Origin of the sequence: Kribbella sp. NPDC048928 (genome assembly GCF_043197975.1) — a bacterium.
Taxonomy (GTDB): Bacteria; Actinomycetota; Actinomycetes; order Propionibacteriales; family Kribbellaceae; genus Kribbella.
On record NZ_JBICUC010000001.1, the window covers coordinates 488213 to 543142 of the forward strand.

The 54930-nt window shown below is 68.6% G+C and carries 59 protein-coding genes and 1 tRNA gene (1 of these 60 running past the window's edge); 22 read left to right on the top strand and 38 right to left on the bottom strand.

Going from position 1 to position 54930, the window contains the following annotated elements; genetic code table 11:
- The 6 genes from ACGFI6_RS02250 to ACGFI6_RS02275 form a co-directional block, all read right to left on the bottom strand.
- The coding region (locus ACGFI6_RS02250) for a hypothetical protein (RefSeq protein WP_393114652.1) at window positions 1–648 on the bottom strand (648 nt) is incomplete at its 3' end.
- Window positions 649–765: 117 nt separating this feature from the next.
- Window positions 766–1869: a PP2C family protein-serine/threonine phosphatase gene (locus ACGFI6_RS02255; RefSeq protein WP_393114654.1), complete on the bottom strand. Its 1104-nt coding sequence runs from the start codon at window positions 1867–1869 to the stop codon at window positions 766–768.
- Between the two features lie 63 nt (window positions 1870–1932).
- Window positions 1933–2760 carry an Fpg/Nei family DNA glycosylase gene (locus ACGFI6_RS02260; RefSeq protein WP_393114656.1) on the bottom strand — a complete coding sequence of 276 codons (828 nt, stop codon included), beginning with the start codon at window positions 2758–2760 and terminating at the stop codon, window positions 1933–1935.
- A gap of 162 nt (window positions 2761–2922) precedes the next feature.
- Entirely contained in the window at window positions 2923–3390 is a 468-nt protein-coding gene (locus tag ACGFI6_RS02265) for a ribose-5-phosphate isomerase (RefSeq protein WP_393114658.1), read from the bottom strand.
- Between the two features lie 17 nt (window positions 3391–3407).
- A complete protein-coding gene (locus ACGFI6_RS02270) occupies window positions 3408–4166 on the bottom strand; it encodes a hypothetical protein (RefSeq protein ID WP_393114659.1) in 759 nt (252 codons plus the stop codon).
- Window positions 4167–4247: 81 nt separating this feature from the next.
- Complete coding sequence (locus tag ACGFI6_RS02275; RefSeq protein WP_393114661.1) at window positions 4248–4862, bottom strand: DsbA family protein; 615 nt, start codon at window positions 4860–4862, stop codon at window positions 4248–4250.
- A gap of 110 nt (window positions 4863–4972) precedes the next feature.
- Between ACGFI6_RS02275 and pepN the strand changes: the two genes are divergently transcribed.
- The gene (pepN, locus tag ACGFI6_RS02280) at window positions 4973–7540 is read left to right on the top strand and encodes an aminopeptidase N (RefSeq protein WP_393114663.1); all 2568 of its coding nucleotides are present in this window, start codon (window positions 4973–4975) and stop codon (window positions 7538–7540) included.
- Between the two features lie 172 nt (window positions 7541–7712).
- A complete protein-coding gene (locus ACGFI6_RS02285; protein ID WP_393114664.1) occupies window positions 7713–8150 on the top strand; it encodes a hypothetical protein in 438 nt (145 codons plus the stop codon).
- A gap of 168 nt (window positions 8151–8318) precedes the next feature.
- Here the strand turns inward: ACGFI6_RS02285 and ACGFI6_RS02290 are convergent, their stop codons facing one another.
- Window positions 8319–9311 carry an aldo/keto reductase gene (locus ACGFI6_RS02290; RefSeq protein ID WP_393114666.1) on the bottom strand — a complete coding sequence of 331 codons (993 nt, stop codon included), beginning with the start codon at window positions 9309–9311 and terminating at the stop codon, window positions 8319–8321.
- A 246-nt stretch (window positions 9312–9557) separates the two neighbouring features.
- On the opposite strand from ACGFI6_RS02290, the gene ACGFI6_RS02295 reads away from it, so the two are divergent.
- Window positions 9558–10256 (top strand): hypothetical protein, encoded by a 699-nt coding sequence (locus ACGFI6_RS02295; RefSeq protein WP_393114668.1) that lies wholly within the window; start codon window positions 9558–9560, stop codon window positions 10254–10256.
- On the opposite strand, the gene ACGFI6_RS02300 is transcribed toward ACGFI6_RS02295, so the two are convergent.
- From ACGFI6_RS02300 to ACGFI6_RS02325, 6 genes are all read right to left on the bottom strand, one after another.
- The gene (locus ACGFI6_RS02300; RefSeq protein WP_393114671.1) at window positions 10238–10822 is read right to left on the bottom strand and encodes a GNAT family N-acetyltransferase; all 585 of its coding nucleotides are present in this window, start codon (window positions 10820–10822) and stop codon (window positions 10238–10240) included. The genes ACGFI6_RS02295 and ACGFI6_RS02300 overlap by 19 nt on opposite strands.
- Window positions 10822–11223 carry a DUF5130 family protein gene (locus tag ACGFI6_RS02305; protein ID WP_393114673.1) on the bottom strand — a complete coding sequence of 134 codons (402 nt, stop codon included), beginning with the start codon at window positions 11221–11223 and terminating at the stop codon, window positions 10822–10824. Before ACGFI6_RS02305 ends, ACGFI6_RS02300 begins: the two co-directional genes overlap by 1 nt.
- Complete coding sequence (locus tag ACGFI6_RS02310; RefSeq protein WP_393114675.1) at window positions 11210–11518, bottom strand: hypothetical protein; 309 nt, start codon at window positions 11516–11518, stop codon at window positions 11210–11212. The genes ACGFI6_RS02305 and ACGFI6_RS02310 overlap by 14 nt, the downstream gene beginning before the upstream one ends.
- A 105-nt stretch (window positions 11519–11623) precedes the next feature.
- Window positions 11624–12127, bottom strand: a complete 504-nt coding sequence (locus ACGFI6_RS02315) for a hypothetical protein (RefSeq protein ID WP_393114677.1) — start codon at window positions 12125–12127, stop codon at window positions 11624–11626.
- 140 nt (window positions 12128–12267) lie between these two features.
- Window positions 12268–14385, bottom strand: coding sequence for a 4-alpha-glucanotransferase (malQ, locus tag ACGFI6_RS02320; RefSeq protein WP_393114679.1), 2118 nt, complete (start codon window positions 14383–14385; stop codon window positions 12268–12270).
- 53 nt (window positions 14386–14438) lie between these two features.
- Window positions 14439–15452, bottom strand: a complete 1014-nt coding sequence (locus ACGFI6_RS02325; RefSeq protein WP_393114681.1) for a hypothetical protein — start codon at window positions 15450–15452, stop codon at window positions 14439–14441.
- Between the two features lie 101 nt (window positions 15453–15553).
- Here ACGFI6_RS02325 and ACGFI6_RS02330 point away from each other — a divergent pair, with 101 nt between their 5' ends.
- A complete protein-coding gene (locus ACGFI6_RS02330) occupies window positions 15554–16285 on the top strand; it encodes a mechanosensitive ion channel family protein (RefSeq protein ID WP_393114683.1) in 732 nt (243 codons plus the stop codon).
- Window positions 16286–16806: 521 nt separating this feature from the next.
- On the opposite strand, the gene ACGFI6_RS02335 is transcribed toward ACGFI6_RS02330, so the two are convergent.
- The 4 genes from ACGFI6_RS02335 to ACGFI6_RS02350 are packed head-to-tail and all read right to left on the bottom strand — an operon-like array spanning window position 16807 to window position 18540.
- Window positions 16807–17235 carry an OsmC family protein gene (locus ACGFI6_RS02335; protein ID WP_209698828.1) on the bottom strand — a complete coding sequence of 143 codons (429 nt, stop codon included), beginning with the start codon at window positions 17233–17235 and terminating at the stop codon, window positions 16807–16809.
- 28 nt (window positions 17236–17263) lie between these two features.
- On the bottom strand, window positions 17264–17683 hold the full coding sequence (locus ACGFI6_RS02340; protein WP_393114685.1) for a globin: 420 nt from the start codon (window positions 17681–17683) through the stop codon (window positions 17264–17266).
- Window positions 17684–17698: 15 nt separating this feature from the next.
- On the bottom strand, window positions 17699–18118 hold the full coding sequence (locus tag ACGFI6_RS02345) for an acyl-CoA thioesterase (protein WP_393114687.1): 420 nt from the start codon (window positions 18116–18118) through the stop codon (window positions 17699–17701).
- Window positions 18115–18540 carry an acyl-CoA thioesterase gene (locus ACGFI6_RS02350; RefSeq protein WP_393114688.1) on the bottom strand — a complete coding sequence of 142 codons (426 nt, stop codon included), beginning with the start codon at window positions 18538–18540 and terminating at the stop codon, window positions 18115–18117. The genes ACGFI6_RS02345 and ACGFI6_RS02350 overlap by 4 nt, the downstream gene beginning before the upstream one ends.
- A gap of 89 nt (window positions 18541–18629) precedes the next feature.
- Here ACGFI6_RS02350 and ACGFI6_RS02355 point away from each other — a divergent pair, with 89 nt between their 5' ends.
- Both ACGFI6_RS02355 and ACGFI6_RS02360 read left to right on the top strand, forming a co-directional pair.
- Complete coding sequence (locus ACGFI6_RS02355; RefSeq protein WP_393114690.1) at window positions 18630–19385, top strand: SDR family oxidoreductase; 756 nt, start codon at window positions 18630–18632, stop codon at window positions 19383–19385.
- An 11-nt stretch (window positions 19386–19396) separates the two neighbouring features.
- On the top strand, window positions 19397–19852 hold the full coding sequence (locus ACGFI6_RS02360; RefSeq protein WP_393114692.1) for a MaoC family dehydratase: 456 nt from the start codon (window positions 19397–19399) through the stop codon (window positions 19850–19852).
- On the opposite strand, the gene ACGFI6_RS02365 is transcribed toward ACGFI6_RS02360, so the two are convergent.
- From ACGFI6_RS02365 to ACGFI6_RS02390, 6 genes are all read right to left on the bottom strand, one after another.
- Window positions 19849–20733, bottom strand: coding sequence for a GNAT family N-acetyltransferase (locus ACGFI6_RS02365; RefSeq protein WP_393114694.1), 885 nt, complete (start codon window positions 20731–20733; stop codon window positions 19849–19851). The genes ACGFI6_RS02360 and ACGFI6_RS02365 overlap by 4 nt on opposite strands.
- 79 nt (window positions 20734–20812) lie before the next feature.
- The gene (locus ACGFI6_RS02370) at window positions 20813–21628 is read right to left on the bottom strand and encodes a retropepsin-like aspartic protease (protein WP_393114696.1); all 816 of its coding nucleotides are present in this window, start codon (window positions 21626–21628) and stop codon (window positions 20813–20815) included.
- 3 nt (window positions 21629–21631) lie between these two features.
- Entirely contained in the window at window positions 21632–22540 is a 909-nt protein-coding gene (locus ACGFI6_RS02375; RefSeq protein WP_393114698.1) for a GNAT family N-acetyltransferase, read from the bottom strand.
- A gap of 217 nt (window positions 22541–22757) precedes the next feature.
- A complete protein-coding gene (locus ACGFI6_RS02380; RefSeq protein ID WP_393114700.1) occupies window positions 22758–23729 on the bottom strand; it encodes a helix-turn-helix transcriptional regulator in 972 nt (323 codons plus the stop codon).
- 49 nt (window positions 23730–23778) lie between these two features.
- On the bottom strand, window positions 23779–24531 hold the full coding sequence (locus tag ACGFI6_RS02385) for an SDR family oxidoreductase (protein WP_393114702.1): 753 nt from the start codon (window positions 24529–24531) through the stop codon (window positions 23779–23781).
- Window positions 24531–25751 carry an acetyl-CoA C-acetyltransferase gene (locus ACGFI6_RS02390; protein WP_393114703.1) on the bottom strand — a complete coding sequence of 407 codons (1221 nt, stop codon included), beginning with the start codon at window positions 25749–25751 and terminating at the stop codon, window positions 24531–24533. The genes ACGFI6_RS02385 and ACGFI6_RS02390 overlap by 1 nt, the downstream gene beginning before the upstream one ends.
- A gap of 91 nt (window positions 25752–25842) precedes the next feature.
- On the opposite strand from ACGFI6_RS02390, the gene ACGFI6_RS02395 reads away from it, so the two are divergent.
- Complete coding sequence (locus tag ACGFI6_RS02395; RefSeq protein ID WP_393114705.1) at window positions 25843–26355, top strand: hypothetical protein; 513 nt, start codon at window positions 25843–25845, stop codon at window positions 26353–26355.
- A gap of 9 nt (window positions 26356–26364) precedes the next feature.
- Here the strand turns inward: ACGFI6_RS02395 and ACGFI6_RS02400 are convergent, their stop codons facing one another.
- Entirely contained in the window at window positions 26365–27510 is a 1146-nt protein-coding gene (locus ACGFI6_RS02400) for an acyl-CoA dehydrogenase family protein (protein WP_393114708.1), read from the bottom strand.
- Between the two features lie 73 nt (window positions 27511–27583).
- Here ACGFI6_RS02400 and ACGFI6_RS02405 point away from each other — a divergent pair, with 73 nt between their 5' ends.
- Window positions 27584–28183 carry a TetR/AcrR family transcriptional regulator gene (locus ACGFI6_RS02405; RefSeq protein ID WP_393114709.1) on the top strand — a complete coding sequence of 200 codons (600 nt, stop codon included), beginning with the start codon at window positions 27584–27586 and terminating at the stop codon, window positions 28181–28183.
- Between the two features lie 56 nt (window positions 28184–28239).
- Here ACGFI6_RS02405 and ACGFI6_RS02410 read toward each other — a convergent pair whose 3' ends face one another.
- Complete coding sequence (locus ACGFI6_RS02410) at window positions 28240–28809, bottom strand: YceI family protein (protein WP_393114711.1); 570 nt, start codon at window positions 28807–28809, stop codon at window positions 28240–28242.
- 153 nt (window positions 28810–28962) lie between these two features.
- On the opposite strand from ACGFI6_RS02410, the gene ACGFI6_RS02415 reads away from it, so the two are divergent.
- Window positions 28963–29421 carry a MarR family winged helix-turn-helix transcriptional regulator gene (locus tag ACGFI6_RS02415; protein WP_393115742.1) on the top strand — a complete coding sequence of 153 codons (459 nt, stop codon included), beginning with the start codon at window positions 28963–28965 and terminating at the stop codon, window positions 29419–29421.
- Window position 29422: 1 nt separating this feature from the next.
- Here ACGFI6_RS02415 and ACGFI6_RS02420 read toward each other — a convergent pair whose 3' ends face one another.
- Window positions 29423–30796, bottom strand: coding sequence for an FAD-dependent oxidoreductase (locus tag ACGFI6_RS02420; protein ID WP_393114714.1), 1374 nt, complete (start codon window positions 30794–30796; stop codon window positions 29423–29425).
- An 83-nt stretch (window positions 30797–30879) separates the two neighbouring features.
- Here ACGFI6_RS02420 and ACGFI6_RS02425 point away from each other — a divergent pair, with 83 nt between their 5' ends.
- Together ACGFI6_RS02425 and ACGFI6_RS02430 are read left to right on the top strand one after the other, a co-directional pair.
- Window positions 30880–31320 (top strand): MarR family winged helix-turn-helix transcriptional regulator, encoded by a 441-nt coding sequence (locus tag ACGFI6_RS02425; protein WP_393114716.1) that lies wholly within the window; start codon window positions 30880–30882, stop codon window positions 31318–31320.
- A gap of 41 nt (window positions 31321–31361) precedes the next feature.
- On the top strand, window positions 31362–32219 hold the full coding sequence (locus ACGFI6_RS02430) for an aminoglycoside phosphotransferase family protein (protein ID WP_393114718.1): 858 nt from the start codon (window positions 31362–31364) through the stop codon (window positions 32217–32219).
- Here ACGFI6_RS02430 and ACGFI6_RS02435 read toward each other — a convergent pair.
- From ACGFI6_RS02435 to ettA, 4 genes are all read right to left on the bottom strand, one after another.
- Window positions 32191–32823, bottom strand: coding sequence for a dihydrofolate reductase family protein (locus ACGFI6_RS02435; protein ID WP_393114721.1), 633 nt, complete (start codon window positions 32821–32823; stop codon window positions 32191–32193). The two genes, ACGFI6_RS02430 and ACGFI6_RS02435, sit on opposite strands and share 29 nt — an antisense overlap.
- A complete protein-coding gene (locus ACGFI6_RS02440) occupies window positions 32820–33311 on the bottom strand; it encodes an SRPBCC domain-containing protein (protein ID WP_393114722.1) in 492 nt (163 codons plus the stop codon). The genes ACGFI6_RS02435 and ACGFI6_RS02440 overlap by 4 nt, the downstream gene beginning before the upstream one ends.
- On the bottom strand, window positions 33308–33634 hold the full coding sequence (locus ACGFI6_RS02445; RefSeq protein ID WP_393114724.1) for an ArsR/SmtB family transcription factor: 327 nt from the start codon (window positions 33632–33634) through the stop codon (window positions 33308–33310). Before ACGFI6_RS02445 ends, ACGFI6_RS02440 begins: the two co-directional genes overlap by 4 nt.
- 93 nt (window positions 33635–33727) lie before the next feature.
- Entirely contained in the window at window positions 33728–35410 is a 1683-nt protein-coding gene (gene ettA / locus ACGFI6_RS02450; protein ID WP_393114726.1) for an energy-dependent translational throttle protein EttA, read from the bottom strand.
- Between the two features lie 159 nt (window positions 35411–35569).
- On the opposite strand from ettA, the gene ACGFI6_RS02455 reads away from it, so the two are divergent.
- A complete protein-coding gene (locus ACGFI6_RS02455) occupies window positions 35570–36064 on the top strand; it encodes a single-stranded DNA-binding protein (RefSeq protein WP_393114727.1) in 495 nt (164 codons plus the stop codon).
- Window positions 36065–36145: 81 nt separating this feature from the next.
- On the top strand, window positions 36146–36775 hold the full coding sequence (locus tag ACGFI6_RS02460; RefSeq protein ID WP_393114729.1) for an SRPBCC family protein: 630 nt from the start codon (window positions 36146–36148) through the stop codon (window positions 36773–36775).
- Window positions 36776–36867: 92 nt separating this feature from the next.
- Here ACGFI6_RS02460 and ACGFI6_RS02465 read toward each other — a convergent pair whose 3' ends face one another.
- Window positions 36868–38562 (bottom strand): GTPase, encoded by a 1695-nt coding sequence (locus ACGFI6_RS02465; protein ID WP_393114731.1) that lies wholly within the window; start codon window positions 38560–38562, stop codon window positions 36868–36870.
- Window positions 38559–41981, bottom strand: coding sequence for an AAA family ATPase (locus ACGFI6_RS02470; protein ID WP_393114733.1), 3423 nt, complete (start codon window positions 41979–41981; stop codon window positions 38559–38561). The genes ACGFI6_RS02465 and ACGFI6_RS02470 overlap by 4 nt, the downstream gene beginning before the upstream one ends.
- Window positions 41982–42027: 46 nt before the next feature.
- Between ACGFI6_RS02470 and ACGFI6_RS02475 the strand changes: the two genes are divergently transcribed.
- Window positions 42028–42669 carry a hypothetical protein gene (locus tag ACGFI6_RS02475; RefSeq protein ID WP_393114735.1) on the top strand — a complete coding sequence of 214 codons (642 nt, stop codon included), beginning with the start codon at window positions 42028–42030 and terminating at the stop codon, window positions 42667–42669.
- A 371-nt stretch (window positions 42670–43040) separates the two neighbouring features.
- Here ACGFI6_RS02475 and ACGFI6_RS02480 read toward each other — a convergent pair whose 3' ends face one another.
- Window positions 43041–44693, bottom strand: coding sequence for a PrsW family intramembrane metalloprotease (locus tag ACGFI6_RS02480; RefSeq protein WP_393114737.1), 1653 nt, complete (start codon window positions 44691–44693; stop codon window positions 43041–43043).
- Window positions 44694–44855: 162 nt separating this feature from the next.
- On the opposite strand from ACGFI6_RS02480, the gene ACGFI6_RS02485 reads away from it, so the two are divergent.
- A tRNA-Arg gene (locus ACGFI6_RS02485) sits at window positions 44856–44929 on the top strand.
- Between the two features lie 49 nt (window positions 44930–44978).
- On the opposite strand, the gene ACGFI6_RS02490 is transcribed toward ACGFI6_RS02485, so the two are convergent.
- Entirely contained in the window at window positions 44979–45431 is a 453-nt protein-coding gene (locus ACGFI6_RS02490; RefSeq protein WP_393114739.1) for a MerR family transcriptional regulator, read from the bottom strand.
- A gap of 64 nt (window positions 45432–45495) precedes the next feature.
- On the opposite strand from ACGFI6_RS02490, the gene ACGFI6_RS02495 reads away from it, so the two are divergent.
- On the top strand, window positions 45496–46221 hold the full coding sequence (locus tag ACGFI6_RS02495) for an SDR family oxidoreductase (protein ID WP_393114741.1): 726 nt from the start codon (window positions 45496–45498) through the stop codon (window positions 46219–46221).
- A gap of 12 nt (window positions 46222–46233) precedes the next feature.
- Here ACGFI6_RS02495 and ACGFI6_RS02500 read toward each other — a convergent pair whose 3' ends face one another.
- From ACGFI6_RS02500 to ACGFI6_RS02510, 3 genes are read right to left on the bottom strand one after another with little or no spacing between them, the layout of a single operon-like run.
- A complete protein-coding gene (locus tag ACGFI6_RS02500) occupies window positions 46234–46905 on the bottom strand; it encodes a response regulator (protein WP_393114743.1) in 672 nt (223 codons plus the stop codon).
- On the bottom strand, window positions 46902–48056 hold the full coding sequence (locus ACGFI6_RS02505; RefSeq protein ID WP_393114746.1) for a histidine kinase: 1155 nt from the start codon (window positions 48054–48056) through the stop codon (window positions 46902–46904). The genes ACGFI6_RS02500 and ACGFI6_RS02505 overlap by 4 nt, the downstream gene beginning before the upstream one ends.
- Window positions 48053–48901 (bottom strand): CPBP family intramembrane glutamic endopeptidase, encoded by an 849-nt coding sequence (locus tag ACGFI6_RS02510; protein WP_393114748.1) that lies wholly within the window; start codon window positions 48899–48901, stop codon window positions 48053–48055. The genes ACGFI6_RS02505 and ACGFI6_RS02510 overlap by 4 nt, the downstream gene beginning before the upstream one ends.
- A gap of 208 nt (window positions 48902–49109) precedes the next feature.
- Here ACGFI6_RS02510 and dnaN point away from each other — a divergent pair, with 208 nt between their 5' ends.
- The 3 genes from dnaN (at window position 49110) to ACGFI6_RS02525 (ending at window position 52304) form a co-directional block, all read left to right on the top strand.
- Window positions 49110–50243, top strand: coding sequence for a DNA polymerase III subunit beta (gene dnaN / locus ACGFI6_RS02515; RefSeq protein ID WP_393114750.1), 1134 nt, complete (start codon window positions 49110–49112; stop codon window positions 50241–50243).
- 60 nt (window positions 50244–50303) lie between these two features.
- Window positions 50304–51089: a maleylpyruvate isomerase family mycothiol-dependent enzyme gene (locus ACGFI6_RS02520; RefSeq protein WP_393114752.1), complete on the top strand. Its 786-nt coding sequence runs from the start codon at window positions 50304–50306 to the stop codon at window positions 51087–51089.
- A 144-nt stretch (window positions 51090–51233) separates the two neighbouring features.
- A complete protein-coding gene (locus tag ACGFI6_RS02525) occupies window positions 51234–52304 on the top strand; it encodes an acyltransferase family protein (RefSeq protein WP_393114754.1) in 1071 nt (356 codons plus the stop codon).
- Here the strand turns inward: ACGFI6_RS02525 and ACGFI6_RS02530 are convergent.
- Window positions 52286–53053 carry an alpha/beta fold hydrolase gene (locus ACGFI6_RS02530; RefSeq protein WP_393114755.1) on the bottom strand — a complete coding sequence of 256 codons (768 nt, stop codon included), beginning with the start codon at window positions 53051–53053 and terminating at the stop codon, window positions 52286–52288. The genes ACGFI6_RS02525 and ACGFI6_RS02530 overlap by 19 nt on opposite strands.
- Before the next feature lie 171 nt (window positions 53054–53224).
- On the opposite strand from ACGFI6_RS02530, the gene ACGFI6_RS02535 reads away from it, so the two are divergent.
- The 3 genes in view from ACGFI6_RS02535 to ACGFI6_RS02545 are tightly spaced (at most 45 nt apart) and all read left to right on the top strand, a layout consistent with a single transcriptional unit that may run on beyond the window.
- Window positions 53225–54196, top strand: a complete 972-nt coding sequence (locus ACGFI6_RS02535; protein ID WP_393114757.1) for a LysR substrate-binding domain-containing protein — start codon at window positions 53225–53227, stop codon at window positions 54194–54196.
- Window positions 54197–54241: 45 nt separating this feature from the next.
- Window positions 54242–54505, top strand: a complete 264-nt coding sequence (locus ACGFI6_RS02540) for a hypothetical protein (RefSeq protein WP_393114759.1) — start codon at window positions 54242–54244, stop codon at window positions 54503–54505.
- Window positions 54505–54930, top strand: the 5' portion of a protein-coding gene (locus tag ACGFI6_RS02545; protein WP_393114761.1) for an NAD(P)-dependent oxidoreductase. Its footprint extends 111 nt past the window's final position; only the first 426 of its 537 coding nucleotides appear in the window; it begins with the start codon at window positions 54505–54507; its stop codon lies beyond the right edge, outside the window. The genes ACGFI6_RS02540 and ACGFI6_RS02545 overlap by 1 nt, the downstream gene beginning before the upstream one ends.

Here is a 54930-nt window from a genome sequence, read left to right on the forward strand (position 1 = left end):
CGGAGTGGTCGGCGGAGTGGTCGGCGGAGTGGTCGGCGGAGTGGTCGGCGGAGTGGTCGGCGGAGTGGTCGGCGGAGTGGTCGGCGGAGTGGTCGGCGGAGTGGTCGGCGGGGTGTCGCAGCCTGCTACCCAGAAGACTTTGTGTTTGGTGTCGTTGCCCTGGGAGTCGGGGGCGTGCACGGTGAGCTTCACGTGGTAGCCCTGCTGCGGCTGCGGCGGGCCGGTGAACTTCAGCGTGTACACCACCCGCGCGTCCAGGTCGTTCCCACCGCCGGCGGGATCCCCGCCGATGAACGGATTCAGGTCGCCGGAGACGACCTGCAACCCACCGCCCGCGGTCGGCGGCTGATCCTCGAACAGCACCTGCGCGGAGTACGGCCCGAGGTCGTAGTTGTAGAACTCGACTGTGAACGTACAGCCCTGATGCGGGTTGTTCTCCGGCGGCTTGTCGCCGAGCTCGACCCCGTCGATCTTGATGGTGCCGTTGTTCCCCGCCGCGGCCATCGCCGCGAGCGGAGCGCCGGCCGCGGGAGCCGGTGGCGTCCCGCCCGGCTGCGTCAGCATCACACCGGCGCCGATCAGTACCGTGAGCGCTCCCGCAGCCACCGCGGCAGCGGTCAGCTGAGCACGAACCCCGTTGACGACCATTCCCCGTCCCCTGTTCTGCGTATGGTCATAACCCGGGCGGACATCTCCTCAGCAGTATGGCCTACTCGTTGCCCAAGTCAACGATCCTGGACGCTGACAACGAGAGACTTGCTTGCCTCAGGCATGGGCCATGCGGTGGATGATGACGATCGCGGAGTCGTCACCCGGGCCGCCGGCGGACTTGACCAGCTCCTTCGCGGCACCCAGGAAGCCCTGCCCCACCAGGCGTTCCGCGTGACCGGCGAGCCGGTCGGTACCGCGGCCGATGTCCCGGCGCGGCGTCTCCACCATCCCGTCGCTGTACAGGAACAGCGCGTCCCCGAGCTTCAGCTGCCCGCGGTTCACCTCGAACTCCGGCGCCTCGACCAGGCCGAGCAGCGGCCCGTCCGCGTCCCGCGACTGCCAGCGCCCCGACCACGCGTCGAACTGGATCGCCGGCGGATGCCCCGCCGTCCGTACGTCGAACTCACCGGTCTCGAGGTCGACGACGACATGCACCACGGTCGCGAAGTCGTCGGCCCAGTCCTGCCGTCGCAGGTACCGGTTCGCCGACGGCAGGAACTCCTCCTCCGGTACGACACCCAGCAGGCCGCCGAGTGCGCCGGACAGCAGCAGTGCGCGCGTTCCGGCGTCGATTCCCTTGCCGGAGACATCGACCAGCGCGACTTCGAACACGTGGTCGTGAACTGTCGACACCACGAAGTCGCCCGAGAAGGTCGAGCTCCCTGCGGACTGGATCGCGGCCTCCACCCGCCACCCGGCCGGCAGGCTGGGCAGCGCCTGCTCGCCCTGTGCGGTCAGGGTGTCCCGCAGCTCCATCAGCATCGACTCGCCACGAGTACCTGGTACGCCGAGCCGGCTACGGACCTTCGCACTGGTCAGCACGATCCACCCGGCCAGCGCCAGTACCAGAAGGAACCCGGTCCGCGGCAGTGCGGGCGGCCGGGTCGCCACGACGTACGAACCGAACACCAGGGTCAGAACGACCAGTGCGACCAACTGGCGGAAGCGCGCCAGCAGCACACCGCCGAGCAACAGCGGGATCACCAGCAACGAGGCGGGCAGGATCCGCGGCAGCGCCAGACTGCCCAGGGCGAACACGAGCGACAGCACCGCCAGCCCGAAGAACGCCACCCGCGGCTGCCGGCGGACACGGCGCGCCAGCGCCTCGACCCGGCGGCCGATGCGTCGTATCAGCGCGTAGCCGCCGTTCTTCTTCATGGTGTGAAGAACATAACGGTACCGCCCGGTCCGCGCATCAATTCGCAACACAACCGATAACAGTCAGCTCTTGCGAGTGAGACCGGTCCGTTGACATTTGGGGCACCAGAACAAGTTACGGCCAGCGAGCAGCTTCGTGCGAATCACCGACTGACAGACGTAGCACCGTTGCCCATGGCGCCGGTACACGTACACCTCACCGCCATGATCGTCCTGCCGTGGGTCACGGCCCATCGCCTCGGGCGTGTGGTCCACGGAGACGGTGTCGATCCGGCCGGTCTCCACGCCGTACTTCATCAGCGCGAGCAGGTCGTCCCACATCCCCTGCCACTCGCGCTTCTTCACCACGTTGCCGGGCGTCATCGGGTTGAGCTTGGCGCGGAACAGCACCTCGGCGCGGTACACGTTGCCGACGCCGCTGAGCACGTCCTGGTTCATCAGCAGTTGCCCGATCGGGAGCCTGCTGCGGTGGATCCGCTTCCAGGCGAGCTCCGGATCGGCGTCGTCGCGCAACGGGTCCGGGCCGAGCCGGCCGAGGAGCTTGTCGCGCTCCTGGTCGGTGATGACCTCGCACACCGTCGCACCGCGCAGGTCGGCGTACGCGGTGGCGTTCTGCAGCCGGAGGCGTACTTGACCGACCGGCAGCGGTACCGGTGCCGGCTTGATGTCCATCTTGCCGATCAGGCCGAGGTGGATGTGCAGCCAGCCGGCGCCCTCGAAGTCGGCGAGGAAGTGCTTGCCGTGGGCCTCCGTCTGCCGCAGCAGATGCCCGTCGAGCAGCGCAGCCCCGTCCACGAACCGCCCCTGCGGACTCGACGCCCGAACCAGGCGCCCCCCGAACGCGTCCCAGACATCGTTCGCCAACCGATGCAGCGTATGACCTTCAGGCATGATTCCTCGTATGGGGACGACAGGTGGTTCCAAACCCAACCGCACTGCTCCGGCGACTCCGGCGACGGTCGGGATTGGGCGGAGTATGCGGGCGCGGGACGTTTCGCGGCCCAAGCAGGCGGTCAAGCGGCGGCCGGTGCTTCCGGAGAGCGGCCGGGACGATCAGGGCAGTGGCGGGAGCTCGCCGGTGGACTCGTAGCCGCTCAGCATGTCGATACGCCGGGTGTGCCGCTCCTCACCGGAGTAGTCGGTCGCCAGGAACGTCTCGACGAACCCGGTGGCCTCCTCCTCGGTGTGCATCCGGGCGCCGACACTGATCACGTTGGCGTTGTTGTGCTCGCGGCCGAGCCGTGCGGTGTCGGTGCTCCAGGCCAGTACCGCCCGGACCCCCTTCACCTTGTTGGCGGCGATCTGCTCGCCGTTGCCCGAGCCACCGATCACGATGCCCAGACTGCCTGGGTCGTCGACCACGGCCTGCCCGGTGCGCAGGCAGTACGGCGGGTAGTCGTCCACGGCGTCGTACACCGCCGGACCGTGGTCCACGACGTCGTGCCCGGCAGCCGTCAGGTGCTGCACCAGGTGGTTCTTCAGTTCGAAGCCGGCATGGTCAGAGCCGATGTGCACTCGCATGGCACGCAATCTACTTGTCAGCTGACCTGTGCGCGCACGCCGCCCGGCACAGTCAGCGCCGCGGTCAGCTCAGTCACCGTGGCGTAGGCCTGCTCGTACGGCGTTCCGCACGGGTGCAGTGTGTAGACGGCCACGATCGTGCGGTCGTCCGCGCCGACCGTGCCAGTGGTGTGCAGTGCGTCGCTGACCAGGTCCACCACGGACTCGGGCTTCGTACGGTCCGACTGGTAGCCGCTGGAACCGTGGAAGCCGGACCAGCCCTGCTTGATGCTGAAGCCAGGTGCGAAGACCGACGCAATCCCGAAGTACTGGTCGAAGCCGTCGGTTCCGTTGCGGGTCGCGTGGTGCAGATGCCCCATCACGAACTCACGGACCGGTTGCGGAGCCTCGTCCAGCAGGTACCGGTAGATGCGCACCGTGTCGGCCGCCGTGATGGCGACGTACCCCCAGAAACCCGGGTGGCTGGCCGGTGGGCCTGCCGTGTGCGTCAGCCCGAGCCGCCCGACCATCCGCTCCACCAGGGCCGCGCCGTCGCGCTCTTCCCAGTAGTAGCTGGCCGCGTCGTCGTCGCTGCTGCGCAGCATGACCTGCAGCCGCTCCCGGTCCGCGTCCGGTACGCCGTAGCCCGGACCCCGGTCCCAGAGGAAGTCCAGCGCGATCAGCAGCTTCACCACCGACGCCGAGCGGAACTGCTGGTCGGCGTTCTGCTGGTCGACGAACCGGCCGGCCTCGCGGTCGAACACCGCGATGCCGGCCGTCACCTCACGCAAAGTCATCGGGAACCTACTCACCACTGGACGGAATCCTGAGTGAGCAACTTTCACCGTTGAGACGGCTCCAGTTCAACCCCTGAGGCTTCAGTCGAAGATCGGACCGCGGTCCCGGGTGCGCTTGATCTCGAAGAAGCCCTCGGTCCCGGCGACCAGCCGGACACCGTCCCAGAGCTTGCCGGCCGCCTCGCCCTTGGGTGCCGGCGTCACCACCGGGCCGAAGAACGCGGTGCCCTCGACCGAGATCACCGGCGTACCGACCTCCATACCGACCTGGTCCATGCCGGCGTGGTGCGACTTCGTCAGCGCGTCGTCGTACTTGTCGGTGTCCGCGGCCTCGATCAGCGAAGCCGGCAGCCCGACCTCCTCGAGCGCTTCCTTCACCACGTCGCCCTTGCCGTCGCCGATGCCACGGCCCTCGACGTGGATCCGCTTGCCGAGCGCGGTGTAGAGCGGCAGCAGCACCTCGTTGCCGTGCGCCTGCTCGGCGGCGATCAGCACCCGGACCGGACCCCGCAGGTTGCGCAGGTTGGCCTTGTACTTCTCGTCGATGTCGTCACGTCCGTCGTTCAGGACGGCGAGGCTCATCACGTGCCACGTCGTCTTCACGTCCCGGACCTGCTCGACCTCGAGCATCCAGCGAGACGTCATCCAGGCCCAGGGGCAGGCCGGGTCGAACCAGAAATCTGCAGAGGCAGTCATATTCACCATCATACAAAGTTGAAGAACACAGATACCGTCTTGGTATCCAATACCCAATGTCGGGGGGAAACCCTCGGCGAAGCCGAGAACCAGGTGCATAGGATGCCGACATGCCTGGAACCAACCTGACGCGCGACGAGGCGCGTTCCCGTGCGGGCGTGGTCAGTGACGTGAGTTACGCGATCGAGCTCGATCTGGCCAACGCCCCGACCGGCGCACCGACGTACCCGTCGGTGACCACCATCACGTTCACCGCCGAGGCCGGCGCAAGTACGTTCGCGGATCTGATCGCGGACAAGGTCCGTGAGGTGACGCTGAACGGCGTCACCTTGGACCCGGACACGGTGTACGACGGTGCCCGCCTGCAGCTCGACGGGCTGGCGGAGCGCAACGAGCTCAGGGTGGTCGCCGACTGCCTGTACTCACGGACCGGTGAAGGGCTGCACCGTTCGGTCGATCCGGCCGACAAGGAGACCTACCTCTACACCCAGTTCGAGGTGCCGGACGCCCGCCGGGTGTTCGCCACCTTCGAGCAGCCCGACCTCAAGGCCCCCTTCACGTTCACCGTCTCCGCGCCGGCCCGCTGGGTCGTCATCTCGAACGCCCCGGCCCCGGAGCCGACCCCGTACCAGGGCGAGAACGGCGAGGAGCTGGCCCGCTGGGAGTTCCCGCCGACCGAGCGGATCTCGACGTACATCACCGCCGTGGTCGCAGGGCCGTACCACGTGGTCACCGATGTGTACGAGGGCCCGCACGGGACGTACCCGCTGTCGCTGCTGTGCCGTCCGTCGCTGAAGGACGCGCTCGACGTCGACGACCTGTTCGAGGTCACCAAGCAGGGTTTCGCGCTCTTCGAGGAAGCGTTCGGTACGCCGTACCCGTTCCACAAGTACGACCAGGCGTTCGTGCCGGAGTACAACATGGGCGCGATGGAGAACGCGGGCTGCGTGACGCTCCGCGACGAGTACCTGTTCCGCAGCCGTACGACGCATGCGGAGCTGGAGGCGCGCGCCAACACCGTCCTGCACGAGCTGGCACACATGTGGTTCGGCGACCTGGTCACGATGACCTGGTGGGACGACCTGTGGCTGAACGAGTCGTTCGCCGAGTGGGCCAGCCACTGGGCGCAGGTGGTCGCCACGACGAAGTACTCCGACGCGTGGACCACGTTCTGCAACGCCCGGAAGAACTGGGCGTACCGGCAGGACCAGTTGCCGTCGACGCACCCGATCGCGGCCGACATGATCGACTTCCACGCCGTCGAGGTGAACTTCGACGGCATCACCTACGCCAAGGGCGCGTCGACGCTGCGGCAGCTGGTCGCGTTCGTCGGTGAGGAGACCTTCATCACCGCGCTGAAGGAGTACTTCCACGACCACGCCTTCGGCAACACCGAGCTGACCGACCTGCTGAAGCCGCTGGAGAAGGCCTCCGGGCGGGACCTGGACGACTGGACCGAGCGCTGGCTGCGGACCGCCGGCGTGAACACGCTGCGCGCCGACTTCGCCGTCGACGAGCAGGGCGCGTTCACCTCGTTCGCGATCGAGCAGACCGCGACCGAGAAGTTCCCGGTACTGCGGCCGCACCGGCTCGCGGTCGGTCTGTACCGGCGTACCGACTCCGGCCTGGTCCGGACCGAACGCTTCGAGGTGGACATCGACGGGGCGCGGACCGAGGTCCCGGAGCTGACCGGCGCGACCCAGCCGGACCTCGTACTGCTGAACGACGACGACCTCACCTACGCGAAGATCCGGCTGGACGAGCGCTCCCGGGCGACGCTGGTGGAGTCGATCGACCAGCTCACCGAATCGTTGCCCAGGGCACTCGCCTGGGGCGCGGCGTGGGACATGACCCGGGACGCGGAGATGCCGGCCAGCCAGTACGTCGGCATCGTGCTGCGCGGGATCCGGGCCGAGACCGACCTCACCGGCGTCCGTTCCCTGCTGAACCAGGCGAACAGCACCATCAACCAGTTCGCGGCTCCGCAGAACCGGCCCGCGCTGCGCGCACAGGTCGAGGAGGCACTGGCCGGTCTGGTCGCCGAGTCGAAGCCGGGCAGCGACCACCAGCTCGCGTTCGTCCGCGCGTACAGCTCGGCGGTGTTCTCCGACGCCGGCGCCGAGCGGCTCACCGGCTGGGTCGACGGCCGTGACCTGCCCGAAGGCCTGGTCATCGACACCGACCTGCGCTGGACGCTGATCGTGGCACTGGCCCGGCTCGGCCGGATCGGCGCGGACGAGATCGACGACGAGCTCACCCGCGACACCACCATCACCGGTCAGGAACGCGCCGCGCAGGCCCGCGCCGCGCGGCCGACCGCCGAGGCGAAGGCCGAGGCCTGGCAGATGGCGGTCGAGTCCGAGGACACCCCGAACGAGACCCAGTTCCGGACCATCCTCGGCTTCCAGCAGCCCGGCCAGGAGGACGTGCTGCGGCCGTACGTCGACAAGTACCTGAGCACGGCCAAGGACGTGTACACGCGCCTGGGCTCGTCGATGGGCGAGAACGTACTGGTTGGGCTGTCGCCGCGACACCTGGCCGACCAGTCGGCACTGGACGCGCTGACCAACTGGCTGGCGGCAGAGTCGTCGTCGGTCGACGCCCCGACCCTGCGGTACGTCACAGAGGCCCAGGCCGACCTGACCCGCGCAATCGCCGCTCAAGCCACCGACGTCTGAACCTCTTGCGTCCGAAGAACTGAGGTCTCTGCACCTCAGTTCTTCGGACGTCAACTGCCGGCATGGTAGGACTGGGGCGGTGCCCGCCTCTGACCCCGCCCTGGCCGGTGCGGCAGCTGTTGCGCTGACCGGACTCGCAGACGCGTACCGACCCCGCCCTGTCACTCCTCTGATGCCCTGGCGGTACCCCAACCGCCTCGTGAAGCCGTACGTCGTCACGGCTCGCGGACGGCAGTGGGACGACCAGATGGTCGAGACCGCCCAGGCCACTGCAACCCGGCAGCTGGAGTTCGACGACGCGATGGGATCGATCGGACTCGGCGTCGTCGTCCTGCATCTGGGTGACGACGGCGTCTACCTGGTCGTCCAGAGCTGGGCGAAGGACTTCCAGTCCCGCCTGAGCATCTTCAGCGGGATGGACGTCGACGACCTGCGCCCGGCCCCGATCGGTGCCGCACCGTGTGTCTGGGAGCTCGAAGTACTCAGCCACGAGCGCGCGGCGTACGTCGACCACATCCTGTCCGCGGACGTCGACGTCGACGCCTGGCTCGACGACGCCCTCGACACCCGCCCCCAGCCCCACCCCAACGGCATCCCGTCCGGCATCTAGCCGCTAGGGCGTGTCTCCTGATCCCGCGCCGTAGCGAGGAGGTGCTCGGTGCGGTAGCTCGGCGCGCGGGGGCGAAGGTCTCGATGCGGAGCATCGTGGCCTTTGCACCCGTGCGGCGAGATGCCGTGCCGAGTGCCCCGCAGTAGGCGCGGGATCAGGAGACACGCCCTAGTTGTGGCCGGCGGCGTCGAGCCTGGCGCGCTGGTCCGGGGTGAGCTCGAGGTCCTCGGCTGCGAGGCTCTCGTCGATCTGCGCCACCGAGGACGCGCCCACCAGAGCAACGGTCGGTACCTCACCACCTGTCAGCCAGGAGAGCACCACCTGGTTCGCCGTGGCACCTGTCTCGCTGACAACCTCGTCCAGTGCGACCTTGCGCGCCCTGGTGCCGGCGTGGTCGTACGACTCGTCCAGCGGCCTGTCTGCGCGTACGTACCTGCCACTCAGCAGCGGTGAGTACGCCACCAGCGTCAGACCAGGCTCTGCACGCAGGTAGCTGAGCAGGTTGCCCTCGGCCACACCGATGCTGCCGTCCTTCGAGCGGAGACCACCGAGGTCGGTCCGGGCCCGGAAGTACGTGTGGTGGTACTGCAGCACGTCGTACCCCGGCAAACCCGCCTCCGCGGCCAGTGCCCGGTACCGCTCGATCCGCCAGGTCCAGTAGTTGCTGAGTCCGACCAGTCCGACAGTCCCGTCCTTCGCGAGCGCGCCGAACGTCTCCACCTGCTGCTCCAGCGGTACGGCGAAGTCGTCGATGTGGGCGTAGTACAGGTCGACGTGGTCGCGGCCCAGATTGTCCAGGCTGCGGGCCAGCGACTCCTTGACCACCGCCGGCGCCAGGCCCTCCAGGTGCTCGCTGAGCTGGTTGGCCGGCCGCGGCGGTCGCCCGCCGACCTTGGTCGCGATGGTGACCTCGTCTCCCACCCCGCGGCTCTTCAGCCACCGTCCGAGCAGCTGCTCGGACTCACCGCCCTGTGTCCCGTTCACCCAGAACGCGTAGTTGTTGGCTGTGTCGATGAACGTCCCACCGCGCTCGAGGTAGCGGTCGAGCACCGCGAACGAGGTGGCCTCGTCGGTCGTCGTCCCCATCAGCATCGCCCCGAGGGCGATCCGGCTGACCCGGCGCTGCCGCGCGGGGTCGCTCCCAATCGTCAGATAACGCATGCAGCGAGCCAACCAACTAGACCGCCCTCTAGGTCAAGACATCTGGCGATCGGTGGTTGGACCGATTCGCTCGGTGAGGGTCAAACGATTGTTCGTCGGCGCGCTGTGAGGGGGCGTGTGCGGTGTGCGAGGCCCCTGTGGGGAAAGAGATTCTTGCCACCTGAAAGTGGCTCACTTCTTGGGTCGGGCGGTCTAAGCTGCGACGGATATATCCGTCCAGGGGTGTTCTGGGGAGGGGCCCTTGCCGTGACACGCGTCGATCACCGGAAGCCGCCCGCCAGGGCTGCCCGGAAACAGCAGAAGGCCGCCGCCCGCCAGGGCTCCGCACCGGTACGGTCGCGGAAAGCCCAGCGTTCGCACAGCGCCGTCGGTGCGGCGATCGTGGCCACGCTGGCGATCGTCGCGGTGTTCGCGTTCATCCTGACCCGCGGCACGAGCCCGGATCCGGCGGCCGACGGACTGCGGATGGGGTCAGGGACCGACAACGGTGCTGCGGGGCCGCCCGCTGCGGGCACGAGCCCGACCGGGGGCGCCTCGAAGGGCGACCGCAAGCCACCGGTGTCGAAATCGGCGGCCAAGCCAACGGTCAAACCGACCACCAAGGCCCAGACGACCACGCCGCCGGCGGTGAACACCGGCCCGACCGCGCCGAAGTTCAAGAAGGGCCAGTGGATCGCCGTCCTCGACAAATACCCGGCGAACGCGGGTCAGGGGGCGAAGGACGCCGCGGCGAAGATCACCCGGGCCGGCATCCCCGCGAAGGCGATGCTTGCCGACGGTCAGTACCCGGGACTGGCGGACAGCTCTCTGACCCCGATCACCGGTACCTGGATCGTCTACCTCGGCCCTGGCTCCTCATCGGCGCAGGTGCTGAACCTGTGCCAGGACCCGCGCACGCAGGCGGTCTACCAGACCCCGTGCCCGACCTACGAACCGGCCAGCTGAGGTACGTCGTCGGTCGCGAGCCGGGCGTGCAGGTGCGAGTCGTGCCGTTGACCGGTCGGCTCGACGTAGTAGTCACGCATCACGCCCTCGAGCCGGAACCCTGCGCGCAGCGCGACGTGGCACGATCCCTCGTTGACCAGTGAGTGGTCGAGGGAGATGCGATGCAGACGTGGGCCGTCGGCAGCGAAGGCCCAGCGCGCCGCGGCGTCGAGTGCGCGCGCACCCAGCCGACGGCCACGGGCAGCTGGGCTCACCCAGTACGCCGCGACGGCCTGGTCGGGCACGCGGTGGACGTCTCGGAGCGTGACGCTGCCGAGCACGCGGTCCGTCTCGCGATCCGCGACCGCGAAGACCGCGTTGCCGTGCGCCCAGCCGTCGATCCGCGGCTCCAGCCACCTGCGGGCCCGCAGGTCCGCCGGTGAGCTGATAACCGCCGTACCGGCTGTCCAGCGCAGGATGCCGGGGTCCTGCAGGGCAAGACCCACCGCATTCTCGTCGGACACCACGAACGGCCGGAGCACCACGTCGCCCAACTCGATCCGACGTGGTTCCAGCGCAGGTGCCACTAGAGCTTGTGGGGCTCGTTGTTGGCGTGCAGGAGGGGGGCCTGGTGCGCGTGGGTGCCCAGCTGCTGCACACCGGTGACCAGACCACCGGCGAGGTCGCCGGTGGCGAACGACGTCTGCATGGTCAGCGCGGCCAGACCGGCGGACGTGTCCGACAGCTGCCGCCGGGCCTGCTCGCCGGACACGATCTCGAGGCGGCGGCCGGCCGGGTCGACGTACACCAGGACGGTGTTGTCCGGGTCGTCGAGCTCGTTCAGCAACTCGATCGCGAACGGACGGGTCTCCGAGTCCGCACCGCCGACATACACCGAGAAGTGCAGGCCGGACGCCGCCTCGGCGTTCCGGACCGCGCGCTCGATGTCGTAGAGCTGGTCAGGGGTGAAAGCGTCACCAGCTGGCACTTGCGCCTCCGATGGTGCGGGCGACGCCGCTGCCGGCGGTCGCGGTGGCGCCCGGCGCCCTGTTGTCGCTGTTGCCACTGGTCAGCTCAGGCAGCTCGGGCAGGTGGGCGGGATCGGGCTTGGTCGCGGTCGGGCCGTTGATCCAGACCGGCGGTGCCCACCAGGACAGCCCCGGACGGTACCGCGGTCCGTGCGCGATCGAGGAGGCGAAGACCAGCAGCGCCACGACCGCGATCACCAGCACCGGAATCCCGACGAACACCAGCAAGGAGTGCCCGGACAATTGGTCAATCACGCCCGAAGCCTAGTACGCCCCCACCCCTCCCTCAGTACGCAGGGGTGGGGCCTCCGCAGTTCCCCCAACCACAACCCGCGCGGAGCGCGGCTGTTCTTTCCTTGTTCAGCAACCTCCGCAGTTGTAGTACGTGATGTCCCAGTGGTTGCCTTCGTTGGCGTAGATGTTGCCGGCGCCGGACCTCCACTGCGGATACCCGTCCCCCCGGTCCGCGATCCGGGTGAAGTTGTTGTGCACGTAGTTGGTGACACAGGTAGTGATCGCGACATCGACCTTGTAGCCGTTGCGATGGCTGTACGTTCCACTGGCGTGACCGACCTCGGTCCCACCGGTGATCCGGATCGCGCACGCGCTCGCCTGCCGGAGCGTACGGACGCCGTACACAGTGGAGTCGTTGATGTTCGTGAACGACGTACAGGTGGGGTTGTTCCAGTCGGAGCAGTTGCCGCTCGACGACCACGTGATGCCCGCGGCGCGGAAGATCGCGGTCGCCTGGCTGTGCGTCATCTTGGTCACCGCGGACGCCTGCTCGACCACCACCACAGCGGGCAGCAGGCCGGCCAGGACAGCGACGAGCGGGATGAGGACACGACGGAGCACTGACTTCATGGGGACACTCCTTGTAACGGGGCGGATACCCCACCAAGTGCACGTCCCTGGAAAGATATTGGCAAGACCTCAAGCCAAATGAGAAATTAACATCCCAACACGACCAAGGCGTGGGATTGGGAGACACGCCCTCGGAGCGCTCAGATGTTGAGCGCTCCGATCAGGCGCCGGAGGCGGAGGTTGTTGGGCAGGTCCTCCACCAGGACCGGCTCGCCTTCCGGCCCACCGAGCGGCACCCGCCAGTTCGGGTACTCGTCCGTGGTCCCCGGCTGGTTCTGAGTACGACGCTCCCCGACAGCATCCGTCAGCGCAACACCGACGAGCTTCGCCGGGGTGTGCGCGACGTACCGGTGCAGCGCCTCCACGATCCGCTCCACGTCGCCGTCGGTGTTGCTGAGCAGGTGACGCTCGCGGAGCGCATTGAGCCACGCGTCGCGGTCAGCCTCGTCGACAGCGAGCTCCTCGGCCACAGGTCGCGTCAACAGACCAAGCCGGTTCCGCAGCTCCACGTGGTCGCCTGCCAGATACCCAGCGGTCGGCGGCAGGTCGTGAGTGGTCACCGTGGCCAGGCAGAGCTCCCGCCAACGCTCCGGCGCCAGGGGCTTCCCGTCCGCGTCGCGCTCGAACCACAGCACCGATGTACCGAGAATGCCGCGCTCCGTGAGGTAGTCGCGCACCCACGGCTCTACGGTCCCCAGGTCCTCGCCGATCACGGTGACCCCGGCACGCTGCGCCTCCAGCACCAGGATGCCCACCAGCGCCTCGTGGTCGTACCGCACATAGGTGCCCTCGGTAGGACGCTCCGGCGACGTCACCCACCACAGGCGGAACATCCCGAGGATGTGGTCGATCCGCAGCCCACCACCGTGCCGCATCACCGCCCGCACCAGGTCCCGCCAGGCGGCGTACCCGGTGTCGGCGAGCGCGTTGGGCCGCCACGGCGGCTGCGACCAGTCCTGGCCCTGCTGGTTGAACGCGTCCGGCGGCGCGCCGACGTGGATGTTCGGCGCCAGTACGTTGTGCAGCGCCCACGCATCGGCCCCGTCCGGGTGCACACCGACCGCCAGGTCGTGGACGATCCCCAGCGCCATCCCGGCGGCCTTCGCGCGCGCCTGCGTCCGCCCGAGCTGCTCGTCGAGCTGCCACTGCAGCCAGCAGTGGAACTCGACCGCGTCCGGGTTCTCGTTGCGGAAGGCAACAACCTCCGGGGACACCGGGTCCTGCAGCTCCTCCGGCCACTTGCTCCACTCCGGGCCGTGTACGTCGGCGATCGCGGCCCAGGTGGCGAAGTCGATCAGCCCCTGGCTCTCGCGGTCGCAGTACGCGCCGTACTCCGCGATCCGTCCCACCGACGGCTGGACGCGGAACAGCACCTGCAGCGCCTCACGCTTCGCGGCCCACACGGTGTCCCGGTCGAGCGCGGTCGAGTCCTCGCTCAGCGCCCGCACCTGCAGCGCCAACGCCCGCACCTGATCCCGCTCGGCCGGCGCAAGATCGCCGTACTCGTCGATGTCCTCGATGCGCAGGTAGATCGGGTTCCCGAACCGCCGTGACGCCGGGAGGTACGGCGACGGCTCCATGCGCCCGGACAGCTCGGCAGCGTGCAGCGGGTTCACCAGTACGAAGCCCGCGCCCAGGTCGTGTGCCGACCACGCAGCCAGGTCGCCCAGGTCATGCAGGTCGCCAACACCCCAGGAGCGCCGGGAGCGAACCGAGTACAGCTGGAGCACCCAGCCCCAGGTCCGGTGCAGCTTCTCCGGCTCCAGCTTCCGCGGCGTGACGATCAGTGTGCTGACCGAGATCTCAGGGCTGGTACCGATCCGCGCGCAGAGCCGGTGGTACCCGAGCGGCAGGTCTCCCGGGAGCTGGTACGTCGCTTCGCCGACCTGCACGCCGTCGACCCACTCGGGCTCGACCCAGTGCTCCTGCTGCGGGATGTCCCGGCGCTGACCGCCGTCCTCGAGATCGACCCACACCTCGGCCGTCGACCCGTGCGCCAGGTGCACCGCGAACCACGGGGTCCACCCCTCCCGCATCACCACGGTGGCCGGCAGCGTACGGCGCCAGCGTGTCTGCTGGTGCTCCGCCAGCGCGAGAGCGGCCTTCTCGGGGGTCGACGCATCGACACCGAGCGCCGCGAGCACATCGGCCACGACCTCACTGGAGACGATCACATGCTCGCCCTGCCAGTTCCAGTACTCCGTGGCCACGCCATGGGCCACTGCTAGCTCGACTAGGGCCGGAGTGGGAGCTGTCACCCTGGCGAGTCTGCCGTATCAACAGCGCCAACGGCCAAACGGCGCGCGTTGCGTTACTCGTTCGAGCGGCGGCGGCTGAGCATCAGCACCGCCAGGAGCAGCACCCCGCTGGCCACCACGAGGCCGATCGCCACGCCGGCCAGGTTGTCGGTCAGCTGGTACAGCGAGATCGGCCAGATCACCAGCAGAATCGCGCAGCCCACCACCGCGTACGCCGAACGCCGCGTCCGCCCGTACGCGACGAGCAGCGCGGCCGGTCCTGCCGTACCGACTGCGAGCGCCATGATCTCGCCGCGTTCCTGCACCAGCCAGCAGATCGACGAACTGAACATCGCCGCCCCGGCCAGCGACCACGACGTCACCTGATCACGCACCAGGCCGAGCATCGCGAACACGAACGCGACGATGATGAAACCGGTCCCGGCGATGCCCGCGCTGTTCGCGGCCGAGCCGGTGTCCGGAGTGAGGACGTCGGCCGTGATCACCAACACACCGACGGCCAGGATCCCAAAAGTTGCCACCAGCAACGATGATTCCTTCAGCCACCACAATGCCCCGGCCGCCAGCGCGAGCGCGACAACCACTCCCGCGACCCGTCCGGCCTCCCCCTCGACCGCCACGAAGGTCGCAAACCCGGCCACGCAGCAGCCCAGCGAGGCGAGCGCCGCGCTCAGCTGGCGACGACGCCCGAGCAGGGCCAGGACGGCAGCGACACCGAGCAGCAGGATCGCTGCCGTGCTCCCGGTGCTGACCCGCGCCGCGCGGTTCATCTCGCCCCAGTTCGCCAAGGTGAGGAGCGCGACCGCGCCGAGCAGCAGGGCGCCGCCGATGTACCCGAGCACCTCGACCAAGGCGCTCGCATGCACCACCTCGGTCGCCGGCTTCTTGGGCTTGGCCGGCTCCGGCGACGGGGCAGCCAGCTGGGCGGACGGGTGTGGCCGGCCCGGGTCCGCGAGCGCCGCGTCGAGCTCAGCGTCGGCGGCGTCCCGAATCGAGTCGGCCTGGTACTGGCGCAGCACACCAGCGCTCACGAGCCTGGAAAGCTCGTCGTCCAGCCGGCTTGACATGCTTTTCCGTCTCCTTGTCAGCCCTACTACCATCAGGCGGCGAGATGCCTATTCTGACCAGCTACCTTGTGTCCCCAGTCAGTCACCCCCTGTTTTCGCCGTTGTTCAGCCTTCCCGACACGCTTCCGACCTTCTTCCGGACGGGCAACGACGGCAAGCTCGAGGTGACCGATCAGATCGTCGTGGTCCCGGCCCGGATCCTCGGCCTGATCATCGGTTTCTTCGTGCTCCGCTGGCTGCTCCACAAGCTCATCCGCCGGTTCGCCCGGCGGACCGGCCAGGGCGCGGTGGCCGGCGTCCTGGCGAAGTCGAAGCTCGGCCAGGGGTTCGTGGAGAGCACGCTCGCCACCGAACGCCGGGCCCAGCGCGCCGAGACGATCGCCTCGCTGCTCACCAGCACGGTCACGATCGTGCTGACCGCCGTCCTGGTGGTGATGGTGCTCGCCGAGCTCGGCTTCAACATCCTGCCGGTGATCGCGTCCGCGAGCATCATCGGCGTCGCGCTCGGGTTCGGCGCCCAGACGCTGGTGAAGGACTTCCTGGCCGGCATCTTCATGATCTTCGAGGACCAGTACGGGGTCGGCGACCTGATCGACATGGAGAAGGCGACCGGCGTGGTGACGAACGTCGGCCTGCGGATCACCACGCTGCGCGGCGAGGACGGCACCACCTGGTACGTCCGCAACGGCGAGGTGCTCCGGGTCGGCAACCTGACCACCCGGGACCCCAACAGCACCGCCTCCTCCGGCGTCGGCTCCGGCATGGAGAAACAGGACGAGTCCAGGACCGACGAAAGCGCGACACCGGGAACTCGCGACGAAACCCAGGAGTAAGGCACGCCGGCACGGCCCCAGCGAACGCGCGGCACGAGCAGCCGGCACGAGCAGCCGGCGGGCGGGCGGCGCAGATTGTGGCTGGTGCTCGACGCACGCGAGCCGGTGCAGCTGATCGCAAGTGCGTACAGCCTGACAGGACATGTAGGTGTCCATCCCGCGTCCACACGGTTGGCGGAGCACCGGGTCGCCCGCGGTGTGGCGTACACGTCCTGTCGACCGTGTACAACTCCCCTGCCGAGTTTCTCCCCGGGGCAACACACGCCAGCTGACCGCAGCGGTGCCTGATTTGCTGGGCAGGCCAGGCGTATGTGGGGTTCCGGACCCATATCACCGGTGTGGAACCCCACATTTGCCTGGCAGACCCGGCAATTTCCCTGGCTCACCCAGCAAATTGCGTCGCTCACCGACCAGGTTCGGCGAGTCGGCGCGGGGAGGACGGCGCCGCGCACGCCGGGCACGCGGTGGGCTAGGAGCTTCAGCCCAGGCGGTGAGCCGAAGCGGTCCGCTCGGGTGGTGCCTCAGGCGGTGAAGGTGACGTCCAGGGTGATCGGGACGGCGGACAGGGCCTGGGAGACCGGGCAGTTCTTCTTCGCGCCCTCGGCGAACTCGGCGAACTCGTCGGCGGTCAGGCCGGGCACGTTGCCGTTCACGGACAGCTTGATGCCGGTGATGCCCTCACCGGGCTGGAAGGTGACGTCGGCCTGGGTGTCGATCGACGCCGGCGGCTTGCCCGCGCCGGCCAGCGCGTGCGACAGCGCCATCGAGAAGCAGGTCGAGTGCGCGGCGGCGATCAGCTCTTCCGGGCTGGTCTTGCCGTTCGCGTCGTTCGCGCGGGAGGCCCAGGTGACGTCGTAGGTGCCGACACCGGAGGACTCGAGGGCGACCTGACCGGCGCCCTCCATCAGCGAGCCTTCCCAGTGGGCCTTGGCCGTACGAGTGGTAGCCATGCTCGTGTTGTCTCCTTCGAAGAGGGGTTCAGCGGCCGGACACGTCGATCGTGCCGGGGTGGTTCTGTTCGTCGGTGTTCACCATGCTGTGCGCGGCCATCACCATGTAGGTCCAGATCTGCTCGTCCTGCTCCGGCGTCAGGGCGAGCTCGTCCAGCGCGGCCCGCATGTGGCCGAGCCAGCGGTCCCGGGCGCTCGGGGTGACGGCGAACGGGGCGTGCCGCATCCGCAGCCGGGGGTGCCCGCGCTGCTCGGAGTACGTCTTGGGACCGCCCCAGTACTGCTCCAGGAACATCCGGAATCGCACCTCGGCCGGGCCGAGATCCTCCTCCGGGTACATCGCTCGCAGTTCCGGGTCGGCGGCAACACCGCGATAGAACGCGGCCACCAACCGGTGGAAGGTGTCCGCCCCACCGACGGCGTCGTAGAAGCTCTGCTGCTCAGTCATCTCGGATCAAGTCTCTCAAGCGCTCACAACGTGCTGTAGGAGGGCTGCCCGTTCGACGTCGCCGAGGGGTCGTTTCGCGTGCGTCGTACCGTCGACGGCGACCAGGACCGACTCAGCCCTGGCGTAGACGTCGTCGGACGCACCGCTACGGTCCACGATCCGCGATCCGAGCGTGTACGAGGACGTACCGACGGCGTCGATCCACACGTCCACGTCGTACGGCGGGTGGCGGAGCAGGATCGGGCGCAGATAGTCCACCGTCTGGCTGACCAGGACACACGGGTACTCCGCGAAGAAGTCGCCGGTCGTATCCATCACCTGCGCGAGAAACGCGATCCGCGCCTCCTGCAGGTAGTCGAAGTACCGCACGTTGTTGACGTGGTCGTACGAGTCGATGTCCGACCACCGGACAAGAACAGGATGGGTAAATATCATGCGCCCACCAGCTTGGACAGGGCGTTGCGTTCGACGGGGGTGATTCGGCGCAGTCGGTTGGCGGCGAAGTCGAACGGCACCAGCTTGGTCCTCGCCTCCACGTACGTACGGCGTTCCGGCTCCGCGTCCAGGATCTCGTAGTCGACCGTGAACGACGCGGCCCGGATCTCACTGATCCACAGCTCGATCCGCACCGGCTCGGGCCGGAACAGTAGCGGCGCCCGGTACTGCACCTCGTGCCGCGCGACGAGTAGGCCGGTCTCCAGGTTGTCGGCGCCGAGGTCCTTCGCGGTCCGGAACAGGAAGTCGACGCGCGCGTCCTGCAGATAGTCGACGTAGCGCCCGTTGTTCACATGCCCGAGCGCATCCATGTCTCCCCAGCGCAACGGGCAGTGATAGACGTGCCGGTTGTGATGATCCACACCACGATCATGTCATCCGGGTGCTTCCGGCGTGACAGACCGTGGGTAATGTCATCTTCGGCAGACCAGTACGTCGATCGGAGTGATGGATGAGTACGCAGCGGGTGGCGATCGTGACCGGGGCGGCCCGGGGAATCGGCGCGGCCGTCGCGCAGCGGCTCGCCCAGGACGGCAACGCGGTCGCCGTCATCGACCTCGACGAGGGCGCGTGCGACGCGACCGTGAAGGCGATCACCGACGCCGGCGGCACGGCGATCGCGGTCGGCGCCGACGTCAGCAAGTCCGACCAGGTCGCGGCCGCGGTCGAGCGGGTGACCGCCGAGCTGGGCGCCCCGACGATCCTGGTGAACAACGCCGGCGTCCTGCGCGACAACCTGCTGTTCAAGATGTCCGAGGAGGACTGGGACACGGTCATGTCGGTGCACCTCAAGGGCAGCTTCCTGATGTCGAAGGCCTGCCAGGCGCACATGGTCGAGGCCAAGTACGGCCGGATCGTCTTCCTCTCGTCGACCTCGGCGCTGGGCAACCGCGGCCAGGCCAACTACGCGTCCGCGAAGGCCGGTCTGCAGGGCCTGGCGAAGACGCTCGCCATCGAGCTGGGCAAGTTCGGCGTCACCGCGAACGCGATCGCCCCGGGCTTCATCGAGACCGACATGACCGCCGCCACCGCGGCCCGGGTCGGTGTCGACTTCGAGGAGTTCAAGAAGGCCACGGCCGCGAGCATCCCGGTGCAGCGGACCGGCAAGCCGGCCGACATCGCCGCGGCCGCGTCGTTCTTCTGCAGCGAGGAGGCCGGCTTCGTCTCCGGCCAGGTCCTGTACGTCGCCGGCGGACCCCGCAACTGAGAGGGAGCAGCATGCCGCAGACCTACAACGGAGTCGACGAGGTGGTGCACGCGGTCGGCACCCGGCTCGGCGAGTCCGAGTGGCTGGAGATCACCCAGGAGCAGGTGAACCAGTTCGCGGACGCCACCGGTGACCACCAGTGGATCCACGTCGACGTCGAGCGGGCTGCCAAGGGACCGTACGGCGGAACGATCGCGCACGGCTATCTGACGCTGAGCCTGATCGCGCGCTTCGGTGACGAGCTGTTCAAGGTCGACGGCGTGACCGCCAAGCTCAACTACGGCGTGAACAAGGTCCGCTTCCCCGCGCCGGTGCCGGTCGGCACCCGCGTCCGGGCCGGCGCCTCGATCGCGAACGCGGTCGAGACTCCGGCAGGCGTTCAGGTCTCCCTCAACTGGGTGATCGAGCTCGAGGACTCCACCAAACCCGCCTGCGTCGCGGAAACCGTCGTACTGCTAGTCCCCTAAAGGGGGCAGATCAGCACCGCGTGGGTGGCGATGCGGTGGTAGCCGAGCCAGTCGTTGACGGCGAGCATCGGCGCGTTGCCGTCGTAGTTGGCGGTGTAGGCGCCTCGTACGCCGGCACCGGCCGCGCGGTGCAGCGCTGCCGACTTCACCAGCTTCGCGAGGCCGCGGCCGCGGTACTCCGGCATCGTCGACGTCATCTTCGACCAGATCAGCGTGTGGTCGCCGAGGCTCATCGTGAAGGCGACGATCTGACCGCGGTACAGCGCCGCCATGCCCAGGTCGAGCACCGTGTCGACGGACTCCCAGACTCCCGCGACCCACTCGTCGTACGGCCGCGCGGAGATCTTCGCGTCGCCGGGCTTGGTGCGCTGCGCGACCACGTCCGCGGCGTACAACGCCTCCGGCCCGACCTCGGTCAGCGGAACGAGGTCGACACCGGTCGGCGCCTCCGGCTGCTCCGGCACCTTCCGCGGATCGATGCCCGCGTAGTGCACCTGCCGCGTCTGCCGGTACCCGAACCGGGCCGCCCAGTCGATCGACTCCGGGTCCGCGAACACCCGCGCCGTCGTCGCGCCCCCGGCCTTCAGGCTCGCGTGCGTTGCCTCCAGCAACTGTGTTCCGATCCCCCGCTGCCGGTGGTCCGGCGCGACCAGCACCCGTAGCTCTCCGTCGAGCGGGTCCGAGCCACCGATCAGGCCGTTGGTTGCCCAGCCCACCAGTTCACCGTCGTCCACGGCCACGAACGTCCCGCGTCCCGGTGTGGCCGGCCGCCCGAGTCTCTGGACCAGCCAGCCCCGGGTGACCACCAGATAAGGCACCAGCGCTGTGTGCAGCGCTACCGCCTGATCGACATCCCCCGGCTCAGCGGCCCTGATCTCCATCCGAAACTCCTTGGGCACTCCAACAACGAAGTCCCCCGGAATCTAACGCCCTTTCAGGTGCATACCGGAAGTGAACCCATTACAGCTCTGTCTCAGAGCCTCCGAGGACGAGCCGGGCGCCCGTGACGTCGAACGTCATCCGGTGCCGCTCCAGGTAGCCCGCACCGACCAGTCCGTCGTGGATGATCTCCTGGAACTGCACCCGCGGAGCCTTCTGCGCGGTCTCCGGAGCCGCCGCGAGGTGCACGCTCCCGGCGATGGTCACCCAGTGCCGCGTCCACTCGTACCCGGTCTCGTCGGTCCCGGTTCGTGTCGTCACGTCCGGCGCCGCCAGGTCGACGTCGCAGTCCGCCACGAATCGCGTGTCCAGGATCAGGCTGTCCGAGCCGGTGTCGACCTCGACGGTGATCTCCCGCCCGCTCGGCAGTACGAGCTGCGCGAACGGGTCGACCGACGCCGATTCCCGCCGTACGTCGAGCGGCACCACCGCCCCGTCCGGCTGATAGCGGTCGCGCGGCTGCACGGTGAGCGTCGCTGCGCGCGGATCCGTCGTGACCACGTGCTCCTCGAAGAATGCCGGCCCGAGGATGCCCGCGAAGCCCGCCGGATCGTTCGCATCACCGAGGTCGGCGATGCCCGCGAGGTGCCCCTCGACCACATGGTCGCCGAACGCCATCCGGGGCACGCGGACGAGCGGCACCTCCAACTCCTGCCCGGACATCCGCCGTCCGACGAAGGTCTGGCCGGTCGTTGCCAGGTCGAGGCGATCGGCGAGTGCCGACGAGAGCACCGTGATCCCGATCCCGGTGTCGACGAGGAAGCGGCACTCGACGTCACCGACGGTCAACGGCACCCGCACCAGGTGCTGCACCCGGTCGAAGGCGACGGTCGTCATGCCTCAGTTGTCCACCGTCCGCAGCAGACACAGTTCCGTCTGCACGCGCCGGTAGCCGAGCCAGTTGTTGATGGCAAGCATCGGACTGTTCTCGTCGTCGTTGGACGTGTACGCCGACGTGATCCCCGCCGCCTTCGCCCGCCGCAGCGCGACCGACTTCACCAGCTTCGACAGCCCCTTCCCCCGGTACGCCGGAATCGTGCCGGTGAAGCCAGACCACATCCGGTCGCCGTCGGTCTCGACCGACGTGAACGCCACCATCTCGTCGCCGGCCATCGCCCCCACACTCAGCGCCTTGTCCAGGGACGGGCTGTTCCAGATCTCCTCGAGCCATTGGTCGTAGGGGACCGCGTCCATCGGGGTGTCGCTCGGCTCGTCCAGCCCGGCGGCCGTATCGGCCTCGAAGTGCACCCGCGGGTCCACGCTGTCGTACGCGACCAACTCGATCCCGTCCGGCGTCGGCGGCTGCGCGGGCAGCGACGTCAGCTCGAGGCCGGAGAAGTGCAGCTGCCGCGTCCCGTCGTACCCGAGGTTGCGAGCGAACTCGAGCCCGTCGGGATGGACGAACGTCTTGGCCCGGACCGCGCCGACCTCGGTGAGGTGCTGGTGCAGGCGCGCGGCGAGCTCGCTGCCGATGCCCTGCTTGCGATGGTCCGGATGGACGTAGATGGTCAGGTGGCTCTGCCCCGGCTCGCTGGTCCACAGGTTCAGCCCGGCCGCTCCCCACGCGACGATTGCGCCGTCGCGCTCGGCGACCAGAGGCAGGAACCGTTCCTCCGGCGTCTGCACGGTGATCATGTGCCGCGTCGCCGCCGGCGACATCGCCTTGTACGGGTACACCGCCCGCCGGACCGCCGACACCGCCTCGGCGTCGTCCCCGACCGCCTGCCGAACTACCGCCCGAGTGCTCATGTTCCCGGACCCTAACCAGCAGGCCCCGGCCACGCCACGCATTAAGAGACGCGATCGCGTACGTCCTGTGATTCGGATGTGCGGCGAACTCGTATTAGAGTGACGCGGAGCTGTCGGACTGAATGCCCCGACCGCCGGAAGTGCCATCGTGGTTGCACGCGACGGGGTCACCGGCGGCGGGGCGTCCGCCTTTCCAGGGCCCGTTCAGGCTGAGTTGTCAGCCATAGGTCGCCACCGCCGCGCGCGCCAGCTCGAGCATGCGGCTCCGTACGTCCGCGGGCTCCAGCACCTCGACGTCACCCGCGAGTCCGAGCAGCACCCCGTACGCCGCTTCCCTGATCCGGAAATGCATCCGCAGGTGCCGCCACTCGTCGTCGCTCGGTACGTCCCGCGGTACCTCGCCCTTCGCCAGCATCGGTGTCGCGATCCGCCGTACGACGTCCACCCGCTCCGGCCGGACCCGGACCAGTACGTCGACGCCCACCGGCATCTGCCGCTCGAGGCCCGAGCGCAGTCGCTCCCACTCGGCCCGTACGTCCAGACCGTCCGGCCGCTCCGCCAGCTCGTCGAGGATGTCGACCTGCTCGACCCGCGACACCCGGTACATCCGTGCGGCGCCACGGTGCGCCGCCACGAGGTACCAGCGACCTGCCTGCTCCACCAGGCCCCACGGGTCGACAGTCCGCCGCTGCACGCCCTCACTGGCCGACGCGTACCTCAGCCGCACCCTGCGGCGCGTTACGACCGCTTGGCGCAGTACGGGCAACGCACCGGTGTCCTCAGCCTCCGCGAACCACCGCCGTCGGTCGACGACGATCGCGCCGGACAGGGCGTCCGCCTCCCCCTGCAGCTCCACGGGGAGCGTTGCGGACAGCTTGCCCATCGCAGAGTGCAATGCGTCCTGCAGCCCGAGCTCGTCCGACAGCGCAGCCCGCCCCGACCATGCGAACAGCGCCTGCGCCTCCCGCGGCGTCAAGGCGCTGACGTCGGCGCGGTACCCAGGCAACAGCAGACAGCCACCGTTGCGCCCACGCTCGGAGTACACCGGTACGCCTGCCGCGGACAGCGCCTCCATGTCGCGCATGACCGTCCGCGTCGACACCTCCAACCGCCCGGCCAGCTCCCGCGCGCTCAACCGCTCATGCCGCTGCAGCAGCAGGATGATCTGCAACAACCGGTCCGCTCGCATGTTCCCAAACGATATGGGACAGAAGATGTCGCATATACCTCGCTCGGCCCTACGCGATGCCTCCGTTGAGGGTTACGCCGCCGTCGATCGTGATGGTCTGGCCGGTGATCCAGGACGCCTCGTCGGACAGCAGGAACCACACCAGCGACGCAACGTCCTCCGGCCGGCCCAAACGACGCAGTGGGTACGTCGCCGCCACCTTCTCCTCGCGTCCTTCGTAGAGAGCTCCGGCGAACTTGGTCTTGACCACCGCCGGAGCCACGGCGTTCACCCGGATCTCCGGAGCCAGCTCGAACGCCAGCTCCTGCGTGACCCGCGACAGCATCGCCTTGGTCGCGCCGTACCACCCGATGCCGGGCGACGGCGCAAGACCGGCCACCGAGGACAGGTTCACCACGGCGCCACCGTGCTCACGCATCCACGCGTCCCGGCAGGCCTTCACCCAGGCGATCGCGGCGAGCACGTTGGTGTCGACCATCTTGCCCGCGACCGCAGGTTCGACGTCCAGGAGCTTCCCGTAGATCGGGTTGATGCCGGTGTTGTTCACGAGCAGGTCCACGGAGCCGTACGTCGCGACCGCGGCAGCCACCACCGCGCCCCGGTGCGACGCATCGGCTGCGTTCCCGGCGATGCCCAGCGCGTGCTTCCGGCCGCCCAGCGTCTCGACCGCCTGGTCGAGGGTCTCCTGGGTCCGACCGGTCACGACGACCTGCGCGCCGTCCGCGACCAGGCGCTGTGCGATCGCCAGCCCGATCCCGCGGGACGCTCCGGTGATGATCGCCGTCCGGCCGTCGAGCCCCATCAGTTGAGACGCTCGAGGACGATCGCCATGCCCTGGCCACCGCCGACGCACATCGTCTCGAGGCCGAACTGCTTGTCCTCGAACTGCAGCCCGTTCACGAGCGTGGTCATGATCCGCGCACCGGTCGACCCGAACGGGTGGCCGAGCGCGATCGCGCCGCCGTGCACGTTCAGCTTGTCCTCGTCGATGCCGAGCTCCCGCGCCGACCCGATCACCTGCACCGCGAACGCCTCGTTGATCTCGACCAGATCGATGTCGCCGATGCTCATCCCGGCCCGCGCCAGTGCCTGCTTCGACGCCTCGACCGGACCGAGGCCCATGATCTCCGGCGACAAACCGCTGACACCCGTCGACACGATCCGCGCCAGCGGCGTGAGGCCGAGCTCATGCGCCTTGGTGTCGCTCATGATCACGACCGCCGCGGCGCCGTCGTTCAGCGGGCAGCAGTTGCCGGCCGTCACAGTGCCGTCCGCGCGGAACACCGGCTTCAACTGACTGACCTTGTCCAGTGTCGTCCCGGCCCGCGGGCCGTCGTCCTTGCTGACCACGGTCCCGTCCGGCAGCGTCACCGGCGTGATCTCGCGCTCGAAGAACCCGTTGCCGATCGCCTTCTCGGCCAGGTTCTGCGAGCGGACACCGAAGACGTCCTGGTCGGCGCGGCTGATCCCGCGCAGCGTCGCGACGTTCTCCGCGGTCTGCCCCATCGAGATGTAGATGTCCGGGAGCTGCCCGTCCTGCCGCGGGTCGTGCCAGGTGTCGTTGGTCTCGGCGTACTTCTCGGTCCGCGCCACCGCGTCGGTGAAGGCTTCGTTGAACGAGCTCGGGTCGCCGACCCCGGCGGAGCCGAAGTTCTTGTACCGCGACACGCACTCGACGCCCGCACTGACGAAGATGTCGCCCTCGCCGGACTTGATCGCGTGGTACGCCATCCGCGCGGTCTGCGTCGAGGACGCGCAGAACCGGTTCACGGTGGTGGCCGGCGTGTTGTCCCAGCCCAGCTGCACAGCGACCCGGCGGGCCATGTTGCCGCCGTGCTCGTCGTGCGGCTCCGCACACCCGAGCATCAGGTCCTCGATCTGATCGCCGGTCAGACCGATCTTCTCGGTCGCCGCCTTGATCATCTGCACGGCCAGGTCGTCCGGCCGGATCGTGGTCAGCGAACCCTTGTTCGCACGGCCGATCGGCGAACGAGCCGTGGACACGATGACTGCTTCAGGCATCTCGATTTCCCTTCTCGCGGCCGGTACTCAGCCCTGTCCGCTTGATGTCACGAGCCGCCGGAGCGCCGCCGGCCTTGGTGGGATTGCTCCCATGATCTCTCGACTCCCGGTGGTCCTCGCGCTTGCCCTGCTGACCGGTTGCGCCGCTCAGAGCGCCGAGCCCAGCGAGTCGCCGTCCACGTCCACCACGACTGCCCGTCCGATCGCCTCCCCAGCATCCCCGACGATCACACCGGAACCGACCACTACCGCCGATCCCGACAGTCTGAGGGAGGCCGACAAGGCCACTCTCCAAGCCCTCCTGGGCCCGGCGCTCTCCGTCACCTGCTCGATGACGCGAACGAACCGGCTGCAGTGCGGCAAGGTCTTCGCCACGACGGTGCCGCTGGTCGACCTCGCACTGTCGGCGCTGCAGAGCATGCCGAAGACCAAGCCATACAAGGACATGGCCGGCGCCGGAGCACTGTTCAAGAAGAGCTACGGCACCATGGTCGGTCTGGGCTGCTTCAAACCCGCGGCGCCGAAGAACTTCGACCTCTGCGTCAGCCTGTCGCAAGTTGCCTCGCTCACCTACCTGAACTTCACCACACCGCTCGTGCTCTGACCGCATCCGCTACAGGCCCAGATCGCGGCCGATGAGTTCCTTCATGATCTCGTTCGAGCCGGCCCAGATCTTCGTCACCCGGGCGTCGCGCCAGGCGCGCGCGACCCGGTACTCGTTCATGTAGCCGTACCCGCCGTGCAGCTGGACGCACGCGTCCAGGATCTCGTTCTGCACGTGCGCGCTCCACCACTTCGTCTTCGCCGCATCGACCGCGGACAGCCGGTCCTCGTCGTGCGCGACGATCGCGTTGTCGACGTACGCCTGCGTGACCTCGGCCTTCGTGACCAGCTCCGCGACCAGGAACTTGTTGTACTGGAACGAGCCGACCGGCTGGCCGAACGCCTTGCGCTGCTTGATGTAGTCGATCGTCTCGTCGAGGATCTGGGTGGCGTGCGCGATGTTCGACACCGCGGCGCCGATCCGCTCCTGCGCGAGCCGCTCCATCATGTGGATGAAGCCGCGGTCGAGCTCGCCGAGCACGTTGTCGTCGGCAACGAACAGGTCGGAGAAGAACAGCTCCGACGTACCGGACTCGGTCTGGCCGACCTTGTCGAGCTTGCGGCCGCGGGCGAACCCGTCCATGCCCTCCTCGACCACGAACAGCGTGATGCCCTTCGCGCCCTTCGACGGGTCGGTCCGGGCGGCGACGATGACCAGGTCGGCCATGTCGCCGTTGGTGATGAAGGTCTTCGACCCGTTCAGCACCCAGCCGCCCTCGGCCTTCTTGGCGGTCGTCTTCAGCGCGGCCAGGTCCGAACCGCCGGACGGCTCGGTCATCCCGATCGCCGCGACGGACTCACCCGAGCAGAACTTGGGCAGCCAGCGCTGCTTCTGCTCCTCGGTGCCGAGGTCCACGAAGTACGGCGCGGCACAGTCGTAGTGGATGCCGAAGCAGCTCGACAGCGAGGCGGAGACCTTCGACACCTCCTCCGCGAACACCGCGTTGAACCGGTAGTCGCCGACGCTCGAGCCGCCGTATTCCTCGGGCACGTCCAGCCCGAGGAAGCCTTGCTTGCCGGCCTCCAGCCAGGCGGCCCGGTCGATCGTCTTCTCGTCGAGGAACTGCTCCATCCGCGGCACCAGCGAGCGGTCGCAGTACTCCTTGGCACTGGCGCGGAAGGCGTGGTGATCCTCGTTGAAGATGACGCGTTCCATGGGGCCTCCCCAAGGCATGAGACAAGTGGCTAAGCGCTTGCTTAGCTTCACGCGTTTGGTGCAGGGTGTCAACGTGTCCGCAGTCACCGGCCCCCTCGTGTGGGAGCACGTCCAGCCGGCCGCCGCGCGCCGGCTGCTGACCGGCGCCGTCGACGCGTTCGCTGAGCGCGGCTACCAGGCCACGACGACCCGCGACATCGCCTCGCGCGCCGGCATGAGCCCCGCGGCGCTCTACGTGCACTACCCGTCCAAGGAGCGCCTGCTCTTCGAGATCAGCCTGTACGGCCACAACGCGGCCCTGGACGTCCTGCGCGCTGCGGACTACGGCCCGACACCGGCCGACCGCCTGCGCTCGCTGGTCGCGGCCTTCACGGCCTGGCACGCGGAGCATCACACGATCGCGCGCGTCGTCCAGTACGAGCTGGCCTCGCTCAGCCCCGAGCATCTGGCCGAGGTGGCGACGATCCGCCGGGCGATCTCGACGCAGATCGAGCAGGTACTGGCGGACGGGGTGGCCGACGGATCGTTCGCCGTCACGGACCTGCCCGGCACCACCCTCGCCGTACTCTCGCTGTCGATCGACGTCGCCCGCTGGTACACCCCGCACCGCGGTGACCCGGCCGCTCTCGGCAAGCTCTATGCCGACCTCGCGCACCGAATGGTCCAGACATAGCAGTACCCCGCACCCACCCGGTGCGGGGTACTTGCTGGCCAGATCAAACGTGCAGATCAGACCTGCAGCGCGGCCTGGACGTCGAGGTGGATGTCCACCTTGTCACCGATCAGCAGCTTGCCACCCTCGAGCGGCACGTTGAAGTCGATGCCCCACTCCTTGCGGCTGATCGACGCGGAGGCCTCGAAGCCGATGATCTTCTGGCCGTACGCGTTCTGGTCGACACCGAGGAACTCGACCGCGAGCTCGATCGGCTTGGTGACGTTCTTGATGGTCAGCTCGCCGGCCAGGACGTAGTCGTCGCCCTCGGGCTTGATGGCGGTGCTGACGAAGGTCATCTTCGGGCTGTTCTCGGCGTCGAAGAAGTCGCCGGAGCGCAGGTGCCCGTCGCGCTGCTCGCTGCGGGTGTGCACCGAGCCGAGCTCGATCTCGACGCTGGTGGCGGACTCCTCGATGGTGTCCTTCACCACGATCTCGCCGGTGAACTCCTGGAAGGTGCCACGGACCTTGGTCATCAGGTGCCGGACGGTGAAGCCGACCTCGCTGTGCGCGGTGTCGAGGGCGTACGTACCGGCGACCAGGCCGGGGATGGTGCTGGTCGGGGTGCCGGTGGTGGTGTCGCTCATGGGGTCCTCTCGGGAAGGTGTTCGTACTGGTCGGGGGCGACGCAGCCGGGGTCTATAGTTAAAACTTCAACCGATGACTACGACGGTAGGCAGTAACGGTTTAAAAGTCAACTACATTCCCGGTACACTGTTCCCGTGACGATCGAGACTGAGATGGACGCCGGCACTCGGTGGCTGGACGCCGAGCAGCAGGTGGCGTGGCGTGCGTACCTACTGGGCACCGCACGCCTGATGGCCAAGCTTGACGACGACCTGCGCCAGTTCGGTCTGGGGATCAACGACTACGAGATCCTGGTCCGGCTCTCCGAGGCGCCCGACCGGCGGCTGCGGATGGCCGACCTGGCCGACCGGCTGCACCAGAGCCGGTCCCGCCTGACTCACACCGTCGGCCGCCTGGAGGCCGCCGACCTGGTTCGCCGGACGTCGTGCACCAGCGACAAGCGCGGTGTCTGGGCCGAGCTGACCGAGTCCGGCTTCGCCCTCCTCGAGCAGGCCGCGCCGTACCACGTCGACGGCGTCCGGGAGAACCTGGTCAACCTCGCCAGCCCGGACGACTTCGCCGCCGTCGGGCGCGTCTTCGACGCCGTCTCCGAGCACATCGGGCAGCGCTGAATCAGTTGCCGCCTGCGTGGCCGGCCGGGGTGATCTCCAGTGCGAGCTCGTCCCGGTCGGCGCCGCGGTAGGCCATCATCTTGTCGCGCATCCGCCGCTTCACCGGCGGCAGGTGGTTGACTGCGCGCATCCCCGTCCGCATCCCGGCGAGCATCATCCGTCCGACCACCGGCTTGTGGATCGGATCGTCCGACGTCATCTGAGCGCGCGACTTGATCACGGCATCGAAGCCGTACTCGATCATCTTCGCCTCGTACTCGTGAACGGCCGCGGTGAGATCGCGGCGGCCGTCCCGGACCTCGATCAGCGCGCGGCACAGGTTCACGGCGTCGCGGAGTGCGGTGTTCGCGCCGACGCCGCGCCCGGGCGTCATCGTGTGGATCGCGTCGCCGATCAGCGTGACGTTCGAGGTCTCCCACGGCTCGAGCGGCACCGAGGTCCAGATGTTCACCGGGAAACAGGTCCCCGGATCGGTCAGCTCGAACATCCGACGCAGGTTCGGATGCCAGTCCGGAGTCGCCCGCAGGGCCACGTCGACGAGCTCCTGGCCGCGCAACTCCATGATGTTCGCGGGAAACTTGTCCCTGGCTGCCGACAGGCCCCAGTTGATGTAGTCGCGGGTGTTGTCGAACTGCAGGCCCGGCCAGCGCCGGATCAGCTCCTCGGTGTTGCCGCCGATGACGTGCTTCACCTGACCGTCACGGTCCCACTGGAACTCCATCACGTGGATGATGCAGAACAGGCCGCGCGGTGCGTTGATCATCGAGATGCCCTCGAACACCTTCGGCGGCACGAGCTTCGCGCTCTCGTCGGTGATCGGCAGCTTGCCGGCGATCGCCACGATGCCGGTCTCCTCGGTCTGCGCCTGCGGCAGGTACTGACGCCGCACCCGTGATCCGGCACCGTCCGCGGCGACCAGCAGATCGCCCGTCGCCCGGGTGCCGTCGGCGAAGTACGCCGTGACCTGGTCATCGTGCTGCTCGAACCTGGTGAACTCCTTGCCGAACTCGACAACCTCCTCGAGCCCGGTCAGCAGGAGCTGCCGCAGCGTCATCCGGCTGATCGACTTCTCGCTCTCGACCGGATCCGTCGAGGCCGGCATCTCCATCGACAGGACCTCCTCGAGGTCCTCGGTGAGCATGTTGAAGTACTTCGGATCGCGTGCCTTCGTGGCCACGAATGTGTCGTACAACTGCGGCGGGAGCAGCGAGTGCAGCGCGCGGCTCCCGTCCGGGTCGATGCCGACCCGATAGCCGTGCAGGCCGTCAGTGCGCAGCGCGTCGCGCTCGAACACGACCACCTCGATCCCCGCCCGCAGCAGGCCGTGCGCCAGCGCGAGCCCACCGGTTCCACCGCCGATTACCAGCACCTTCATGATCTCTCGTCCCTTCAAGTATCTTGATAATCCGAGTATCTTGGAGATCCGAGAGAAATGCAAGCTCTATGCTGAGGCGGACCATGACCAGTACCCGCGAAGAGCTGACCGGCGAGATCCAGCAGCGCCTGATCCGATTCATCGCCGAGGTGGTGCTGTACAACCACGCCGTCTCCGCGAAGGTCGGGCTCGGCGCGAGCGACTCGCAGTTCATGACGCTGCTGCAGACGTACGGCCCGCTGACCCCGCGGCAGCTCGCCGAGCACACCGGCCTCACCTCCGGGACCGTGACCGGAGTGATCGATCGGCTCGAGTCGCACGGCTTCGTGACGCGGGAGTCCGATCCGGCCGACCGCCGCAAGGTGGTGGTGACGCCGTCGATGGAATCCATCCAGGACAAGCTGGTCCCGCTGTACGCCGACCAGGGCGAGCGGATGCACGGCGTACTGGCAAGCCGCAGCGTCGAGGAGCTCCGGACGATCGCCGCATTCCTCGCCGACTCCGTCACTGAAGCCCGGAGCTAAAACGTTTGAGGGTGGCCGCTCGCTCCGGGAACCTTCTGGGCGTGACGGAATTCCACCAGGACGGCCGGGCCGGCATCGACGCGGAGCTCGTCCGGCGACTGATCGCAGACCAGTTTCCGCAGTGGGCCGACCTGCCGGTGACACCGGTGAAGGTCGACGGCTGGGACAACCGGACGTACCGACTGGGCTCCGACCTGACCGCTCGGCTGCCGACGCACGCGAGCTATGTCGCGGCGGTGGACAAGGAACACCGGTGGCTGCCCGTGCTCGCGCCGCACCTGCCGCTCGAGATCCCCGAGGCGGTCGCGAAGGGTGCGCCAGGTGAGGGTTATCCACATCCCTGGGCGATCCGGCGCTGGATCGCCGGCCGGACAGCCACCGTGGATTCTGTGGAAGACCTGGACGAGTTCGCCCGTACGATCGCCGGGTTCATCCTTGCCCTGCAGAGTGTCGACGCCTCGGACGGACCGGTCGCCGGCACACACAGCTTCTTCCGGGGTGCGTCGCTGACCACCTACCACGACGAGACGGTCGAGGCCCTCGCCGTGCTGAAGGACCGGATCGACGCCGAGCGCGCGCAGGACGTGTGGGATGCCGCGCTCGCCGCCTCGTGGGATCGGCCGCCGGTGTGGTTCCACGGTGACATCGCGAGCGGCAATCTCCTGGTGCGCGACGGCCGGCTCGCCGCCGTCATCGACTTCGGTACGTCGGGAGTCGGCGATCCCGCCTGCGACCTCGTGATCGCCTACACGTTCTTCTCCGGCTCGTCGCGCTCCACGTTCCGCGACGCCGTACAGCAGGACGACGCGATGTGGGCCCGCGCCCGCGGGTGGGCGTTGTGGAAGGCCCTCATCACCGAGGACGTCCAGGTCATCGAGACCGTTCTAGAGGACCGGTAACGCCCGCGTATTCGCCGATCGGGGCGGCGCCGACGGTCTCGTACTCGAGGAGCAGGAGACCGCTCGGCGTCGCCTCCTGGCCAGTGAGGCGCAGCCCAGCCGTTCCTCCTGGGTGGTCGAACAACCGGCGACCTGCGCCGATCACGGTCGGCGCGACGACCAGCCGCACCACGTCGACCAACCCCGCTCCCACCAACGCGCTCCCCAACCGAGCGCTGCCGTGAATCTGCAGCTCGCGCCCCTCCTGCTGCTTCAGTTCCTCAACGGCGTCCAGGTCCCTGAGGATCGTCGTCGGGTCCCACGGTGCCTCCTTGATCGTGCTGCTCACGACGTACTTCGGCAGCGAGTTCATCCGCTCGGTGAACGGGTCCTCCGGGTCGGTGATCCGCGGCCAGTCGCGCGCGAACGCCTCGTACGTACGGCGTCCGAGGAGCAGACCGTCCGCGAGCTCGAGCGTCTCCACAGACCGGCGTACGAACAGCTCGTCGATGTACGGCACCAGCCAGCCGCCCCGGGTGAATCCGTCGCTCGTGTCCTCGGTCGGCGACCCCGGGCCCTGGCTCACTCCGTCGAGCGTGATGAACTCCGTCAGTACCAGCTTCATCGCGCGACCTCGCTCTCGGCGAGTGTGGCGAGTTGCTTGGTGACCGTCCCCCAGCCGTCGGCGAAGCCGAGCTCCTCGTGGCGGGCCCGGGCGGCAGGCGTCCCGTGGCGCACAACGATCCGATAGTCCGTACCCTCCGGATGCTCCGCGAGCACCACCTCTGCCGTCATCAGGAACGGTTCCGGCGCGACCGGCCGCCAGTTGCTGTCGATCGCATTCGTGAACACCAGGCGCTCGAGTTCCTGCACGACCAAGAAGCTCGCGTCGAGATGCGGCACGTACGACGTACCGTCGTCGCTCAGCTCCGTGACCAGGGCGCCGCCCGGGCTCAGGTCGAAGTGCACGACTCGGCAGACCGCCGGCGCCGGCACCCACCACTGGGCGAACCGGTCCGGGTCGCTCCACGCCCGCCAGACACCCGCTCGCGGGGCCCGGATGACGCGCTCCACGACCAGATCAAGCTCCGGATCGAACTCTCCACGACTCACGACTGCTCCTCCTGCGTCACGAAGCGCTCCAACCGGTCGGTGAGCTCCTCCCAGATCCGCCGCTGCTCGGCCAGCCAGTCGTCCACGACCGCGAGGCGTTCGCGGTTCAGCACGCAGGTCCGCACCCGGCCGGTCTTGACCGTGCGGATCAGCCCGTTCGACTCCAGGGTCCGGATGTGCTTCATGAACGACGGCAGCGTGATCGGGAACTCGGCCGCGAGCTCCCCCACGCTCGTCGGCCCACGCCCGAGCCGGCGGATCACCCTGCGCCGGGTCGGATCCGCGAGCGCGACGAACACGCCGTCAGCCTCATGCTTTGCCATGAGGCTAAGTATTGCCAGGATCCGATACTTAGCGCAAGGGCTAAGTGTTCTGGCGTAAAAAGACCCCGCCTCTCCGGGCGGGGCCTTCGGGGCTCAGTCGCGAGTGAGCTTGCGGTGCGTGACGCGGTGCGGGCGGGCCGCCTCCGGGCCGAGGCGCTCGATCTTGTTCGCCTCGTACGACGCGAAGTTGCCCTCGAACCAGAACCACTGCGCCTCGTCCTCGTCCGTGCCCTCCCAGGCGAGGATGTGGGTCGCCACGCGGTCCAGGAACCAGCGGTCGTGGGACACGACCACCGCACAGCCAGGGAACTCCAGCAGGGCGTCCTCGAGGGACTGCAGCGTCTCGACGTCCAGGTCGTTGGTCGGCTCGTCGAGGAGCAGCAGGTTGCCGCCCATCTTCAGCGTCAGCGCCAGATTCAGGCGGTTCCGCTCACCGCCAGACAGCACGCCGGTCGGCTTCTGCTGGTCCGGGCCCTTGAAGCCGAACGAGGCGACGTACGCCCGGCTCGGCATCTCGAAGTTCGCGACCTTGATGTAGTCGAGCTCGTCGGAGACCTGCTGCCAGACCGTCTTCTTCGGGTCCAGGCCGCCGCGCGACTGGTCGACGTAGGAGATCTTCACCGTCTCGCCGAGCTTCAGCGAACCGGCGTCCGGCTGCTCCTCGCCGACGATCATCCGGAACATCGTCGACTTGCCGACGCCGTTCGGGCCGACGATACCGACGATGCCGGCCCGCGGCAGGCTGAAGCTCAGGCCGTCGATCAGCTTGCGGTCGCCGAAGCCCTTGACCAGCTTGGAGACCTCGAGCACGGTGCTGCCCAGTCGCGGACCGGCCGGGATGTTGATCTCGTCGATGTCCAGCTTCCGGGACCGCTCGGCCTCGGCCGCGAGCTCCTCGTAGCGGGCCAGCCGGGACTTGCTCTTGGTCTGCCGGGCCTTCGCGTTCGACCGGACCCACTCGAGCTCGCGCTCCAGGATCTTCTGCCGCTTCGCGTCCTTCTGCCCCTCGACCACGAGCCGCTGCTGCTTGGTCTCCAGGTACTTGGAGTAGTTGCCCTCGTAGCCGTACGTCCGGCCGCGGTCGAGCTCCAGGATCCACTCGGCGACGTTGTCCAGGAAGTACCGGTCGTGGGTGATCGCCATGACGGCGCCCGGGTACTTCTGCAGGTGCTGCTCGAGCCAGAGCACCGACTCGGCGTCGAGGTGGTTGGTGGGCTCGTCGAGGAGCAGGAGGTCGGGCTGCTGCAGCAGGAGCTTGCACAGCGCGACCCGGCGGCGCTCACCACCGGAGAGCTTGTCGACGATCGCGTCCGGCGGCGGGCAGCGCAGCGCGTCCATCGCCTGCTCGAGCTGGGCGTCGACGTCCCACGCGTTGCGGTGGTCGAGCTCGGTCTGCAGGTCGCCCATCTCGGCGAGCAGCGTGTCGTAGTCGGCGTCCGGATCGGCGAGCTCCGCGGAGATCTCGTTGAACCGGTCGAGCTTCTGCTTGGTGTCGCCGACGCCTTCCTGGACGTTCTCCAGGACGGTCTTGCCCTCGGTCAGCGGCGGTTCCTGCAGCAGGATCCCGACCGTCGCGTCGTCGGCCAGCCGGGCCTCGCCGTTGTTCGCGTGCTCCAGCCCCGCCATGATCTTGAACAGCGAGGACTTGCCGGTGCCGTTCGGGCCGACGACGCCGATCTTCGCCCCGGTCAGAAAGTTCAGCGTGACGTTGTCGAGAACGACCTTGTCGCCGTACGCCTTCCGGACGTTGCGAAGGGTGTAGATGAATTCCGCCATGCCTAGAGCCTATGTGCTCGGGTGGCCCGTTTCCCAACCAGCCCGGGCCGGTTGTCCACAGCCGGCAGATTCGTCGGGCCGATCGGCCGTCCGCCGGTGCATCTTCTCCGGTGACAGCACGCCGGTCCCCGGCGCTCGCACCCAACGGAAGGCCTCGTCATGAGCTTCGGTGACACCTATCTCACAGTCGTCGGCTGGATCGGCAGCGAACCGGACTTCAAGGAGAGTCGCCAGACCCCGCAAATCACCTTCCGCCTCGGCTCGACTCCCCGCCAGTACGAGAAGGCCCTCAACGGCTACGTCGACAAGCCGACCACGTGGTACACGGTGCAGTGCTGGCGAGGCCTGGCCCGCAACGCCTTCGAGTCCGTGAAGGTCGGCCAGCCTGTGATCGTCACCGGCCGGCTACGGACCCACGAATGGACCGACAACAACGGCGAACAGCACAGTCGCGTCGTCCTGGAGGCCTTCTCGCTCGGCCACGACCTCAACCGCGGCACGACGAGCTTCGCGAAGAACACGCCGCGTGCCGACCCGAATCCGTTCGTCCGTGCGGAGGTCGCGGAGGAGCCGGCCGACGCCACCGCGAGCCCGTACCCGCCCGATGAGTACTCCGCTGCTCCGCTCCCGCTCTCCGCCGAGCAGGCGGCATGACTATCTCAGCCTTGACTTATATAAGCTCCGACCGGCATTCTGAGGTCCATTCCAGCAGCCGAGCAGGAGAGGGAACGACCCGTGATCGACATCCTCGAGCACATCAACGCGGTCCAGCGCGACGTCAGCCGGACCGGCGAAACCGTGACGGTGCTGATGCGCCGCTCGTACCAGGCGGAGCCGGCGGAGGTGTGGGACGCCCTCACGGACCCGGAGCGGATGCAACGCTGGCTGATGCCGGTCACCGGCGACCTGCAGGTCGGCGGCTCGTTCCAGTTGGAGGGAAACGCCGGCGGCGAGATCCTGGAGTGCGATCCGCCGAAGCGGTTCAAGGTGACCTTCGGCGGAGAGAACAGCCTGCTCGAGGTGCGACTGACACCCGGAGCGGGCTCCGCGACCGACCTCGAGCTCGAGCACTCGATGGGCGAGTCTCCGGAGATCCCCGCGGCGCCCGGCGGCTCCGGGGCGCTCTGGGTCGGGCCCGGCTGGGACGGCGCCCTGCTCGGCCTCGCGCTCTACGTCACCGGCCAACTGCCGGCGGACGCGGACCCGGTCGAGATGGCCAACTCCCCGGAGGTCGTCGACTACAACGAGCAGTCCGTGCGCGCGTGGATCGAGGCGATCCGTGCCTCCGGTACGACCACCGAGGAGGACCTGCTCAACGCCGCCAAGCTCTCCCTGTCCCAGTACGCCCCCGACGCGGAGCTCTGACGCTCGCGGCCCGCGGGCTCTACGCGCGCGGGCCGCAGGCGGTCGAACTACTGGCCGTCGAGCTTCTGGCGTTCGAACTGCAGGCGTTCGAACTACTGGCGGTCGGACTGCTCGCGGGCGATCGCGAGGCTGTCGCGGCACTTGGTGTACGCCGCCAGCTCGTCGCGCGCCGGCGCCACAACGTGGCTGTCGGCAACCTTCTCCAGCTCTTCCCGGAGCGCCTTCGCCACCTGCCGGGACCGTCGCACCGCGCCGTTCGTGGCGAACACCCGGCAGGCGAACGACAGCGCCACCCCGAGGACAGCACCACCGACCAGCATGATCCACGCCCAGGGGATGCCGTTCCACTCCGGCAGCGGCGGATCGTCCAGCTTGGCGATTCGCGTTACCAGCAAGGCGATCAGCCACGCCGCACCACCGAGCGTCACCAGGAACAGCAACCACTGCACGATCCGGGCGAAGCTCCACCAGCCCGGGTTCCCGGACACACCGAGGTCGGTCCGCGCGACCGCCTGGTCAAGCTCGTCGCCGAGCGACTCCTCGCGCCGCCGGATCGCGGTCCGCACCGAGTCCGCCCACGGCCGCGACAATCCTTCTGCGGCCTTGGTGGTGATGGTGCGCACCGCGGCATCCATCCGGGCCCGCTGCACCGGCGTTGCCGCAGGCAACGAAGAGCGCGCGATCGCGACCTCACTGGACGCCGACTTGCGCAGTGCCTTGCCCTGCTCCCGCGACACCTGGTCGCCGTGCAACCGCCGCAACGGATCCGGACGGAACCGTCCGACCCACTTGGTCAACGGCCACCCCGTCGCGGCCCGGGCCCGCTGCAGGTACGAGCGGCGGACGGCGTCCGACACGACGGTGAGCCCACTGGCGTCCGACAGCGCGTCGACGAGTTCGGTGACGTCGGCGTCGGCGATCTCCGGAGTCTTGGCGGTGCCGCACTGGCTCGCCATCCGGTCCGAGACCCGGTCGACGTCGGCGGCGAGCCGCTCGCGCGCCGAGCGCTTGTTGCTGACCCGCTTCACCAGCAGGGAGCGAACCTCTTCGAGACCGTCGCCACTGACTGCCGATGTCGCCACCACCGACGGGGACTTCAGACCGTCCGCCTTGAGCAGCCGTTCGAGGTCCTCCAGGCAGCTCTTCCGCTGCTCCGGCGTCAGCTTGTCGATGTGGTTCAGCGCGAAGACCATCACCCCGGAATGCGAGGCGAACGGCTTGATGTACCGGTTGTGCAGCGCCGCATCGGCGTACTTCTGCGGATCGACCACCCAGACCAGCATGTCGACCAGCTCGACCAGCCGGTCGACGATCAGCCGGTGCTCGACCTCGGTCGAGTCGTGGTCGGGCAGGTCCAGCAGGACCAGACCGTCCAGGTCCTCGGAGTGCGCGTCCTCGAGCGAGCTGCGGTGCTGCACCTGGTGCCGGCGCGGGATGCCCAACCAGGTCAGCACCTCACCGGCCGGTTCGTCACCCCAGACACAGGCCAGTGGCATCGAGCTGGTCGGCCGGCGGGTGCCGATCGCGGCCAGGTCGAGCCCGGTCAGCGCGTTGAACAGCGACGACTTCCCCGAGCCGGTCGCACCCGCGAGCGCGACCACGGTGAGGTCGCCCGACATCCGCAGCCGCTGTCCGGCGCGGTCGACGATCTGCGCGGCCTCGGTGAGCACCACCGGGTCCAACCGGCTGTCGCCGGCCTTCGCTGCCGCCTCGAGCGCATCGATCTTCTTCAGGACATCGGTCTCCGCCCGGGTGGGGGTCTCGACCGTATCCACTGTTTCCGTCACGTGCAGTCCTCCACCGCGCGCGCGGCCTCGGTCAGTTGCCTGGCCGTCTCGGCGTCGACCGGATGCTGGTCAAGGACAGCCAGATAGCGGGCGAATTCGGCATCCATCAGGGCATGAACCTTACCGTCAAGATCCTCGCGCGCCTTCGCGACCATGCTCTGAACTGCCTTGTCCCCGAAAACCGCCTCCAGCAATCGCTGCCCGACGACGGCACTGCCCGCGCCCGCACTGGCCTCGGCGCCCTTCGGGATCCCGGCCGCGCTGGCGAACAGCACCACCATCAGGGAAAGGCCGAGCCCGTTGACACCGTACTCCAGGATCTTCGCCGTCGACTTCTTCTCCGCACCCTCGGTACGGATCAGGTCGAGCACGAACGCCTGCCACTCGCGCACCACCCGGCTCGCCGCCTCCGGGAACTCCTCCGACATCGCCCCGAGCACCGGCGCAACATCATTGCCCTTAGCCCCGTTACCTGCGCCACCGTTGCCCTTGGCCCCGTTACCCGCAGCACCGTTGCCCTTGGCTCCGTTGTTCTTGACGCCGCTACCTGTCGCGCCACTGCCAACTGTGCTGTTCTTGGCACCGTTACCCGCGGCGGCGGTGCTCGCGGCACCGTTGCTCTTGACGCCGTTCCCCACGGTGCCGGACTTACCTGCTCCGGCCGCCTCTGCGTCGGCCGCCGCAAGGAGCTGGCGACCCGGCGCACTCGACTGCCACGCCTTCTCCGCACGTTCGGCCGCAGCCGCTGCGTGCTCACTCAGCAGCGACTCCAGACCGGAGTGGATCGCGTCGCTCACGTCGCGCGTCTCGGCCGGCTTGTTCCCGAGGGAGCTCTTCAGCCGATCACGCAACCGCCCGCTGCCGGACTGGAGCCCCTTCAGCAGTTCGCCCGTCCCGACGAACTCCTGCCACCGGGCGAGCACCTCGCCCCGCAGCAGCGTCCCGTCCTGGCACGCCTTCGCAATGTCCTTGACGCTCTGGTCGTACGCCGACTCCACCGACGACCGCAGCTCGATCGCCGTGTCGGCCTGCGCCTTCACCGCGGCAGCGAACGGCGGCGCCTTCTTCACCATCGCACTCACCGCGCCCTGCAGCGTGCGGCGTACCACTGCCGCCCGCGCTTCGGCGTCAGCGGCCAGGTCGATCAGCCAGTCCTTGATCGAGGCAACGGCCGGCTGCGGCAACATCCCGTTGCCGTCGACAACCGTCTCCTGGATCGAGAACAGCGGCGAGTCGCCCAGACCGCGCTCGAGCAGCATCTGCGCGAGGTGGCCGGTGATGTCGTCGATGGTCTCGCTCGGCGCCCGATCGAGCACGACCGCAACCGCCGTACTGCGATCCGACGCGCTCTGCAGGAACTCCCACGGAACCGCATCGGAGTATCGCGCCGCCGTCGTGACAAAGAGCCAGAGATCAGCGGCGGCCAGCAACTGGGTCGCGAGATCGCGGTTCGCCTGCACGACGGAGTCGATGTCCGGTGCGTCCAGGATCGCCAGCCCGCGCGGCACGCTCTCGGCCTCGACCAGCCGCAGCTGGCCGGCGTCCTCCATGCCACCCGGCTCTTCCGCAGCGGTACGCGCCATGCCCGGGAGCACCCGGTCACCGACAAACCAGTCCGCGTCCGCCGGGTGATGAATCAGCACCGGCGACCTGGTCGTCGGCCGCAACACACCCGGCTCGCTGACGACCTTCCCGATCACCGTGTTCACCAGCGTCGACTTGCCCGCACCGGTGGACCCACCGACCACCGCAAGAATCGGAGCCTCCAACTGCACCAGCCGCGGCAGCAGATAGTCGTCCAGCTGATCCAGCATCGCCTTCTGCTGCTGCCGAGCCTCGTCAGCCCCCACAACCTCCAAAGGCAACTGACTCCCCGCCAACACCCCCCGCAACTTCATCAACGCCGTAATCAAAGCCATAGCAGCCTGCTCAGCCGCCAACCGCTCAGCCAACCCCTCAGCAGTCAGCTCCCCACCATCACCCGACTCCCCACCTACATGCCCCGCGCCCGCCTCAGCCACAGCCGCACCCGAGCCATCCCCGACCGCAGCCGCACCCGAGACATCGCCGACCGCACCCGCAGCATCCGCACCTGCAGCACCCTCAGCGACGTCATCCCCGTCACCATCCGCAGCACTGCCCCCAGCAGCACCCGCAGCACCATCGACTGGCACCTCGGCAGCACCATCCACCGAACCCTCAGCGCTCTCACCAACCGCAGCCGAGCCGTCAGCGTTCGTGTCGTCAGCGTTCGCGTCGTCAGCGTTCGTGTCGTCAGCGTTCGTGTCGTCAGCGTTCGTGTCGTCAGCCGCAGCGTCCTCCGCCGTCACGTCCTCCGCCGTCGCGTCCTCAGCCGTCGGGCTGTCTCCCGTCGCGGTATCTGCAGCAGCAGTGTCTGTTGGCTCACCAGCCGATTCACCTACCGACGCACCGGCCACCCGCCCCGCAGAGTCATCCCCATCCGCCGCCTGCCCACTGGAGGCGTCCTCAGCGCTGGAGCCTTCCTCACCGTCGCCTGCCGCCTGCTCGCTTGAAGCTTGCGCAGCGCCGGAGCTTTCCCCGTCGCCGTCTACCGACCGCTCGCCTGAAACCTGCGCGACGCCAGAACCTTCGCCGTCGCCGTCCGCCGACTGCTCGCTCGAGGCGTCCTCAGCGCTGGAGCCTCCCTCGCCGCCGTCTACCGCCTTCTCGCCGGAAACCTGCTCGCCGCCGGAACCCTCGTCATCGCCGTCCGCCGACTGCTCGCCGTCAGATGCTTCCCCGGCCCGGGACGCATCCTTCGCCTCACCGGACGACTCACCAGCGTCAGATCCATCGGCGCCGCCGTCTGAGGCTTGCTCGTCGTCGTGCGCGGTCTCGTCGTGCGCTGTCTCGTCGGCGGGTGATGACTTGGCGCCGTCGGTGGTGAGGCTGGTTGCGGCGGTGGACGGGGGTTGCTGGTCGGCGGCGGACGAGTGCTCGTCTGCGGGTGTTGCAGGCTCGTCGTTGGAGGACGCGACCGTTTCATCGGAGCCGCCCTCGGCGGAGGCACCGTCGGCGGAGGCACCCTCAGTCGCGTCACCCTCAGTCGCGTCACCCTCAGTCGCGTCACCCTCAGTCGCGTCGCCCTCTGTCGCGTCGGGCTCTGTCGCGTCGGACTCGGAGTCGCCCTCGGCGGAGTCACCCTCGGTGAGATTGGACTCGGTGAGATTGGACCCGGTGGAGTTGGACTTGGCGGGGTCGTCTTCGGTGAGCTCTTCCGCGGTGGTTGAGGTGTTTGGCTGGTCCGGTTGTTTGGGGAGGCCGATGATGATGTTGCCGAATTCCAGCGGGAAGCCGTCTGGCGACTCGTCGGGCTCGTACACGACGCCGACAGCCGGCTGCGGGCGGGCATCGGAGGTGTTTGCGTCGGGCTTGGTGTCGCCTGAGGTCGAGCTCACCGTCGGCTGGTCGGCATCTGTCGCGGGGGTTCCAGGCGAGGAGTGCGTGGAACTGGACTGCGCGGAGGCAGCCCGGTTCGCCGCGGATTCGCCTGCGCCAGGTGTGGTTGTCCTGTCGGTGCCCTCGGGGCTCGCCGCGCCATCGGTAGCTGACGTCTGCCCGGCAGTACGTGCGGCGTCGGCGTCAGCACCTGAATCAGCAGCGTCCGCGTTGCTGGCGGAGTCCGTCGTACCTGCGGTCTCGCTCGTACCGGACGACGCGGAGGCGGTCGCGTCGGCGGGCGTGGGTGGGTTGGCCGTACCGGCTGTCGCGGTCGGCTGGGTCACGTCTGCGGCCGCTTCCTTGCCCGTTGTAGCTCCGGCCGGCTCCGCGTCCACTTCATCGTTGGACGTGGACGCGTCAGCTCCCGCCGCCGAACTGGTCGGCTCGGTGCGCGCGTTCCCGTCGGTCGAGGTGGGCGACTCGCTGCCTGCGGTGCCGCTCGATTCAGCCCCGTCAGCGTTCGCAGCCGAGTCCGCCGACTCAGTGTCCGGAGCGGCATCGCTCGGCTCAGACGCGTCCGTGTCCGGAGCAGGCGACTCGGCGCCCGGAGCGGCCTCGGTTGACGCGGCTGAGTCGGCGCCGGCAGCGGCGTCGGCTGGCCCGGCTGGGGCGGTGCTTGCAGGCGCGTCCGTTGAGGCCGTCTGAGCGGCGTTGGTGGCCTCGGGGGCTTCGTTGAGCTTCGCTGCGTCGCTGGGGGCGTCCTCGGACGGAGCAGTCGGAGACGCGGCGGCTGGAGCGCTGGGCGTGGAGTTGGCTGGGGTCTGGTCCGCGGGCGCGTCTGCGGTGCGTTTGCGGCGGCGGCGCCAGAAGCCTCGGGGTTTGGGGGTGGACTGGGCGATGAGGTTCGCCAGCTCTTGGGCAGACTGATCCTGGCCCGGAACCCGCGGTTCCGGACCTTCGCCAGCTGCTGACCTGGTGTCAGCCACGACGTCCGCCCACGAGCACAGAGTGCCCGGTCGGACAGCGCGGAAGCAAAGTCATCGTCATCCCCGTTTGGCGGCGTGGACGGGTGGCAGTCACTGTGGTGGTGGGTACGGACCGTATCCTCCCGGCGGTCCTTGTTGGCCGGGGGGTCCCGGCGGGTAACCCGGCTGACCGGCTTGCCCGGACCCATCGGGCGCCTGAGCGGCTCCCGGGCCCTGTGTACCTGGCACTGCTGCTCCTGGTCCCATGGCTCCTGGGCCCAGCGCGTCGTGCCCCATGGAACCGGGGCCCATGGGCGGTCCTGAGGGCGGCATCGGGGCGCCGGGCATCGGAGCTCCCGGGCCCATCGGCATCCCTGGGCCGCCGGGACCGTACTGCGCGCCTGGCCCTCCCGCACCGGGACCCATGGGCATGCCTGGGCCGCCAGGGCCGGGTCCCATCGGCATGCCTGGAGCACCAGGGCCGGGGCCGGCCTGGGCGCCGGCGTAGGACGGCGCGGCTTGGGCGAAGGCGGGCATCGGCGGGAACGGGACGCTCGGGCGTCGATCGCGGAGCTCGTCGAGCAGTGCCTTCTCGGTCGGCAGGGCCTCGGGCCCGATCACCTGGCGGACGATCTTGTCCCTCAGGTACGCCAGCTCGGTCGCGTTGTGCTGGAACGCCTTCGCGGCGGCCTCCGCCTGGGGGCCGTACCGCCTGGCGTTCTGCCGGAGCGCCTTGCGCCCGCGCAGCGTCGCTATCAGCGGTACGTCCTGAGGCACCAGCCATCCGAAGCGTACGTAGTCGTACAGCCGGGAGGCGATCATCTGCCCCTCCCGCGATCGCATCACGAGCGCGAAGACCACCAGGCAGATGAACAGCGGCACCATCAGGCACAGGTACGCGAGGATGAAGCCCCCGCCACCGGCCCAGCTCGCGGAGGCGTTCCACGACGCGTGCGCGGCCACGGCGGCCAGGTAGCCGACGACCGGGGCCAGGAAGCGTACGACCGTACTTCGATGCCGGATCGCGATACCGATCCCGATCGCGGTGAACGACGTGAAGAGTGGATGCGCGAACGGTGAGATCACGCCGCGGACGATGAACAGCGCGAACGCGCCGCGCAGGCCGGCGTCGCTGCCGGCCTCCTCGGAAAGGGTGTTGAAAACGCGGCCGTAGTACAGGATGTTCTCGGTGAAGGCGAACCCGACGCCCACCATCCCGGCGTACACGAGGCCGTCGATGATGCCGTCGAACTCCTTGCGGCGCACCAGCGCGAGCAGCAGGATCACGGAGCCCTTGGCGAACTCCTCCACCGGCGGCGCGACGAAGACCGCGGATCGGTCGCCGCCGACGCCGGTCTCGGCCAGCCGGTGCGAGACCTCGGTGTTGATGAAGATCGCGGCCAGGGTCGCGATGAAGGCGCCCCAGCAGAGCGCGAAGACGATGTACCTGGTCGGCTCCGGTTCGTACCGGTCCAGCCAGAGGTAGAGCGCGATCACCGGGATCACCGGTACGAACGCGAACACCAGGCCCCAGGTGAAGCCACCCGCACCGGTCGACCTGGCCACCACGCCGAAGATCACCAGGCCCGCGATCGCGAACACGACCGCGATGATGATGCCGATCAGCACCCCCCGGTTCCGCCGCTGGCCGGGCACCGGATGATTCCCGAGCGCATTGGGCTGCGGGTACGGGCCGCCGGGCGAGTACGCCGACCCCGCCGCGGGTTGCGGCGTGCCGGACGGGCCTGGTGAGGGGTAACTCATGCACCGCAGCCTAGTTGGGGTCAAGATCCAGCGGCAGGACCACCCACTCAGCGTTACCGGGATGGAACGACAACCCTGTACTTCGGTGCCGCCCGGAACGCCACGATCAGGAACCCAGAGGCGAGATCGCCCCGCTATCTGAGAGACTCTTCCGTGCCGTACGCCCCCGTAGCTCAGCTGGATAGAGCGACAGACTTCTAATCTGTGGGTCGCAGGTTCGAATCCTGCCGGGGGCGCTGGCGGCTTTTTCGGCTTGGGCCGCTGTGGGTTTCTGTTGTGCGGTGATCAGGCGTTCGCGGGGGCGGGCGTCGGTGCGGCGGCCGGGTCGTACGCGGACCAGGCGGGGTCGCGGAGGGCCGGGCAGTGTTCGGGCGTCGGGTGGTTCGCGATGTCGATCATGCGGTCGAGGGCGTCGCGGGCTACGGCGAGGTCGGCCATGGCGGTGGTGATGCGGTTGCGCTCGGCTGCCATCAGCTCGAAGGCCTCCGGTGAGGCGTGGCCGGTGTCGACGCAGGGCAGCAGTTGCAGGACGACACGGCTGGGCAGGCCCGCGGTGAAGAACTGCTGGATCAGCCGGACACGTTCGACGGCTGACTCGGGATAGGTGCGTTGGCCGCCGAGGGTGCGTTCCGAGGCGAGCAGGCCCTGCTCCTCGTAGTACCGGAGAGCTCTGCTGCTGACCCCCGCCCGGTGTGCGAGCTCGCCGATCCGCATCTGCCCGGCCTCCTGACTTGACATTGACGTCAACGTGAGGTTTTAGCGTAGCCGATGAAACCCGAAACTACGCAGGAGCCAGAAACCCATGAATGTCACTGACCAGACAGCCCTCGTCACCGGAGCGAACCGCGGCATCGGCCGTCAGTACGTACTCGAGCTGCTCGAACGTGGAGCGAGCAAGGTCTACGCGACGGCCCGCCGGCCCGAGAGCCTCGACTTCGACGACACCCGCGTGGTGCCGCTAAGACTCGACCTGCTCGACCACGAGTCCGTCCTTGCGGCGGCCGCGGCGGCGCGGGACGTGACCCTCGTCGTCAACAACGCCGGCATCTCGACCGGGGCCACTCTCGTCACGGGCGACCTCGCCGCGATCCGCCGTGAACTGGACACGCACTTCTGGGGCACGCTCGACGTGATCCGCGAGTTCAGCCCCGTTCTCGCGGCGAATGGCGGCGGAGCTGTCGTCAACGTCTTGTCGGCGCTGTCCTGGTTCGCCGCTCCGGGCGCCGGTGCGTACGCGGCTGCCAAGGCCGCGGAGTGGAACCTGACCAATGCCGTACGTCTCGAGCTCGCGGCTCAGGGAACGCTCGTCCAAGGCGTCCTGCTTGGCGCCGCCGACACGGACATCATGGCCGGCTACGACGGGCCCAAGATCGATCCCCGCGACGTGCCGCGCCGCTCGCTCGACGGTCTGGCCGCCGGTTCGATCGAGGTGATCGTGGACGACTGGACCGCGATGGTGAAGGCGTCGCTGTCCGGCGACCGCGCCGCGTTCTACACCAAGATCACCGAGCTGCTCGGCGCCGCCTGACCAATACCTGCCTCAGGACACCAGGCCGCGGCGGTACGCGTACACCACGGCCTGGACGCGGTCGCGGAGGTCGAGTTTGGTGAGGATGCGCGAGACGTAGGTCTTGACTGTCTCGTGGCTGATCACCAGCGCGGCGGCGATCTCGCTGTTCGACAGACCGTCCGCGATCAGATGCAGTACTTCGAGTTCGCGAGCGGTCAGCGGGATGTCGGCGGGGGTCCCGGCATCCGGGCGGATCCGGGCGGCGTACCTGCCGACGAGGCGGCGCGTCACCTCGGGTGCGAGCAGGGCGGCGCCGCTGGCGACGGTCCGGATGCCGTGCAGGAGTTGAGCCGGCGGCGCGTCCTTGAGCAGGAATCCACTGGCGCCCGCGCGCAGCGCCTCGTACACGTACTCATCCAGGTTGAAGGTGGTCACCACGAGCACCTTCACCGGATGCGTCACGCCCGTACCGGCCAGCTGCCGGGTCGCCTCGATACCGTCCAGCACCGGCATCCGTACGTCCATGACCACGACATCCGGTTGCAGCCGGGTCGCCAGCTCGACCGCGGCCCGGCCGTCACCGCATTCGCCGACCACCTCCAGGTCGGGCTGTGCGTCGATGATCGTCGCGAACCCGGTACGAATCAGCGCCTGGTCGTCGCAGACCAGCACCCGGACCACCCCGGTATCCGCGGCGGTCACGACCGGCTCCCCGCTGGGATGGATGCCCGTACGACGAACCCGCCGCCCGGCAGCGCATCCGCACCGAACTCACCGCCCAGTACGTCGACCCGCTCGCGCAACCCGGCGAGTCCACGCCCGGCACCGCCAGGCGAACCGGCCCGGGAGCCGGTGCCGTCGGTACTGACCTCCACGCTGATGTCCCCTTCTCCGTGACGTACGTGCACCACTGTGCGTGCCCCGTGCGCGTACTTGAGGGCGTTCGTCAACGCCTCCTGGACGACCCGGTACGCAGCGACCTCCGCGCCGCCACCGATAGCAGCGGGCTGCCCCTCCTCGATGAACTCGACAGGCTGCCCGGCCTGACGCGTCTGCTCAGCCAACTCCCGCAGGTCGCCGACCGACGGCGCTCTGAACTCTCCCTCATGGTCCGGGTTCAGCAGGTCGAGCAGATGCCGCAGGTCGGCGATGGCGCGCCGACCGGTGTCGGACACAGCACTCAGGGTCTCGTCGAGACGCGCCGGTGCGGCGGTCAGGTAGCGCGCGGCCTCCGCCTGTACGACCATCGCCGTCACGTGGTGGGTCACGACGTCGTGGAGCTCGCGGGCGATCCGCGTCCGCTCGGCTGTTCGAGTCTCTTCGGCAACGTGGCGTCGACGCTCGGCCTCGGCGAGGCGGCCGGCCCGCACCCACGCTCCGATCCACCAGATGAGCGCGAGCGCCAGGTAGAACGTCGCCAGGTCGGCCGGGCCTTCGGACGAGCCTGGCTGGTGGAGCGCGATCGCCAGCAGTACGTACGCCGCGGAGAACAGGACCGCCGTGAGGCGCCGGCGACGCTCAAGGTGGATGCCGGCGCTCAGCAACGCGATTGCGAGGCCCGTACCGGCGAATGCGTGGTAGCCGCGCAGCTGGTCGATCGCGAATCCGATCGTGGACAGGGCGAGGCAGAGGGCAGGCCAACGGCGGCGGACGGCGAGCGGAAGACATTCGAGGCCGACGGCAACGATCGCGAGGGCGTCGAACGGCCTGGTCGGTACGCCGCCGACCTGCGTACCGAGTCCGTGCAGCGCCGGGACCAGGGAGCCGATCGCGAGGACCAGCGCCAGCGGCAGGTCCCGGACCGTGACGTCGTAGCGCCGCCACAGGTCCGGGATCCGCCGGAGGTCGATCATCGGGAGAGCGTAGCGGTCTGGGTGGTCGCGGCGACGCCACGCCGGCGACGGGGAACCAGGTTGCCGCGCCGGTGCGCCAGCCAGAGGAACACGATCGTCATGACGATCCCGCCGGCCACCGTGTAGCCGCTGGCCTCCGGTCCGAACTCGCCGCCGCTCAGCAGGGTCGGGCCGGACAGTACGCCGTTCAGCAGGCCTTGCGACTGGTTGGTGCCGGAGACGACCGCACCGAAGATGCCGGACAGGGCGAAGTTCCAGCCGAAGTGCAGGCCGATCGGCAGCCACAGCTTCCGGGTGGCGATGTACGCCGCTCCGAGCGCACCGCCCGCCTCAACGGCGATCGAGAACGCTCCCCACAGTGTGGCGTGGGCGTTGAGCAAGTGGGCCGAACCGAACAGCAGGCTGGTGGCCGCGAGGGCGATCCAGCTGCCGAGGCGCTCCTCGATGACGCGCAGCAGAAATCCCCGGAACATCAGCTCCTCGGTCACCGCGGCGGCCGCCATGAAGCCCACCATCGCCAGCGCGCCGGAGGCCGACCCGAACCCGTCCACGCGATAGTGGCCGAGGAAAGCGATGTTCGCGATCACGACCCCGCACCACACGAGGCCGATCAGCAGACCGCGCCCGACGGCGCCGGCCGCACCGGAGCGCGCCAACTCCGTGATCGGGCGGCGTTCGGTCAGCCGGACCATGCCCACGTAGGCAAGCAGCGCCAGCGCGGCAGTCGCGGCGCCGACCACCAGCGTGAGGACCGCGTTGCCCTTGACCGCCGTGGCGGCCTGTCCTCCGATCGCGGCGACCGCCGCGACGACCACAAGCTGTCCGAACTGCTTCAACAGTCGCATGATGACTCCTTCATGAGGTCCGCGACCGTGTGCCGCGCCATGTCCAGAACGCTATGGATTCGGCACCGCCAAATCGTCACCGTGCGGTGGACACCTGCTTGTAGCTCGCTCGGGGGACAGCGGTCATCCGGCCACCGGAAGCAGAGCCGTTCAGAAACTGTCGGCGGCTGCTGATTGAGTGGTTCCTCTTGATGGGGAGGAGTTGCGGATGAAGGTTCGGGTCGCGCGTGAGGTGCTGGCCGAGGCGGTCGGCTGGGTGGCTCGTGGGCTGCCGAGCCGGCCGAGTGTGCCGATTCTGGCCGGGATGGTGGTGGACGCGGCGGACGGTCAGGTGACGCTGTCCGGGTTCGACTACGAGAGTTCGGCGCAGGTCAGCGTGCCGGCCGAGGTGGCCGACGAGGGGCGGGTGCTGGTGTCCGGGCGGCTACTGTCGGACATCTGCAAGAGCATGCCGCGCGACTCTGTGGATCTGAGCGGTGAGGCTGCTCGGGTCCAGGTGAGCAGTGGGGCGGCCCGGTTCGTCCTGCATACGCTGCCTCTCGACGAGTACCCGCCGCTGCCCGAGATCCCGGCGGCGAGCGGCGTCGTGGACGGCGACCTGTTCGCGCGTGCGGTCGCGCAGGTGGTGAGCGCGGCCGGGCGGGACGACACGCTGCCGGTCTTCACCGGCATCCGGATGGAGATCCGTGGGGCGACCATCTCCCTGCTGGCCACCGACCGGTACCGGCTGGCCGTCCGTACGTTCCCGTGGGAGCCGGTCGATGCAGCCGTCGAGACGAACGTGCTCGTCCCGGCCAAGATGCTCCTCGACGTCGCGAAGGCGATGGCCGGTCACGACCTCACGCTCGCGCTCGGTTCGACCCGTACAGGGGACGGGTTGATCGGGTTCGAGGGCGGTGGGCGGCACGCGACCAGCCGGCTGATCGACGGTGAGTTCCCGAAGGTCCGTGGGCTGATCCCGGCCGAGAGCGCGGTCACCTCGACGGTCACCGTGGAGACCGCATCGCTCGTCGAGGCAGTCAAACGGGTCGCGCTGGTGGCCGAGCGAGCGGCACCGGTCCGCATCACCTTCGCGGACGGCGCAGCCACCCTCGACGCCGGCAACGGTGAGGAGGCGCAGGCCTCCGAGTCCGTCGCGGTCAGCCTCACGGGCGAGCCGGCAGTCACGGGCTTCAACGCCGGCTACCTGCTCGACGGCCTGGCCTCACTCGGTACGCCGATCGCGCACTTCGCCTTCACCCAACCGACCAAGCCCGCCAACCTCACCGGCCTGCGCTCCCCCGAGGACACGCCGTCCGCAGACGCCGCCTACATCCTGATGCCCATGCGCCTACCAACCTGATGTCAAGCTGCTCCTTCCGGCTCCGACCAGTGCTCAAAGGACCGATACAAGGAGGAGCAGATGGAGTTCGAGCGGCACTGCGCGCTGATCGTCGAGCAGGCCGAGGTGCTGGCCGGCCACCTGACCGCGGGCAAGGACCCGGGCAAGGATCTCGGTACGGCGGTCCCGTCGTGTCCAGGATGGAACATCGGCCAGCTGATCCGTCATGTCGGCGGAGCGCATCGCGAGGCGACCGTCGTCGCGCGCACCGGCGAGGCGCCGCCCGACGACGAGTTCCGGGACCCGACGCATTGGTACGCCGAGCCGTCCGACTGCACCGACGACGCCGTCCACGAGCTCAAGGGGTGGATCGTCGACGGAGCTCGTGAGCTGGCCGAGACGCTCCGCACGGCCGGTCCCGACGTACCGATCAGGATGCCGATCGACAACCCGACCACCCGCTTCACCGCACGGCGGATGGCGCACGAGACCGTGGTACACCGTGCCGATGCGGCGCTCGCGCTCGGCGTCCCGTTCGAACTCGAGCCCGAGGTGGCCGCCGACGGCATCGACGAGTGGATGGACCTCGGCGCATTGCCGTTCCACTTCGAGGTGCACCCCTGGATGCGTGAGCTGCTCGCCCCGGGCCGGACGCTGAAGTACGCCGCACCCGAGCGGTCCTGGGTCGTCGACCTGACCGGTGACGCGATCCGCTGGCGTCACAGCGACGAGCCGACTGCCGTCACCGTTCGCGGCCCGGTCACCAACCTTCTGCTCCAGCTGTACAAGCGCAGTGACGACAGCACCGAAGTGGCGGGCGACAAGGCACTGCTCGACTACTACCGGGAGCGCGTCAGCTTCGGGTGAGGACGTGATCGCACGCCGAGGTGGTTGCCGCCTACAACCGTCGCCGCGTCATCCGTAAGTCGCACTCCGGGATCGTGCTCAGGACTGACGACCCGCACCCGGTCGCCCCGGCAGACTGAGGCGATCCCGGAGGAAAGGACGGCTGTGGAACCCACGAAGGGCAGGCTTCACGAGGTTGATCTGTTGCGGATCGTCGCGGCGGTGTCGGTGATGGGGTACCACTACCTGTTCTCCGCGTACGCCGGCGGGCTGAGCGGGCTGCACTTCCCGCACGTCGATGTGGTCGCGCGCTACGGGTACCTCGGTGTCGACCTGTTCTTCACGATCAGCGGCTTCGTCGTACTGCTCAGCGCCTGGAACCGCAGTCCGCGATCGTTCGTGATCTCCCGGGCGGTACGGCTCTACCCGGCGTACTGGATCGCGGTCACGCTCACCACGCTCGTCTCGATCAACCTCAGCCAAGGGCGCTTCAACGTCTCACTCCCGCAGTACTTGGCGAACCTGACGATGTTCAACTCGCTGCCGAACATCGAGAACGTCGACGTCGTCTACTGGACGTTGTGGGCCGAGGTGCGCTTCTACGCGATGATCCTGGTGCTCACGTGGATCGGCGTCACCGCGCGCCGCGTCACCGTGTTCTGCTGGGCCTGGCTCGCGGCGACCTTCGTCTTCCAAGCCGGACTGTTGCCGCATGCAACCGATCTGGTGCTGAACACGCAGTTCTCGCACTATTTCATCGCCGGGATGGCGCTCTGCCTGATCCACCGGTACGGCGCGACGCCGCAGCGGCTGGCGATCGTCGCGGTCGCGCTCGGCAACGCGATCTACCGCGGCATCGGATTCGCCGACCGGGTCGGCATCCGCTTCCACACCGAGATCCACCGCTCGGCCGTCATCGCGATCATCGTCGCGATCTTCGCCATCATGCTCGCCGTCGCACTCAAGCTCACGCACCGCCTCGGCCAGCCGTGGTTCGCGGTCCTGGGCGCGCTCACCTACCCGCTGTACCTGGTGCACGCGCACATCGGCTTCATCATCTTCGAGCGACTCGGCGACCAGGTGAACCACGTTCTCCTGGTCGCCGCCACGATGCTGCTGATGGTCGGTGTCGCGGCTGCCCTGCACTACGGCGTCGAACAGCCGCTCGCACCACGTCTCAAACGCCTCCTCGACCGGGTCCTCCCCGGCCGACAGGTTCACGCCTTGACGAAGTAATCCGCCAGCACCCGCGTCAATGTCTCCGGCGGCAGCGTGTGGAACGTACCGTCATGCCCTGCCGCCGTGCCCTGCGGCAGCGCATCCGCGGTCTCCCGTACGGACTGCTGCAGCCACTCCGGGCTCGCGTTGCTGTAGAGACCCAGTGTCGGTACCTCGATCGACGACAGCAGCTCCCGCGGTACGGCGCTGCCACGCATCTGAAGCCCGTCATAGACCAGCGTGGGCGCCATCGCCTCCAGCCCGGCCCACATGGGTGTGCCACGCATCTGCTCCACCATCTCCCGCGGCTGCCCGACAGCCTCCACCATGAACAGCTCTGCCGCACCACCTGGATCCCCCGCGGCCACGTACTCCTGCAGCCGCTCCACGTACCGCTCCGGCTCGGGAGGAGCGCCCTCCACACGGAACGGCGGCTCAAGGACCGCCTGCTTCTCGAACGGCAGCCCTGCCTGCAGCAGCACCATCGAGCCCGACGAGAACGCACAGGCGTACCGAGCGCCGGTAGCGGACCGCACTGCGTCCAGGTCCTCCCACTCGCATTCCACGGCGTACGGCGCGGTGTCACCCGAGTCGCCCCGACCACGCCGGTCGTAGTTGACCACCGTGAACGCCGACTTCAGCGCGTCGACGTACTCGGCGTAGTCGGCGCGGCCCGTGAAAGCACCGCTGACCAGCACCAGCCCGGGGCCGCTGCCCACGACGTCGTACGCCAGCTCGGTGCCGTCCTTCGAAACGACCTTGTCCATCCCATATCTCCTTCTCGCAGAAGTGCCTCTGCCAGACCGTCGAACGGCGCCACCCGGGATAGACAGACTGTGACCCAGTTCACATCGGCACCGAGATCTTCCCGGCGACCGAACCCGTCACTACAGTTGGATTATGTATACAGGCGACTGCACACCAGACTGGGATCGTTGATGCTGCTCCGCCAGCTGGAGTACCTCGTCGCCCTCGCCCGCGAGAAGCATTTCGCCCGGGCGGCGAACGCCTGTTACGTCTCCCAGCCGTCGCTGTCGGCCGCGATCCGCAAGCTCGAGCAGGAGCTCGACGTGCCGATCGTGCGCCGCGGCCGCCGGTTCGAGGGCCTGACCCCTGAGGGCGAGCGGGTACTGCTCTGGGCGCAGCGGATCCTCGCCGAGCAGGACGCGCTCCGGCACGAGCTGTCGATGATGCGCGGCGGCCTGACCGGCACCCTCCGGCTCGGCGCGATCCCGACCGCGATGCCGGTCGTATCGCTGCTCACCACGCCCTTCTGTGAGCGGCACCCGAACGCGCGGGTCACCCTCGAGTCGCTGTCCTCGCGGGACATCACCCAGAAGCTGGCCGAGTTCGATCTGGACGTCGCGATGACGTACCTCGACGACGACACGCTCGGCCAGGTCCGCAAGACCCCGCTGTACGAGGAGCGCTACCTCCTGCTCACTCCGAAGCACACCGAACTCGCCGAACTGCCGGTCGCGACCTGGGCGCAGGTGGCGGAACTGCCGCTGTGCCTGCTCTCCCCCGACATGCGCAACCGCCGGATCATGAACGGCTACTTCACCGACGACGGCGCGACCGCGACCCCGTCGATCGAGAGCGACACCGTCTCCGGCCTCTACAGCCACCTGCACGGCGACCACTGGTCCACCGTGATCTCGCATGCGTGGCTGCACATGTTCGGCGTCCCGGACGGGATGCGCGTCGTACCGCTGAAGCGGCCGGCGAACGGCCCGCGCGTCGGCCTGGTGATCGCCGCACGCAGCCCGGAACCCGTACAGGCGCGCGCCTTGCTCGACGTGGCGCGGCAGGCCGGCGTCCAGAAAGCCCTCGACGATCTGCTCGACGTACATCTGATGGATTCGGGCTATCTCGACATAGCGAGCAAGTCTTTGACCGTCGGTCCCTGACCCGGCGATGGTGGAAATCCCTTCAGAACAAGGAGATTTCCCATCATGGCGAAGATTGTGTGCGTGCTGTACGACGACCCGGTGACCGGGTACCCGACCTCGTACGCACGCGACAGCATCCCGGTCATCGACGGCTACCCCGGCGGCCAAACCGCTCCGTCACCGAAGGCCATCGACTTCACACCGGGCGCGCTGCTCGGGAGCGTCTCCGGCGAGCTCGGCCTGCGTACGTTCCTGGAGAGCCAGGGGCACACGCTGGTCGTCCTCTCCGACAAGGACGCGGCGCTCGAGTCGCCGAGCATGCGGTGATGATGATCCTCGGGCTGGTCCGCAACTACCTCCCGTCGCATCAGGTCGTCCTCGACGGCGGCTGGGACATCGCGGACTGCGTGGCCCGTTCGTACGACCTCGAGGGGATGCACGTCGGAACGGTCGGCGCCGGACGGATCGGGACCGCCGTACTGCGCCGGCTCGCACCGTTCGACGTGAAGCTGCACTACACCGACCGGCACCGGCTGCCCGAGTCGGTCGAGCGGGAGCTCGGACTGACCTTCCACGCGAGTGCAGCCGAACTGGTGCCGTACTGCGACGTCGTCACGATCAACGCTCCGCTGCATCCCGAGACCGAGGGACTGTTCGGTGACGACCTGCTCGCGACGATGAAGCGCGGTACGTACCTGATCGATATTGTCCGCCCAGGCCCGGTACGCCGCGGGCACGCGGGAGATCCTGGA

Excerpts from the sequence above, each read along its gene's own strand:
- ACGFI6_RS02255 (WP_393114654.1), bottom strand. The coding sequence starts at position 1,869 with ATGAAGAAGAACGGCGGCTACGCGCTGATACGACGCATCGGCCGCCGG.
- ACGFI6_RS02260 (WP_393114656.1), bottom strand. The coding sequence starts at position 2,760 with ATGCCTGAAGGTCATACGCTGCATCGGTTGGCGAACGATGTCTGGGAC.
- ACGFI6_RS02265 (WP_393114658.1), bottom strand. The coding sequence starts at position 3,390 with ATGCGAGTGCACATCGGCTCTGACCATGCCGGCTTCGAACTGAAGAAC.
- ACGFI6_RS02270 (WP_393114659.1), bottom strand. The coding sequence starts at position 4,166 with ATGACTTTGCGTGAGGTGACGGCCGGCATCGCGGTGTTCGACCGCGAG.
- ACGFI6_RS02275 (WP_393114661.1), bottom strand. The coding sequence starts at position 4,862 with ATGACTGCCTCTGCAGATTTCTGGTTCGACCCGGCCTGCCCCTGGGCC.
- pepN (WP_393114663.1), top strand. The coding sequence starts at position 4,973 with ATGCCTGGAACCAACCTGACGCGCGACGAGGCGCGTTCCCGTGCGGGC.
- ACGFI6_RS02285 (WP_393114664.1), top strand. The coding sequence starts at position 7,713 with ATGCCCTGGCGGTACCCCAACCGCCTCGTGAAGCCGTACGTCGTCACG.
- ACGFI6_RS02290 (WP_393114666.1), bottom strand. The coding sequence starts at position 9,311 with ATGCGTTATCTGACGATTGGGAGCGACCCCGCGCGGCAGCGCCGGGTC.
- ACGFI6_RS02315 (WP_393114677.1), bottom strand. The coding sequence starts at position 12,127 with ATGAAGTCAGTGCTCCGTCGTGTCCTCATCCCGCTCGTCGCTGTCCTG.
- ACGFI6_RS02325 (WP_393114681.1), bottom strand. The coding sequence starts at position 15,452 with ATGTCAAGCCGGCTGGACGACGAGCTTTCCAGGCTCGTGAGCGCTGGT.
- ACGFI6_RS02335 (WP_209698828.1), bottom strand. The coding sequence starts at position 17,235 with ATGGCTACCACTCGTACGGCCAAGGCCCACTGGGAAGGCTCGCTGATG.
- ACGFI6_RS02340 (WP_393114685.1), bottom strand. The coding sequence starts at position 17,683 with ATGACTGAGCAGCAGAGCTTCTACGACGCCGTCGGTGGGGCGGACACC.
- ACGFI6_RS02345 (WP_393114687.1), bottom strand. The coding sequence starts at position 18,118 with ATGATATTTACCCATCCTGTTCTTGTCCGGTGGTCGGACATCGACTCG.
- ACGFI6_RS02355 (WP_393114690.1), top strand. The coding sequence starts at position 18,630 with ATGAGTACGCAGCGGGTGGCGATCGTGACCGGGGCGGCCCGGGGAATC.
- ACGFI6_RS02360 (WP_393114692.1), top strand. The coding sequence starts at position 19,397 with ATGCCGCAGACCTACAACGGAGTCGACGAGGTGGTGCACGCGGTCGGC.
- ACGFI6_RS02365 (WP_393114694.1), bottom strand. The coding sequence starts at position 20,733 with ATGGAGATCAGGGCCGCTGAGCCGGGGGATGTCGATCAGGCGGTAGCG.
- ACGFI6_RS02370 (WP_393114696.1), bottom strand. The coding sequence starts at position 21,628 with ATGACGACCGTCGCCTTCGACCGGGTGCAGCACCTGGTGCGGGTGCCG.
- ACGFI6_RS02375 (WP_393114698.1), bottom strand. The coding sequence starts at position 22,540 with ATGAGCACTCGGGCGGTAGTTCGGCAGGCGGTCGGGGACGACGCCGAG.
- ACGFI6_RS02380 (WP_393114700.1), bottom strand. The coding sequence starts at position 23,729 with ATGCGAGCGGACCGGTTGTTGCAGATCATCCTGCTGCTGCAGCGGCAT.
- ACGFI6_RS02385 (WP_393114702.1), bottom strand. The coding sequence starts at position 24,531 with ATGGGGCTCGACGGCCGGACGGCGATCATCACCGGAGCGTCCCGCGGG.
- ACGFI6_RS02390 (WP_393114703.1), bottom strand. The coding sequence starts at position 25,751 with ATGCCTGAAGCAGTCATCGTGTCCACGGCTCGTTCGCCGATCGGCCGT.
- ACGFI6_RS02395 (WP_393114705.1), top strand. The coding sequence starts at position 25,843 with ATGATCTCTCGACTCCCGGTGGTCCTCGCGCTTGCCCTGCTGACCGGT.
- ACGFI6_RS02400 (WP_393114708.1), bottom strand. The coding sequence starts at position 27,510 with ATGGAACGCGTCATCTTCAACGAGGATCACCACGCCTTCCGCGCCAGT.
- ACGFI6_RS02410 (WP_393114711.1), bottom strand. The coding sequence starts at position 28,809 with ATGAGCGACACCACCACCGGCACCCCGACCAGCACCATCCCCGGCCTG.
- ACGFI6_RS02415 (WP_393115742.1), top strand. The coding sequence starts at position 28,963 with ATGGACGCCGGCACTCGGTGGCTGGACGCCGAGCAGCAGGTGGCGTGG.
- ACGFI6_RS02420 (WP_393114714.1), bottom strand. The coding sequence starts at position 30,796 with ATGAAGGTGCTGGTAATCGGCGGTGGAACCGGTGGGCTCGCGCTGGCG.
- ACGFI6_RS02425 (WP_393114716.1), top strand. The coding sequence starts at position 30,880 with ATGACCAGTACCCGCGAAGAGCTGACCGGCGAGATCCAGCAGCGCCTG.
- ACGFI6_RS02435 (WP_393114721.1), bottom strand. The coding sequence starts at position 32,823 with ATGAAGCTGGTACTGACGGAGTTCATCACGCTCGACGGAGTGAGCCAG.
- ACGFI6_RS02445 (WP_393114724.1), bottom strand. The coding sequence starts at position 33,634 with ATGGCAAAGCATGAGGCTGACGGCGTGTTCGTCGCGCTCGCGGATCCG.
- ettA (WP_393114726.1), bottom strand. The coding sequence starts at position 35,410 with ATGGCGGAATTCATCTACACCCTTCGCAACGTCCGGAAGGCGTACGGC.
- ACGFI6_RS02455 (WP_393114727.1), top strand. The coding sequence starts at position 35,570 with ATGAGCTTCGGTGACACCTATCTCACAGTCGTCGGCTGGATCGGCAGC.
- ACGFI6_RS02480 (WP_393114737.1), bottom strand. The coding sequence starts at position 44,693 with ATGAGTTACCCCTCACCAGGCCCGTCCGGCACGCCGCAACCCGCGGCG.
- ACGFI6_RS02490 (WP_393114739.1), bottom strand. The coding sequence starts at position 45,431 with ATGTCAAGTCAGGAGGCCGGGCAGATGCGGATCGGCGAGCTCGCACAC.
- ACGFI6_RS02495 (WP_393114741.1), top strand. The coding sequence starts at position 45,496 with ATGAATGTCACTGACCAGACAGCCCTCGTCACCGGAGCGAACCGCGGC.
- ACGFI6_RS02505 (WP_393114746.1), bottom strand. The coding sequence starts at position 48,056 with ATGATCGACCTCCGGCGGATCCCGGACCTGTGGCGGCGCTACGACGTC.
- ACGFI6_RS02510 (WP_393114748.1), bottom strand. The coding sequence starts at position 48,901 with ATGCGACTGTTGAAGCAGTTCGGACAGCTTGTGGTCGTCGCGGCGGTC.
- dnaN (WP_393114750.1), top strand. The coding sequence starts at position 49,110 with ATGAAGGTTCGGGTCGCGCGTGAGGTGCTGGCCGAGGCGGTCGGCTGG.
- ACGFI6_RS02520 (WP_393114752.1), top strand. The coding sequence starts at position 50,304 with ATGGAGTTCGAGCGGCACTGCGCGCTGATCGTCGAGCAGGCCGAGGTG.
- ACGFI6_RS02530 (WP_393114755.1), bottom strand. The coding sequence starts at position 53,053 with ATGGACAAGGTCGTTTCGAAGGACGGCACCGAGCTGGCGTACGACGTC.
- ACGFI6_RS02535 (WP_393114757.1), top strand. The coding sequence starts at position 53,225 with ATGCTGCTCCGCCAGCTGGAGTACCTCGTCGCCCTCGCCCGCGAGAAG.
- ACGFI6_RS02540 (WP_393114759.1), top strand. The coding sequence starts at position 54,242 with ATGGCGAAGATTGTGTGCGTGCTGTACGACGACCCGGTGACCGGGTAC.